This window comes from Streptomyces sp. CoH27 (assembly GCF_020181035.1).
Lineage (GTDB): Bacteria > Actinomycetota > Actinomycetes > Streptomycetales > Streptomycetaceae > Streptomyces > Streptomyces camelliae.
Genome location: NZ_JAIQYY010000001.1, coordinates 95,823 through 150,689 on the forward strand (window position 1 = coordinate 95,823; position 54,867 = coordinate 150,689).

Consider the following 54,867-nt stretch of genomic DNA (forward strand, 5'->3'; position numbering starts at 1 on the left):
CACAGGCGACCTCCAGCCGCCCGCCGAGCTGGTCCGCCCGCTCGGCCATGTTGCGCAGCCCGCTGCGCCGGCCGTCGGCCGGGATGCCGACGCCGTTGTCCGAGACCTTCAGGCGGATCTCCCGGCCGTCGGTGGTGAGCGCCACGTCCGCCCGGTGGGCATGCGCGTGCCGGGCGATGTTGGTCAGGGCCTCCGAGAGCACGGCCACGACATGGTCGGCGATCTCACGCGGCACATCGGTGTCGAGCAGGCCTTCCATGCGCACGCTGGGCGCGAAGCCCAGCACCCGCGCGGCCTCGCCGGCCACCTGCACGACCCTGGCCCGCAGCCCGCCGCCCGCGCCGCTCTCACGGGTCCGCAGGCCGAAGATCGCCGACCTGATGATCTTGATGGTCTCGTCCAGGTCGTCCACGGCCCGCAGCACCCGCTCGGACGCCTCCGGGTGGTCGATGAAGCGGCCCGCGCTCTGCAGCGTCATCCCGGTGGCGAACAGCCGCTGGATGGCCAGGTCGTGCAGATCGCGGGCGATCCGGTCACGGTCCTGCAGCACGGCGATCCGCTGGGCGTCATGCCGGCGCTCGGCCAGCTCCATCGCGATCGCGGCCTGCGCGGCGAATCCCCGCAGCGTCTCCGTCTCCTTGGCGGAGTAGACCGGCCCGCCGGTCTCGCGGGCCAGCAGCACCACTCCGCGCACGTCGCGCTCGCCGGTTCCGATGGGGATGGCCACGGCGGGACCGAGCCCCGCGAAGCGCGGGGGTTCCGCGGAGATCCGCTCGTCGTGGAAGACGTCGTCACTGATGACCGGGGCGGCGGTGGAGAACGCCAGCCCCATCAGCGTCCGGTCCAGGGGCAGTACGAGACCCCGGTGGGCCTCCCCGTCCATACCGACCGCAATCTCCACGCCGAGCGCCTCGCTGCCCTCCACGGGCATCGCGACCGCGGCGAGGGCGGAGCCGGAGATCTCCCTCGCGCGTTCCGCGATGAGGTCCAGCGCCTCGGCGCGATCGCTGCCGGACATCAGGCTGTGCGTGATCTCGGCGTTCGCCCTCAGCCAGCGCTCGCGCAGCCGGGAGTCCTCGTACAGCCGGGCGTTGTCGATGGCGACGCCGGCGGCGACGGCCAGCGTGGACAGGACCGCCTCGTCCTCCTCGTCGAAGGCGAGTCCGCCGCGCTTCTCGGTCAGGTACAGATTGCCGAAGACCTGGTCGCGGACCCGGATCGGGACGCCCAGGAAACTGTTCATCGGCGGGTGATGGGCCGGGAAGCCGTACGAGGCGGAGTGCTGGGAGAGCTTTTCCAGGCGCAGGGGCTCGGGGTGGCGGATCAGCTCGCCGAGGATGCCGTGGCCCTCGGGCAGCGCGCCGATCTCGGCGATCTGCCCCTCGGTGACGCCGACAGTGTGGAAGCCCGACAGCGTCGTGCCGTCGGGGCCGATGACACCGAGGGCCGCGTACTCGGCGTCCACCAGGGTCGCGGCGGCTTCGACGATGGAGCGCAGGGCGTGTTCCAGGTCCAGTTCCCGGCCGACGGCGAGGACCGCGCCGAGCAGGCTGTGCACGCGGTCCCGGGTGCCGCGCACGGCGTCGATCCGCGCCTGCAGCTCCCCCAGCAGCTCGTCGAGCTTCAGCTGGGGCAGCAGTTCGCGGAGCTCGTCGGGAGTTCCCACCGTGTGCCTCCCGGTCCCTCGGCTCGCGGACCCGGCATCCGGGGTCGGCTCCACCGTAGCCCGCCCGGGCGGGCAACGGTATTCGGACCGGTGCAACCGGCCGCTCTGCCGGGTCCGCCCGGCACGGTCCGCTCCGGCCGGGGCCGATCGGCCCGGTCAGGGGGACCGTGGGCACCTCCCCGGCCGTACGGTCCCGGCCGACGCTGGAGTCGTACGCGAGACCGCGCTGCCGAGGAGTGCCCGCCATGGTCCGTTATGTGTACGACTTCCGGGACGGGGGCCGTGACCTGGCCGGTCTGCTCGGCGGCAAGGGCGCCAATCTGGCCGAGATGACCCGGCTTGGTCTGCCGGTGCCGCCGGGGTTCATCGTCACCACCGAGGCCTGCCGCGCCTTCCTGGCCACCGGTGCGGAGCCGGACGGCATGGCGGCGGAGGTGTCCCGGCATCTGTCGGCGCTGGAGGAGACGACCGGGCGGCTGCTGGGGCAGCCCGACGATCCGCTGCTGGTCTCCGTACGCTCCGGCGCTCGCTACTCCATGCCCGGCATGATGGAGACGGTCCTCGACATCGGCCTGAACGACGACTCCGTGCTCGGCCTCGCGAAGGTGTCCGGAAGCGAGCGTTTCGCCTGGGACTCCTACCGCCGGCTGGTGCAGATGTTCGGCAGCACCGTGATGGGCGTCGACCCTGCTCTGTTCGGCGAGGCCATGGTTCTGCTGAAGGGGGCCCGGGAGGCGCCCGACGACGTCCATCTGGACGCGTCCGACCTCGCCTGGCTGGTGGAGACGTACAAGAGGCTGATCCGCGACGAGACCGGCCAGGACTTCCCGCAGGACCCCGCCGGGCAGTTGCGGCAGGCGGTCCTCGCCGTGTTCCGGTCCTGGAACGCCGGGCGGGCCCGCGTGTACCGGCGGCGCGAGCACATCCCGGACGACCTGGGCACCGCGGTCACCGTGCAGCGCATGGTGTTCGGCAACCTCGGCCCCGACTCCGGCAGCGGCGTCGCCTTCACCCGCGACCCGGCCACCGGACAGCCCGGCCTGTACGGCGACTACCTGCCGAACGCCCAGGGCGAGGACGTCGTCGCCGGCATCCGTGACACCGTGCCCCTCTCCGCGCTGGAGCGGCTGGACCCGCGCTCCTACCGGCAGCTGCGGGACCACGCGCAGACGCTGGAGCGGCACTACCGCGACCTGTGCGACATCGAGTTCACCATCGAGCGCGGCACGCTGTGGATGCTGCAGACCCGGATCGGCAAACGCACCGCCGAAGCCGCCTTCGCCATCGCCGCGGAACTGGCCGGCGAGGGGCTCATCACCCCCGACGAGGCGCTGGGCCGGGTGCACGGGGAACAGCTCGGCCGGCTGATGTTCCCCCGCTTCGACACCGGCCGGGCCGGCCCGGCGCTCGCCCACGGCGTGCCCGCCTCGCCCGGCGCGGCGTCCGGTGCGGCCGTCTTCGACTCCGCCGAGGCGGTACGGCGGGCCGCCGCCGGCGAGCGGGTCGTGCTCGTACGCGAGGAGACGACCCCCGACGACCTGCCCGGCATGGTCGCGGCCCGGGCGGTGCTGACCAGCAGGGGCGGCAAGACCAGCCACGCGGCCGTCGTCGCCCGGGGCATGGGCCGGGTCTGTGTGTGCGGTGCGCAGGACATCGCCGTCGACACGGGCGCGCGGCGGTTCACCGCCCGCGACGGCACGGTCGTCGAGGAGGGCACCTTCATCTCGGTGGACGGCTCCACGGGTGCCGTGTACGCGGGAGCGGTGCCGCTCGTCGCCTCCGCCACGATGCGGTATCTGGAGTCCGGCGAACAGACCGGCAGCGTGGTCGCGGCGGTCGCCCGCGCCCTGGAACACGCCGACGTGGTACGCCGTCTGGAGGTCCGGGCCAACGCCGACACGCCCGAGGACGCCGCGCGGGCCCGGCGGTTCGGGGCTCAGGGCATCGGGCTGTGCCGCACCGAGCACATGTTCCTCGGCGAGCGGCGCAAGCTGGTCGAGGAGATGATCCTCGCCCGTGGCGACGCGGGCCGTGCCAAGGCGCTGGCGGCTCTTCTCCCGCTCCAGCGACAGGACTTCGCGGGCATCCTGCGGGCGATGGACGGGCTGCCCGTCACCATCCGCCTGCTCGATCCGCCGTTGCACGAGTTCCTGCCCGACCGCACCGAACTCGCCGTCCGTGTCGCCGTCGCGGAGGCCGCGGGTGGACAACCCGAGCCGCACGACGTGGAGTTGCTCGACGCCGTGAACCGCATGCACGAGCAGAACCCGATGCTCGGCCTGCGCGGCGTCCGGCTCGGGCTCGTGGTGCCGGGGCTCGTGGCGATGCAGGTGCGGGCGGTGGCCGAGGCGGTGGCCGAGCGGGTGCGGGCCGGCGGCTCGCCCCGGGCGGAGATCATGGTCCCGCTGGTCGGTTCGGTCGAGGAACTGCGGCTCGCCCGCGAGGAGGTGGCGCGGGTGCTGGCCGAGGTCGGCGAGGAGACCGGCGTGGCGGTGCACTGCCCCGTCGGCACGATGATCGAACTGCCCCGGGCCGCGCTCACGGCGGGCCGGATCGCCCAGGAGGCGGAGTTCTTCTCCTTCGGCACCAACGACCTGACCCAGACCACCTGGGGTTTCTCCCGCGACGACGTCGAGGCCGCGTTCTTCTCCGCCTACCTGGACAAGGGCGTGTTCGCCTCCTCGCCGTTCGAGACGCTCGACCGCGAGGGTGTGGGCCGACTGGTCCGGATCGCCGTCGAGGAGGGACGTGCGGCCCGGCCCGGTCTGCAGACCGGCGTCTGCGGCGAGCACGGCGGCGACCCGGAGTCGATCCGCTTCTTCCACACCGCCGGACTGGACTACGTCTCCTGCTCTCCGTTCCGGGTCCCGGTGGCCCGTCTGGAGGCCGGACGGGCCGCTCTCGGCGGGACCGACACGGGTGACAGCAGGTGAGCGGAGCCAGCCATGATCCAGGACCACGAGCCGATCCGCCGCCGTGTGGAGCTCGACCGGGCCGAGGCGCTGCGACTGCTCGCCAGCGTGCCCCTGGGCCGGATCGTCTTCACCCGGCAGGCCCTGCCCACCGTCCGCCCGGTCAACCACATCCTGGACGACGGCGACATCGTCATCCGCATCCACGAGGGGGCGGCGCTCACCTCGCACGCCTGGCAGGACCCCGGCACCGGCGTGGTGGTCGCCTACGAGGCCGACGCCATCGACCCCGTCACGCACCTCGGCTGGAGCGTGGTGGTCACGGGGTACGCCAGCCTCGTCACCGACCCGCGCGAACTGGCCCGTATCCGCTCCCTGTTGCCCCCGTGGGCGCCGCAGCAGGGCATGGACCAGGCGGTACGCATCCATCCCGAACTGGTCGCGGGTGTGCTGCTCACCAGCCCGGTCGAAGAACACCGCTGAGGCGGTGCGCGTACCGGGCTGCGCACCGCCTCGGCGACTCCGGCTCGCTGTCCTGTCCGGGGACCCCGCTTGCCTTCCCGTTCAGGCCGTGGGAACGGCCACGTCGTGCCGCTCGCCGCCGAGCGCCACCTTGAGCGCGCCGGTCTCGGCGGCCTTGGCGAAGACGTCGTAGGCCTCCTCCATCTGCTCCACCGGGAAGGTGTGGGTGACCAGGTGCCCGGTGGGCAGCCGGCCGGCGGCGGCCAGCCGCAGCAGGGTCGGGGTGGAGTCGGTGTCCACCAGGCCCGTCGTGATGGTCACGTCCTTGCTCCACAGCTCTTCGAGGTGCAGCGTGGCCGGTCTGCCGTGCACGCCGATGTTGGCCACGTGCCCGCCCGGGCGGACCATGCGGGTGCACAGCTCGAAGCTCTCCGGGACACCGACCGCCTCCATGACCACGTCCGCGCCGAGTCCGTCGGTCAGGTCGGCGACCAGCTGGCCGGGGGCCTCCCGGGCGTCCGCGACCGCGTCGGCGCCGAGCCGGTGGGCCGCCTCCAGCCGGGCCGGGGCCAGGTCCACGGCGATGATCCGCTCGGGGGACAACAGCCGGGCCGTGGCGATCGCGGCGAGTCCGATCGGCCCGGCGCCGACCACGGCCACGGTGTCTCCGGGCCGCACTTGCCCGTTGCGGACACCCACCTCGTAGGAGGTCGGGAAGATGTCCGCGAACAGGACGGCGTCCTCACTGCGGACGGTGGCGGGCAGCGGATGGACGGACAGGTCGGCGTGCGGGACGCGCACGTACTCGGCCTGGGTGCCGTCGATCAGACGGCCGAGGATCCAGCCCCCGCCGCCCCGGCACTGGCCGTAGCGCCGCTCCCGGCAGAAGCGGCACCGGCCGCAGGAGGTGATGCAGGACATCAGCACCCGGTCCCCGGGCCGCACGCCGCGTACGTCGCTGCCGACCTCGACGATCTCTCCGACCGCCTCGTGGCCGAGGACCGTACCGGCGCTCACCTCGGGCACGTCGCCCTTGAGGATGTGCAGATCCGTCCCGCAGATCGTCACGACGCCGACCTGCACGATCGCGTCGGTCGGCTCCTTGATGCCGGGGTCCGGGACGTCCTGCCAGGACGCCTGTCCGGCACCTTGGAAGACGAAGCCCTTCATGGCGTTCCTCACCCTCTTCGGCCGGTCGTCGCGGGATCGGCGTGTCCGGCGCGGGGCCGGACACCACCCCGCACGCTCAGCTTCGCCAGCGCGCGAACCGTTCCGCTTGGGCCGTACGGCCCTCACCTCGGACCGGGCAGTGCCGCAGGAGCCCCACCCCCGGCCCTCACCGGCGGCGCGGGTACCCCCGGACGGACCGACGACCAGGGCCGGACGGCCCTGTCGTCCGCCCCTGCCTGCCCGGTTCGATCTCCCCATGGTCTTGAACCACCCGCCGGTCGTGACCGACGAGCACCGCATTCCTCGGTCGGCCGGATCCCGCCCCGCTCCCGGCGGAGCGACAGTCGTACCCCTGCTCGGCGCGATCGACGTGCTCACGGCGGTGTCGACGGCGGCGCCACCCGACGAGGAGGTGTTCCGATGAACGCCAGGAATCCGCTGGGGCGTTGGCGCGACAATCCGCTGCGCCGGCGCGAGGACGTGGCCGAGGCGTGGATCGTCGTGGCCCTCTGGGTGGTCGTGCTGGTCGGCGGCGGGTCGGCGGGCTGACGGCGGCCCGTGCCGCCGAGTACGTGTTCGCGCAGCAGCGCGCGCTCCGGCACGCCGTCCGTGCCGTACTCCTGGCCGACGCGGCGGCGCCGTGTCCGCTCCGTCGGCGGACGGCCAGGTCCGGGCGGTGGTGCGCTGGGCGGCACCGGACGGCACCTGGCACACCGGACAGACACTGGTCTTCGCGCGGGCGCGGCTCGACCGGCGGCGCATGGCCCGCCGGGACCGCATGTGGGATGTGGCGGAGCCCCGCTGGGGCCACCGGCGCGGCTGGCCCGGTCGAGCGCCCGCCCAGTACGCCCCGCCCCGCCCCGCCCCGCCGGCCGCGCCGGCCGCGCCGGGACCGACCGTCCCCGACGAGAGCCGACCGGCCCCTGCGGCGGGGACGCCGGGCGCCGCACGCTGAAGGTACCCCGGACGTGCTGCGCGGCAGGAGCGCGGAAGCGGTGGCCCATGCGGTGCGCGGCGGAAGGCGAGGCGAGGTTCATGGACGAGACACTGCCCCTCGGCCGGATCGCCGGGGTCCGCATCGGCCTCCACTGGAGCGTCCTGGTCATCTTCGCCCTCATCACCGTCGCGCTGGCACGCGGGCGTCTCCCCGCCGCCCACCCCGGTCACTCCCCCGTGGCGTACTGGGCGCTCGCCGTCCTGACCGCAGTCGTCTTCCTCGCCTCCCTGCTCGCGCACGAACTGGCGCACGCCGTGGTCGCCCGGCGCAACGGCGTGCAGGTGGAAGGCATCACGCTGTGGATGCTGGGCGGCGCCGCCCGGCTGCGCGGCGAGGCACCGTCTCCGGCCGCCGAGCTGCGGATCGCTGCGGTGGGTCCCCTGACGAGCCTGCTGGCCGGTGCCGTACTCGCGGGCGCCGCGGTGGGGCTGCGCGCGGTGCACGCGTCGGGGCTGGTGGTCGAGGCGGCCGTCTGGCTGGCCGCGATCAATGTGCTGCTGGCCGTCTTCAACGCGCTGCCCGCCGCTCCGCTGGACGGCGGGCGGCTGCTGCGGGCCTATCTGTGGCACCGCACCGGCGACCGGCTGCGGGCCACCCGGGGCGCCACGGCGGCGGGCCGGTTGCTCGGCTGGTTCATGGTGCTGACCGGGTTCGCGGACGTCCTGTTCGCGGGAGACATCACCGGTCTGTGGCCGGCGCTGATCGGCTGGTTCCTCATCGCCGCGGCCACCGCCGAGGCCCGTCAGGCACAGCTGCGGGGCGTCCTGGACGGTGTTCCGGTCAGCCGGGTCATGACTCCGGATCCGGTCACCGTCCCCGCGACGGCGGCTCTCTCCGACTTCCTGGCCGAGGGTCCCTTCGGTCCCTACCGGCACTCGGCGTTCCCGGTCCTGGCGGCGGACGGGTCGGTCGCCGGCCTGGTCACGGTGCGGCGCGTGGACCGGACCCCACCGCAGGAGCGTGCGCACACGACCGTCGGCGACGTGATGCGCCCGCTCACCGAGGTCCTGACAGCGGCTCCGGACGAGCCCGTGCTCGACCTGCTTCCCCGTCTCCAGGAGAGCCCGGTCCGGCGTGCCCTGGTCGTGGACGGCGGCAGGCTCGTGGGCATCCTCACCGTCGCCGACGTCACCCGCGCCCTGGCCTGGCCGGCCGGTACGGCGCACCCCGGCCCCGAAGGACCGCACCGGCCCCTTCCGTAGCCCTCCGCGCAGCAGCGACTCGGCCGTGCGGGCCCGGCGCGTGCCGGTGCCGGCTCAGGGGTGCCCGCCGGGGTGCCCGCCGGACTCGGTTCGCCGGTCCGTCAGGAAGGCTCGGGTACGACGGCCACGGGGCACGCCGCGTGGTGCAGTACGCCGTGGGCGACGCGGCCGAGCTGGAGTCCGTAGTGACCGTGCCGGCGCCGGGATCCGACGACGAGCAGGTCGGCCTCGTGGGACGCGGCAAGCAGCGCGTCGCGGGCGTGGCCCTCGACGGTGCGGCGGTGCACTTCGAGGTCGGCCGGTGCGTCCCGCAGAGCATCCTCCACCGCCTCGGCGGCCTGCAGCTCGTGGAGGTGCGCCGGCGTGCCGACGAGCCGGGGGTGCCCCTGGACGAAGTCCGTGGGCGGATGGCCCGTGGTCGCGTGCCCGGGGCGGCGCCAGGCCCGTACGGCTTCCAGCGGCACTCCGCGCAGCAGTGCCTCCTCGGCCGCGAACCGTACGGCGGCCGCGCCCTCGGGTTTCCCGGCGACGCCGAGGACGACACGGCCCCGGGTTCCGGACCGGGCCTGGTTGTCATGGCTGCCGCGCAGCACCACGACCGGGCAGTGCGCGTGCCCGGCGACCGTGACACCGACGGAGCCGAGGAGGGCCTCGGCGATCCCGCTGCGGCCCCGGCAGCCCAGCACGACGGCGCGGGCGGTGCGGCTCTCCCGCACGAGCCCGTACTCCGGCTCGTCGGGCAGTACGTCCGTGCTGACCTGGACCTCGGGCCGGCGGCGCGCGGCCCGTTGCCGGGCGGTGCCGACGACGTCCGGTGCCGTCACCTCCTCCGCCGGTCTGCCGAGTTCCTGCGCGATCAGGGCGCCTTCGTAGCGGTCCCAGAGCGAGGCGTACACCAGCCGCAGCGGTGCCCCGCGCAGGGCGGCCTCGTCCGCCGCCCAGTCCACGGCACGCAGGCTCGGTTCCGAGCCGTCCACGCCCACGACGATCGGAAGATCCGCCATGCTTCTCTCTCCTCGGTTGCTCTCCTCGTCCTCGCCGCATCTCAGCTGTGGGCGACGACCGCGACGGGCGCGACGACGTGGTGCAGTACGGCGTGGGTGACGTGACCGATGTGGGCGCCGAACGGGTTGGTCCGGATGCGCCGGCCGACCACGGTCAGGGAGGCGTCGCGCGAGGCGGTGACGAGGACCTGCGCGGCGCTTCCGCAGCGGCTCGCCTCGATCACGTCGACGCCGGGGAACTTCTGCCGCCATGGGCGCACCGCCTCGCTCAGGGCGGCCGCCTGCTCACGCGCGAGGGTGCCGTAGAGTTCCGCGTCGCCGTAGAAGCGGTAGAAGGCGGTGGGCGGCTCCGGCCAGCCGTGCGCGATCCTCAGGGATGCCCCACGGCGTGCGGCGGCGTCGAAGGCGAACTCCATCAGCGTCTCGTCCACGTCGTCGGTGTCGAGGCCGACGACGACGGGCCGGAAGGGGGTCGCGGCCGACGGGATGCCCGCGGGGTCCGTCCGGTGTTCGTCGGCGGCCTGCTCCCCTGCGCGCACCAGTACCACCGGACGGGCGGCGTGGGCGATGACGGACAGGCTGACCGAGCCGACCATGAACCCGCCGATCCCGCCGAAGCCGCGCGAGCCCAGCACCAGCATCTCCGCCGCGTCCGCCGCCTCGGCCAGGGCCTGGGAGGGTTCGCCGGTGACGCGGTCGACGATCACCTCGACACCCGGGTGGCGCAGCCGAAGCCCTTCCGCGGCCTCGGCCGGAATGCTTGCCGCCCAGTCCTGACCGGTCTCGGTGCCGAGCAGCGGTGCCTGGGCCACGGGCACGGGCGCGGGCTCGAAGGCGTGCAGGAGCTTCACCGGCAGTCCGCGCAGACGGGCTTCCCGGGCCGCCCATGCGGCGGCTGCCCGGCTCTCGGCCGAGTCGTCGAGGCCCACGGTGATGGGTCGGGTCATGGCCGGCACCTCCCGGGACGAGCAATCCGATACCAGCGTGGTGACGCCGGGGCCGCACGGTCAGGGGCCGCAGGTCCCTGCGCGGGGCCGAACGGCCCCGGTGTCCGGGTTCCCCCGACGGCGCCCGGCACGAGGCGGAACGGCCCTGTCGGCGGAGCCGACGGAGCGTGCAGTGTGGACGTGACGGGTGAGACGTCCTCAGGCCGCTACTGCCCCGCACGCCCGCCGCGGTGCTCGGCGCGCTCGTCGTGTGCGCCGCGGCCCGCATGCCGGCCGAGCCGGTGCGAGGGGCCAGGTGGCCCTGGCCAGGCGTCCCGCACCGGCACAGGCTGGTAGGGGCAGGACCCACGCAGACCCGATGGAGCTCACCATGCACGGCACCTCGCACATCGTCAGCGATGTCATGACCCAGACGGTCGCCGCCATCGGCCGGCGGGCGCCGTTCAAGGAGATCGTGCAGCTGATGCAGGACTGGCAGGTCAGCGCCCTCCCGGTGATCGAGGGCGAGGGCCGGGTGGTCGGTGTCGTCTCCGAGGCCGACCTGCTGCCCAAGGAGGAGCTGCGGGACGCCCCGGACGCGGCCTACCTCCAGCTGCGTCAGCCGGTCGACGTGGCGAAGGCCGAGGGGATGACCGCGGGCGACCTGATGTCCTCCCCCGCCCTCACCGTCCGGGCGAGCGCCACCGTCGCCGAGGCCGCACGGCTCATGGCGCGGGGCGGCGTCAAACGGCTGCCCGTCGTCGACGAGACCGGGCTGCTCCAGGGCATCGTCAGCCGCGCCGACCTGCTCAAGGTCTTCCTGCGCGACGACGAGGACATCGCCGGGGAGGTCCGGCGCGAGATCGTGTCGTACCTCTTCCCGCTGTCCGCCTCAACCGTCCAGGTGGAGGTGGCGGACGGCATCGTCACTCTGACGGGCCACATCCGCGACAGCGCGCTGATCCCGGTGGCCGCACGCCTGGTACGGGCCGTCGAAGGGGTGGTGGACGTGCGGTTCGACCTCGCGCACGGCGCCGGGCAGGCGAGTGGGGCCGGACGGCCCTAGTGCGTACGGCCGCGAAAGGTCATGATCGGCCTCACGAACGGCCCGTAGTCTGTCCGTCACCGGGGAACGAGAGGTCGTCATGACCGAGCCACGCACCTTCACCGAGCGGGACCCGATCCGGGTGTTCCTGCTGGACGACCACGAAGTCGTCCGGCGCGGACTGGCCGATCTCCTCGACGCCGAACCGGACATCCAGGTGGTCGGCGACGCGGACACCGCCGAGCACGCGCTCACCCGTGGCCCCGCGCTGCGCCCGCACGTCGCCGTACTGGACGTCCGGCTCCCCGACGGCGACGGCATCACGGTTTGCCGGGAACTGCGCGACCGGATGCCGGAGCTCGCGTGTCTGATGCTGACGTCCTTCGACGACGAGGAGGCGCTGCTGGACGCGATCATGGCCGGAGCGTCCGGCTATGTGCTGAAGCAGATCAAGGGCTCCGACCTCGTCTCGGCGGTCCGCACCGTGGCCTCGGGACAGTCGATGCTGGACCCCGCGACCACGGCGCGCCTCATGCACTCTCTGCGCGATCCGGCCGTGGCTCCCGCGCTGCCGCCGGAGCTGGCCGGCCTGTCGCCCCGGGAGCGGGACATCCTGACCCTTATCGGCGACGGTCTGACCAACCGGGAGATCGGCAAGAAGCTGTACCTGTCGGAGAAGACCGTCAAGAACCACATCTCGCGGATGCTGTCCAAGCTCGGTGTCCAGCGCCGGGTCCAGGCGGCGGTCCTCGCGTCCCACCTGGAGCCACGGGACTAGGGCGTTCTCGGGGGAGCGGCTTCTACAGGGCGCGCAAGAAGTCCAGCAGCGCGTACGTGACGGCCTCGGGCCGGTCCTGCCGGGTCCAGTGGCCGCAGCCCGGCACGTCGACGACTTCGCGTCGCTGCGCCGGCGCTGGGCTCCCCGGTTTGAGGGGGACCTCGCGGCCGTGGAACCGGCCCTGGGAGGCGAGCACGAGGAGGCGGTACGGCGTCGCTGGGGCCGCTTCGCGCGGCGTGACCGCGGCGCGAAGCGCGCAGACGTCGGCGGGCCCGCTCGGGCCCGCCGCGGACGCAAGGCGTCCTCGTCAGCTGCCGTGCTGGATCTCGACGTGCCGGGCCTCCGCCTTCTCGACGCCCAGCCCCACGCTGACGGTCAGCATGCCGTTGGTGTAGTCGGCCTTGACGTCGTCCTCGTCGGCGCCGGGCGGCAGCGTCACGCTGCGGCTCATCTCGCCGTACCGGATCTCGCTGTGGCTCTTGTCCACCTCCCGCTCGGTGCGCTCGGCCTGGACCGTCAGCACCCCGTCGCCGATCACGACGTCGATGTCCTCGGGGGCCATGCCGGGAAGCTCGGCGCGCAGCACGTAGCGCCCCTCCTCCAGGTAGTCCTCGATACGGACCGCGGGCATCGTGAGCCTGCTGGGAATCGTCTCGAACCAGTCCGGGATCTCCGGGAACGGGAACCTCTGCCTGCGTGTCAGTGTGGCCATCGCCGTACCTCCTCGGTTGTCGTCGTCCGCCGGCGCCTCCAGTGCAGCGCGCCCCGGCGCTGTCGCACTGAGGCCGAACAGCCCCTGCCGGGGTCCCCTATGTCCTTTTTACCCATACCTGGCACGATCAGACTGGTGCCGGGAGAAGCGACCACATGCGGCGGCGATCACCATGTCCGACGTCACCACCACCGATCTCTACGAAGTGACCATGGCCCTGTCCTACCTGCGCGAGGACATGCACGCACCGGCCACCTTCAGTCTCTTCGTCCGCGACCTCCCGCCCGGCCGCGGCTTCCTGGTCGCCGCCGGTCTGGAATCCGCCCTGGACTTCCTGGCCGGCTACCGCGTCGAGCGCGAGGACGTCGAGGAGTTCGCGGCCGCCCTGCGTCGCCCGGTGCACGACCTGCTGCCGCTTCGCGGCCTCTGTTTCGAGGGCGAGGTCCGGGCCGTACCGGAAGGCCGTGTGGTGTGCGCCGGAGAGCCGCTGCTGGAGCTGACCGCGCCGCTGCCCCAGGCCCAGCTCGTCGAGACGTACCTGCTGAACCAGCTCTGCCACCAGACGTCGGTGGCGACCAAGGCGGCACGCTGCGTGCTGGCCGCGGCCGGACGGCAGGTCGTGGACTTCTCGCTGCGCCGCACCCACGGTCCGTGGGCGGGGTTCCAGGCCGCCCGGCTGGGTGCCCTGGTGGGGTTCGCCGGCACGAGCAATGTCGTCGCGGCCACCGCCCTCGGCATCCCGGCCTCGGGCACCATGGCGCACTCCTACATCGAGGCCTTCCCGAACGAGGAGGCCGCCTTCCGTGCCTTCGCGCTGAGCCACCCCGGCCCGGTCACCTTCCTCGTCGACACCTACGACACCGAGGAGGGGGTGCGCACCGCTGCCCGGGTGCTGACCGGCCTGCGGCGCGGTCCCGGCTGTGCCATCCGTCTGGACAGCGGTGATCTCGAAGCGCTGGCACGCCGGGCCCGCGCGCTGCTGGACACCGCCGGCCTGGACGACGTACGGATCGTGGCCAGCGGCGGACTCGACGAGTACGCCGTGGACCGGCTGGTGCGCGCCGGCGCGCCGATCGACGTGTACGCGGTGGGCACACGGGTGGGCGTGGCCGCGGACGCCCCGTACCTGGACGCCGCGTACAAGCTGGTCGAGTACGCCGGCCGTCCCGTCATGAAGCTGTCCTCGGCGAAGGTCACGGCCCCGGGCCGCAAACAGGTCTTCCGCCGGCCCGGACGACCCGACGTCATCGCCCTGGCGGACGAGGAACCGCCGGACGCGGCACGGCCCCTGCTGCGCACGGTGATGCGCGGCGGGCGCCGGACGGGCCCGCCCGACCGGCTGCGGGACGCCCGAGAGCGATTCCGCGAGGACGTCGCCGCGCTGCCCGAGACAGCTCGCCGGATCGAGAGTCCGGAGCCGGTCGCGCCGGTCCGGTCCCGGGCCCTTGAGCACCTGACGGCCATGGTGCGCTCCGGCATCGACGCCCGGCCGCGCCGGCCCGCGGCCGCGCCACCCTCCTCCACGCTCTCGGCTCGTACACCGTGACCCGTCCCGGTGCGCCGCCAGGGCCTACGGGGCCGCCCTGGGGACCAATGGCCCCTGGCAGGCCGGCCCCGGCAGAACCTTCGATGGAACCGGCGGCGGTGCTCGTCCGCGCCACCGCAGGGAGGAGGCGAGGGCGATGGCCGCTCCCGCACCACTGAATGACACGGACCGGGCCGCCGGACCCGCGGTGACCGGCGAGGTGATGTCCGGAGGCGGCCATGTCCCGGCCCGGTGACCGCCGGCCGGTCGTGGTGGGCGTCGATCCGGATCCGGCCCGGCACACGGCGCTGGCCTGGGCTGCCGACGAGGCCGCCCGCCGCCGGCTCCCGTTGCGTCCATGTCGAGGGCGTGCCGACCAGGGGGTACCGGGGGCGGGAGGTCCCGCCGTCCTGGGAGGAGTGGAACGAGGCGCTGCACAAAGCGGGCCGACGCGTGCTGGAGGCGGCGGCGGACTTCGTCGCCGCCAGGCACCCGCAGCCGGAGGTCGATGCCCTGCTCGCGGAGGGCGACCCGGTGTGGGTGCTGCGTGAGCAGAGCCGCGACGCCACCGCCGTCGTGCTGGGATCGCGGCATCTGGACCGGACGCAGGAACTGTTCGGCTCCGTGTCCGTCGCCCTGCCGCTCATGGCCCACACGCACTGCCCCCTGGTGGTCGTGCCCGAGCCGGAACACATCGTCCAGGATCCCGCGTACTTCGTGGTCGGCGTCGACGGCAGCCCGCACTCGGCCGCCGCGGTCGACGTGGCGTTCGAGGAGGCGGCCTTGCACGGCGCCGAGCTGCGGGCTCTGCTCGTCCGGGAGTCCGGGCCGCTGAGGATCTTCGACGAGCACGGGCCGCAGCAGGAGGCCCGGGGGCTGCTGTCCGAGATCGTGGCGGGCCGCCGCGACCGCTTCCCCGAAGTGGACCTGCGTCACGAACTGGTCGTCGGACATCCCGTGCAGGTGCTCACCGACGCCTCGGCCCACGCGCTCGGCCTGGTCGTGGGGACCCGGGGGCGCGGAGGCTTCACCGGCATGCTGCTGGGGTCGGTCAGCCGGGGTGTGCTGCACCACGCCCGCTGCCCGGTCATCGCCGTCCCGTCCTCCGGGTGAGCCGCCGGACCGTCACGAAGGCGGTCACCATGACCACACAACCGCTGGACGTGAACACCGTCACGGCGCTCGTGGCGGACGCCGGCGCCGCACCCTCGCTGCACGACGCACAGCCCTGGGCGTTCCGTCACCTACGGGATCTCGGTGTGCTGCGCCTGTACGCCGACCCGGAGCGCACCCTGCCGCGGGCTCGCGGCCCGGACAACCGGGGTCTGCACCGCACCTGGGCTGCGGGGCCGCGCTGTTCGACCTGCGCGTGGCCGCCGCCGCGGCGGGGCCGGCGCCGGTCGTCCGGCTGCTGCCCGACGCGGCCTGTCCGGAGTTCCTCGCCGAGCTGCATCTGTGCGGCGCCGGAGCGCCCGACGCGGCGTCGGCCCCGCTGCGGCCCGCGGTCCGCCGCCGGCACTCCAGCCGCCGGCCCCACCGCGACGAGGCGGTCCCCGCCCTCGTGCGCGAGGGGCGGTGCGAGGCGGCCCGCGCCGAGGGCGCGCAGCTGCTGTTCCCCGGTGCCTGGCATGTGCGGTCGGTCCTGGAACTGGTGCGGGACGCCGAGGGCAGGGAAGGGGCCGACCCGGGCCTGCGCGAGGAGACGGCGCGGTGGACGCGTACGGAACCGTCCGGCGCCGCCGCAGCGTCCGACGGCATCCCCGCCGAGGCGTTCGGACCGCGCCGGCGCGGCACCTCGGTCCCCGTGCGTGACTTCGCCGTCGGCCGCAAGGTCCCCGGGCGCGGCTGGGCGCCCTTCGAGAAGAACCCCGACATCGCTCTGCTGGGTACGACCCGCGACGGACCGGCGGACTGGCTGCGGGCGGGTCAGGCAGTGGAGCGTGTCTGGCTGCGGGCCTCGATGGACGGACTGGTCGTCTCGGTCACCTCCCAGCCTTTGGAGTGGCCGGAGATCCGGTGGGCCGTCCCCGACCCCGTCTCCGCAATGGCGCACGTCCAGATGGTGATCCGGCTCGGCTACGGCCCCGAAGGGCCCGCGAGCCCGCGACGGCCGGTGGCCGATCTGCTCGATGTCCTCTGACGCGGGCTCGCGGCCCGGACCCACAGGCGCCGGCCGACCTCACAGGTAGGAGGAGCCGTATGAACGTCTCCGAGTTGATGACCGCTCCGCCGGTGTGCGTGACACCGGACGTCTCCCTGGCCGAGGCGACCCGGTGCATGACCGAGTACGCCGTCGGCTCCGTCCTCGTGACCGAGGACGGAGTACTGCGCGGCATCGTCACCGACCGCGACCTCGCCCTGCGCGGCCTCGGCGGCGGCCTGCAGCCGACGGCACGGGTGGACACGGTGATGTCGGCGAAGGCGGTCACGGTCGAGGCCGACGACGACCTCCAGGCGGCCTACCGGGCGTTCCGCCGCTCGGGCGTCCGCCGGCTGCCGGTCCTCGACGCGGGCCGGGTGGTGGGCGTGCTGACCATCGACGACCTGCTCCTCGACGTCTTCCGACGGCTGGCCGACCTGCTGGGCCCGGTCTCCTGGAGCGTCCTGCAGGAGCCGCCGGGGCCGCCCGCGCAGCCCCGGTCCCGGTACGGGCCCTGAAACGTCACGCCGGCGCGGGGCGCACGATCACGACCGGGCAGCTCGCGTGCTGCGACACGTTCTGGCTGACCGAGCCGAGCAGGGCCCGGGCGAATCCGCCCCTCCCCCGGCTGCCGACGACGATCACCTCGGCTCCCTCGGCGGCCCGCAGCAGGACATCGGTGGGGTTGCCGTGCACCACATGGGTGCGGACCGAGCCGGCCACGTCCGTGCCGAGCACGTCGGTCAGTTCCTTCCGCATCGCCTGCCGGGCCTCGTTCTCGTCGACGTCCATGTCCACGGCGGGCGCCGACCAGCCGTACAGGCCCGGCAGCTCCCACACCGCGACGGCGTCCACGGTGCCGTCGACGAGGGCGGCGTAGCGCACGGCCCAGCGCAGGGCCTCGTACGAGGACGGCGACCCGTCGACGCCGACCACCACCCGGCGCTCGGAGACATCCCTGTCCATGCGTGCCACCTCTCGTTCCGTCTGCGCGCACCCGGCCGGTCCGCTCCCCTTCTCCACGCTGCGGGACGCACCACCCCACCGCCAGAGATGAGCATCCGGCGGCATGACGACGCCGGCCGCTCATCGACAGCCGTACCGCGCCACCCAGCCGGGCTCCACGCGTTCCCCCTCGCGGGTCCAGGGCGGCATGGCGACGGCACCGCGGGCCTCCTGCCATATGGTCGCCGTGGTCCCTCGGCCGTCAGGACGACGTGCGTCGGCGCTCCGGTCCACCGGCCGTTCCAGGGGGCGTTGGACCTCTCCGCCCCTGCAGCCGTCGGTTCCGCGCGCCCTCGCACCATGCCGTGCCGGGGAGCGATGCTGGGGTGTGTCGTCGGCCTGCCCGACCACGGCCGTCGGGCAGCGACCGTCGGATGTCCGGACGTACGGAGGGAGGGACGATGAACGAACGCGTGCAGGCCGGGCCTGGAGCCGAGAGCGCCGGCTGCGGTGCCCTGTTGCCGTCGACGGGGCGGGCACGGCGACGGACCGCGTCGGTGGCCGGCTCGGTCCGCTCACGCGCCGTCGGCGCCGGCGGCGATCGCATGCTGCTGCCCGACGGCCGATGGCGGCGCGTCGAGACCATCCGCGTGCCCCGTCTGTTCGGCTGAGAAGCTGAGAACGGGGAGAGCCGGCGGTCGGCCTCGAAGCGGTCAGTGCCGCTGCGGCACGACGGCGACCGGGCACAGGGCGTGGTGCAGCAGCATGTGACTCACCCGGCCGAGCTGAAGCCCGAGGAGCCCCGTCCTGCGCCGGACCCCGATGATCACGAGATCCGCGGCCGCCGACCCGTCGACGAGCACCTTTCCGGCCGGTCCCTCAAGGGTCGTCCGGCGCGTCCGGACGTGGGGATGCTCGGCGGTCGCGTCTTCGAGCAGGGTGTCGAGCAGTTCGGCGGCACGCTCCTCGTGGGCGTCGCCGGCCGCGGTCCGGGCGCCGCCGTCGTAGGCGGGCCGGCGCCAGGCACGCACCACGTCCAGGACGCAGCCGCGCGCCTCGGCCTCCCGGAAGGCGAACCGCACCGCCTCCACGCCGGTGTCGGCCTCGCCCAGACCAAGCAGGATCCGCTCGTGCGTCCCTGCCAGGCCCGCCCGGTCGCCCCGCACCACGACCACCGGGCAGGGTGCGCGGGCCGCGACGGCCAGACCGACCGATCCGAGCAGCAGCCCCTTGAGCCGGCCGCGGCCCCGGGATCCCGTGACCACGGCGAAGGCATGGTCTCCTTCGCGTACGAGGGCGTCCGCCGCGTCCTGCGGGAGGATGCCGGTGGTGACCTTCACGTCGGCGTTGCGCCGCGCGGCGCGGTCGGCGGCGGTGGCGACGATGTGCTCCGCGATCATCTGCTCGGAGGGGCGCTCGTGGCCCGCGGAGGGCAGGCCGCCCTCGTAACGCTCCCAGAGGGAGCCGTACACCAGCCGGAGCGGAAGACCGTGGCGGACGGCCTCGTCCACGGCCCAGTCGATCGCCTCCAGACAGGAGTCCGAGCCGTCGACGCCCACCACCAGAGGGAGAGTCATGTGGTGCACCGCCTTTCATGGGCCGCCACACGGGGTGACCTTCACCGTCGCACCCCGGGGCGGGAGCCGCGAGGGCGTTTCGGCCCGCGTCGCAGGTCCTTCGGCCCCGTGCGGGCACGACGGGGCGGGAGGATGGTCGTAGCAGGCCCGCGGGAAGGAGAGGCCGGCATGCGGTGGGACACCATCCGGAAGGACGCCCCGCTTCGGGTCGCCCCGAATCTGCGTGACTACGACGAGGCGTGCGCGGACTTCTCGTGGTCGCGGGCGCGGGCCGGGCTGGACGGGCTGCCCGGCGGGCGGGGGCTGAACATCGCGCACGAGGCCGTGGACCGGCACGCGGCAACGGACCGCGCGACGGCGGTCGCGCTGCGCTGCGTCGGCCGGGACGGCTCCGTCACCCGGGTGACCTACGGGGAACTGGCCCGTTCGACGGCGCGGTTCGCGCATGTGCTCCGTGGCCTCGGGATCGGTCATGGCGACCGGGTGGCGACGCTCCTGGGGCGGTGCCCCGAGCTGTACACCGTGGTCCTCGGCACCCTGAAGAACACCAGCGTGCTGTGCCCGCTGTCCTCCGCCTTCGGCCCGGATCCGGTCTTCCAGCGGATCACGCTGAGCGACGCGCAGGTGCTGGTCACCACGGCGGACCTGTACCGCGCCAAGGTCGCCGGGCTGCGCGGCAGACTCGCCGGGCTGCGCCATGTGCTGATCGTCGGTGAGGGCGCGGGGCGGCTGCCCGGCACCGTGTCCTTCTCCGCGCTGATGGCCGACGCGCCCGACACCTGCACCATCGCGCCGACCTCGCCGCACGACATGGCCCTGCTGCACTTCACGAGTGGGACGACGGGCATCCCCAAAGGCGCGGTGCATGTGCACGAGGCGGCCGTGGCCCACTACACGACCGCGCTCTACGCGCTCGACCTCCACCAGGACGACGTGTTCTGGTGCACCGCGGACCCGGGCTGGGACACGGGCATGTCGTACGGGATCATCGCTCCGCTCCTGCACGGCGTGACGGTCGTGGTGGACGAGGGCGACTACGACGCCCGCCGCTGGTACCGGATCCTCGCCGAGCAGCGGGTGAGTGTCTGGTACACGGCGCCGACGGCCCTGCGCATGCTCATGCGGACGACGCCGCGGAGCGGGCCGTACGGCCTTCCCCGCTCGTTCGACCTGAGCGCCCTGCGGTTCATCGCGACGGTCGGCGAGCCGCTCGGCCCCGAGGCCGTGGTGTGGGGACGGGACGTGCTCGGGCTGCCGGTGCACGACAACTGGTGGCAGACCGAGACCGGCGCCATCATGATCGCCAACTTCGCCGCCTGCGAGATCCGTCCCGGCTCGATGGGACGTCCGGTGCCCGGTGTGCGGGCGGCGGTGCTGCGGCGCGGCGACGACGGCCGGGCCGGGGTGACCGACGGACACGTCACCGTACTGGAGGAGCCCGGCGTGGAGGGTGAGCTGGCGCTGCGCACCGTCTGGCCGTCCATGTTCCGCGGCTATCTGCACGACGAGCCACGCACCGCGGCGGCCTTCGCGGACGGCTGGTACCTCACCGGTGACCTGGTGCGGCGCGACGCGGACGGCTGGTACTGGTTCGTCGGACGTGCCGACGACGTGTTCAAGTCGGCGGGGCACCTCGTCGGGCCGTTCGAGGTCGAGAGCGCGCTGACGGAGCATCCGGCGGTGGCCGAGGCAGCGGTCATCGGCCGGCCCGATCCCGTGGCCGGGAACATCGTCAAGGCGTTCGTCACGCTGCGGCCGGGCTTCGACGCGGACGGCACCACCCGGCGGGACCTGCTGGTCTTCGCCCGGCGCCGGCTGGGCCCGGCCGTCGCGCCCCGCGAGATCGCCTTCGACCAGCATCTGCCGCACACCCGCAGCGGCAAGGTCATGCGCCGTCTGCTGCGGGCACGTGAACTCGGCCTGCCCGAGGGCGACACCTCCACCCTGGAGGACTCCACCCCGGCACCCGCCGCCACGAAGCGGACGGAGCAGCCCGCATGAGCCCCGCCCACGCCCCGCCGGCCGGCCGAACCGCCGGGCCTCGCTGTGCACCTGCGCGACGCCGCCCGCCGCTGCTACGACGGCAACGCGCTCGTCGCCGGCGGGCTCCCGCTCGTGACCACGCCACGGGCCGTACCGGGGGAGCGCGCTGCCTCACCGCCGTCGGCCGACTGCCGCGGAAGCCGGAGGAGCTCTGAGCCGCATGACGTACTTGGACGACGCACAGGCCCTGTCCGTGGTCAAGGAGTCGATCACGCGGATCGCCCCCGACGCCGACTTCGCCTCGGTGGGACCGGACGACCGGCTCCGTGACGTGTTCGACCTGGATTCCCTCGACTTTCTCAGCCTGGTGGAGGTGCTGTCCGAGCGCACCGGAATCCGTATCGACGAGGCGGACTTTCCGGACCTGGCCACGCTGGCCGGTGCCACGCGCTTCCTGGTCGACAGGTCGAGGACCGGGGCCGGCCGCAGGCCGTGAGCACCCTCGGTCAGGCCCGCCCCGTCCCCCGGACGACGGCGACGGGACAGTCCGCGTGGTGCAGCAAGGCCTGGCTGACCGAGCCGAGCAGCAGCCCGGTGAAGCCGCCCCGGCCGCGGGCACCGGTCACCACCAGCTGGGCCTCGCCACCGGCCGCGATCAGGGCCGGGCGGACCCGGGCGCGCACCAGACGCCGCTCCACCCGGACCCCGGGCCGGCGCAGTTGCCACGAGGCCAGGGTCGCGTCGAGCAACCGCTGGCCCTCCGCGCGGATCCGGTCGATGTCAACCACCAGGTCCAGCGGATTGTCCGGGCCGGCAGCGGCCGGCTCGCTCCAGGTGTTCCACACGTGCAGCGCCACCAGGTCCGCGCCGCGCAGCGACGCCTCGGTGAAGGCGAACTCGACGGCCGCCGCGTCGGCCGGTGAACCGTCGACCGCGAGCAGCACGGGCCCGCTGGGATCCGCCCGGCCGCGTACCACCAGCACCGGGCAGCGGCCGTAGGCGGCCAGGTGTACGGCGGTCGATCCCAGCAGCAGCCCGCCGAACCCGCCGAGGCCGCGCTGCCGACCACGAGGAGCGAGGCGGTGCGCGACTCGATCTCCAGCACCGTGAGCGGCTCGCCGAGGGCGACCTCCCGGGTGATCTCCACGTACGGTCCGGCTTCGCGTGCCCGCCGCTCGGCCGTGGCCAGCGTGCCGTCCACGAGCTCGCGTACTCCCGCCATGGCCGGATTCCACGGCACTCCCCCGGACGGCAACGGCAGGGAGGGCCGCCCGAAGGCGTGCACCAGCCGCAGCCCCACGCCCCGCAGCACGGCCTCGTGCGCGGCGACGGCCACCGCGGCCAGGCTGGACGGGGAGCCGTCCACGCCCACGACGACCGGGGTGCCCATGGCACACCTCGCGCTTCCGGCGGGTTCACTCGCGGTGCAGCACGATCTTGAGGGAACCGGTGGCGGTGCCGTGCGCGAAGACCTCGTAGGCGTCCTCCATGCGCTCCAGCCCGAAGGTGTGGGTGACCAGCCCGCAGACGGGCAGGCGGCCGGACCTCATCAGCTCCAGCAGCCGCGGTGTGGAGGATGTGTCCACCTGGCCCATGCTGATCGTCACGTTCTTGCGCCACAGGGACTCAAGGTGCAGCGTCGCCGGTCTGCCGTGCGTGCCGATGTTGGCGATGTGTCCCCCCGTGCGGACGGCGCGCGTGCACAGCACGAAGCCGTCCGGATCGCCCGACGTCTCGACGACCACGTCGGCGCCCGGTCCCTCGGCCAGGTCGGCGATCATCCGGCCCGGTGACTCGGCGGCGTCGGCACCGATCCGCAGGGCGGTCTCCAGCCGGGCGTCGGCCAGGTCCACGACGATGACGCGGCGGGGCGAGTAAAGTCGCGCGACGACCGCGGTGGCGAGGCCGACGGGACCCGCGCCCACCACGACGACGGTGTCTCCCGGGCACACATGCCCGTTGCGGACCCCGACCTCGTAGGCGGTCGGGAGGAGTTCGGCAAGCAGGACCGCGTCGTCGAGCGGAAGGCAGCACGGGCGCCGGGTGGTGGAGTGATCGGCGAACGGGACCCGCACCAGCTCGGCGTGGGTCCCGTTGATGAGATTCCCCAGGATCCATCCGCCGCCCCCGCGGCACTGCCCGTACCGGGCGTCCCGGCACTCGCCGCAGTCGCCGCAGGACGAGACGGCGGAGACGATCACCTGGTCGCCGGGGCGCAGGTGATGGACTTCGCCGCCGACCTCCACGACCTCGCCGACGGCCTCGTGGCCAAGGACCGTCCCCGGCTTCACCTCGGGGAGGTCGCCCCGCCGGATGTGCAGGTCGGTGCCGCAGACGGTGGTGGCGTCGATGCGTACGATCGCGTCGCCGGGCTCCTCGATCACAGGGTCCGGGGCGGTGTCCCAGGAGGCCTGTGACGGGCCGTGATAGACGAGCGCTCGCACGGTACTCACTCCCTCGCTCCCCCACACCTCCACGGTCACCCCCGCCGTACGTCCGGGCAACACGGCCGCCCGTCCGCTGCCGCCCCGCTGTCCGGCGGTTGCGTGGCGGCGGCCCCCGTCCCGTACCAAGCTGGACATGCCGGCGAACAGTCCGGCCGAGTGGCCGGGCCGCACGTCTCCCGCGGACGGGGGGTGCCGTGCGTGTCCTCCTGCGCGGGGAAGCCGGCACGAGAGGAGACAGGGGCGGTGGCGATTCCCCTGGTGGTGGGCGTCGACGGGTCCGAGGGAAGCCTTGAGGCGGTCGACTGGGCCGCCGCCGAGGCGGCCCGGCACGGCGTCCCGCTCCGGCTGCTGCACGCGGCGGCCGGTGAGCGTGCGGCGTCCGCGGTGCTCAGCGACGCCTCGGCACGCGCCAGGAAAGCGGCTCCCTCGGTCCCCTTGTCCGGCGAGGTCGCGCACGCGGACGCGGCTTCCGCCCTGGTCGGCATCGGACGCAACGCCTTCGCGCTGGTCCTGGGGTCCAGGGGGTTCGGCGGCCTCGACGGCATGCTCCTGGGCTCGGTGAGCCTCGCCGTGGCGGCACGCGCGGACTGCCCGGTCGTCGTGGTGCGGGGCACCGAGGAGCACCGGGAGGCCCGGTTCGGGAGCGTCGTCGTGGGCGTCAAGGACGGGGAGGGCAGCGGCACGGCCGTGGAGTTCGCGTTCCGCGAGGCCCGGGTGCGGCGCTGCGGGCTCGTGGCGGTGCACGCCTGGAGCGCGCCATCCGGTGCGTGTACGACACCGCGGGCACCGTCGTGGTTCCTGGACGCCCACCGCCGACCGCCGGCCCAGGTGCTCGACGACGCTTTGTGCGACCCCGTGACTCGGTACGACGACGCCGCGGTGAGCCGCCGCCTGATCGAGGAACCGGCGCGTCCCGCGCTGCTGGAAGCCGCCGCCATGGCGGATCTGCTGGTCGTGGGCGCCCGGCGGCGACTCGGGCATCCGGGTCTGCAGCTGGGTCTCGTCAACCACGCGCTGCTTCATCACGCGCCGTGTCCAGTCGCGGTCGTGCCCCAGAGGTGACGCCCGCCGGTGTGGGGCCGGACGTCGCTCCCGCCGGGCCCTTCGGCCCTGTGGCGGAGAACCGCTGCCGGTTGATGGTGAGAGGACCAGGACAGGACACCGGCCCGGAGGCAGGGCAAGGGCGATGTGCCGGAGACCGTCTGCGAACGGGTGGCGGATCGTGCCGTGCGGGACCTCGCCCGTCAGCTGCTGCACACGGCCGAACGCGACCTCGACGGCATGACGGCATGACGGCTCACGGGCAGGGCGCCCGCAGGGCACCGGACGGCCCGTCCGAACCCGGAGAAGCGCCGTGCGGCGGCGGGTTCCGCGTGGCAGGTTGGATACAGCATCACTCTGAGGAGAGGGCGGCGATCATGCGAGCTCACCTCGGCGACCAGCTCGTCATCGAAGGTCCGACGACCGGCGCGGCCCGGCGCGACGGCGAGATCGTCGGACTCCACCACGAGGACGGAACGCCTCCCTACGACGTGCGCTGGTCGGACACGGACGAAGTCACGCTCGTGTTCCCCGGACCCGATGCCCACGTCCGCCACCTTGAACACCTTGAACCGCTGGAACAGGGGCAGCCGGTGTCCCGGCCTGAGGCACGGCCGGCGGGCGCGGGCCGGGCGGAGAGGGCACCCACGGCGGCCCGGGCGGCCGACCCGGGCGACATCGGCCGACGCGTGGGCGTGGAACGCCGTAGAAGGGGGCTCAGCCGGGAGGAGGCGGCCGCTCGCGCCCGGATGTCGCCCGACTACCTGGCATATCTGGAGGAACGGCCCGCCGACCCGACCCTGGGAACCCTCATCAGGCTGGCCGACGCCCTGGGCACCACGGTCGCCGCGCTGCGTGGCGGAGGCCTGGATCTCCCGCCGGGGCGGGGCCACGCGCTGCTGCACCCCCGATTGCGGGATCTCAGCGTGGAGGAGTGCCGCACTCTGCTGTCCACGCACGGCGTGGGGCGCGTCGCGGTGACGGACTCCGCCGGCCGTCCGGCCGTCGTGCCGGTCAACTACGAGGTCGTCGACGACACCATCGCCTTCCGGACCACGCCCGATTCGGTGACGGCCGCGGCCGCGGAACGGGAGGTCGCTTTCGAGGTCGACCACGTGGACGAGGCGCTGAGCCAGGGCTGGAGCGTGCTCGCCGTGGGCCCCGCGAGCGTGGTGACGGACCCCGAGGCCGTGCGCAGGCTCACCCGGCAGGCCCACACCACGCCGTGGGCGGGCGGCCGGCGCGAGATGTGGGTGTCGATCCGGCCCACGAGCCTCACGGGCCGCCGGATCACTCCGGCCGACCAGTAGCCCGGCCTCCTGCTCGACGTCCTCGTCCGGCCGCAGGCGCGCGGACCGTGACAGCGGGCGTGCTCATCAGCTCCCCGGCCCGGCCGTCGTCTCCGGCATCATCGCAATCCGGCCGGCCGCGCACCGGCGCGGCCCCGCCCTCCGGGGCCGGGCGTGTCGCGGCGCCGCGCGGCCAGTGCGACGGTATTCAGAGGGGCTCCGGGCAGCCTGGCGGAGAGGACGGTGACGGCGATGGAACTCCCCCTGGTCGTGGGCGTCGACGGCTCGGACTCCAGTCTGACGGCGGTCGACTGGGCGGTGGACGAGGCGGCACGGCACGGACTCCCCCTGCACCTGGTCCATGCGTCCCTGTGGGAGGCCTACGAGGGAGCACAGCCCTCCTTCGGCACCGGCCGGCCCGGCGCGGAGGTCATGGCGGAGCACATCGTCGCGTCCGGCGTGGAGCGGGCCCGGTCGCGCAATCCGGAGGTGAAGGTGTCCGGCAGGGTCATGGCCGAGGACGCCGTGTCCGTGCTGCTGCGTACGGCACCCGATGCGTTCGCACTGGTCACGGGCTCACGCGGGCGCGGCGAGATCGCCGGGATGCTGCTCGGGTCGGTCAGCCTCGCGGTGGCCGCTCGCGCCGTCTGTCCGGTCGTCGTGGTCCGGGGCACGGAACCCGGCATCGCGGGGGCCCGGCACCGGGTCGTGGTAGGGGTCGGGGACCCGACGGGGGCCGAGGGCGCCGTCCGGTTCGCCGTCCGCGAGGCCGAGGTACGCGGCTGTGCCCTGACGGCCGTACGGGCCTGGCGCAACCCCGCACAGGAGCCCGTGGACCACATGCTCATCGCGGACGACGCCGCACGGCTGCGCGAGGAGCGTGCCGCGACCGCCCTCGCGGACGCCCTGCGCGCTTCCGTACGGGCGCATCCCGGGGTGGATGTCCGCAGCCTGGCCGTCGAAGGGCCGGCGCATCGCGTCCTGCTGGAGGCATCGGCCGAGGCCGACCTGATCGTCGTCGGCGCGAAGCGCCGGCACGGTCGCTTCGGGCTGCAGCTCGGCAGGGTCGCCCACGCCCTGCTGCACCACTCCGCATGCCCGGTCGTCGTGGTTCCGCAGCCGGTCTGAGGCCCGCCGGATCCATCCGGGCCATGCACGGTCCTGTGTGAGCGAGAGGGGCGGGCGGATGCCGGAGTGGACATGGGAATGGACGGGCTGCGACCCCGGCACGGAGCGTCTGCGGGAATCGCTCTGCACGCTCGGCAACGGCTCCTTCGCCACGCGGGGCGCGCTGCCCGAACACCGGGCCGGTCCGGTGCACTGCCCCGGCACCTACGCGGCCGGGTGCTACAAGCGTCTGGGGTCGACCGTGGCGGGGCGGCAGGTGGTGAACGAGGACCTGGTCAACCTCCCGAACCGGCTGCCTCTCCGGTTCCGTCTGCGCCGCGCCGAGGCGGCGTGGGGTCCGCGGTTCTCCTCCGGCACGCACACGCTCTCCTACCTGCGGCGCACCAGCCACGGCTCCACCCTCAGCGGGCTCGTCCACGGCCTGGTCCTCGCCCGCGCCGGACGGGCCGAGGCATGGAGCTACGTCCGTGAGGTCCTGGAGGCCGACATCGCCGACATCCAGGGCGGCACGACCGGCGAGGACATCCATCTCGGGGCCATGGCCGGGGCTCTCAGCCTGGTCCAGCGCGGCCTGACGGGGCTGGAGACCCGCGAGGACGCCCTGTGGCTGGACCCGGTGCCGCTGCCGGCGCTCTCCGAGTACGGGTTCACCATGCGCTGTCGCGGTCACCGGGGCGTCGGCGTACGGCGGCGCAGCGGGCTGCTGGAGATCATCGTGCCCGACTCGGAGGAGTCCCCGGTCCGCGTGATGCCGGCCGACCGCGCGGTGACGATCGCGCCCGGAGAGACCTGCTCGCCCGTGCTGCCGAGCGCCTCGTCCGGGTGAAGGGTGATGACAGACAGGAGGCGGAGGCGATGCGCGCTTGGGTGGTGGCTCGGCCGGGGCCGGTGGAGAACGAGCCGCTGCGGCTCGTGGAACGGCCCGTCCCGGTGCCGGAGTCCGGCGAGCTGCTGGTGCGGGTGCGGGCGTGCGGGGTGTGCCGTACCGATCTGCATGTCACCGAGGGCGACCTGCCGGTGCGCCGGGCGGGAGTGACGCCCGGGCACGAGGTGGCCGGCACGGTCGCGGCCCTCGGCCCGGGCGTGAGCGGGTGGGCGGTCGGCGACCGGGTGGGGGTGGCGTGGCTGCGCCGCACGGACGGCACGTGCCGGTACTGCCTGCGCGGGGACGAGAACCTGTGCCCCGGGTCCGAGTACACCGGCTGGGACGCCGACGGAGGTTACGCCGAGTACACGACCGTTCCGGCCGCTTTCGCCTACCGGCTGCCGGCGGACGTGGACGACGTCGCGCTGGCGCCGTTGCTGTGCGCGGGCATCATCGGCTACCGGGCGCTGCTGCGGACGTCACTGCCGCCGGGCGGGCGCCTCGGGCTGTACGGCTTCGGCGGCAGCGCACACCTGTGCGCTCAGGTCGCCCTGGCGCAGGGGGCCACCGTGCACGTCCTGACCCGCGACGAGCCGTCGAGACGGCTCGCGCTCGGCCTCGGCTGTGCCTCGGCCCGCGGCGCGTACGACCAGCCGCCTGAGCCGCTGGACGGGGCGATCCTGTTCGCACCGGCCGGTGAGCTCGTACCGGTGGCCCTGCGGGCGCTGGACCGGGGCGGGGTGCTGGCGGTCGCGGGCATCCATCTCAGCGACGTCCCCGTCCTGCACTACGACAGCGAGCTGTTCTACGAGAAGGAGCTGCGCAGCGTCACCTCCAACACCCGGGACAACGGCCGGGACTTCCTGGCCCTCGCGGCCCGGTACGGCGTCCGGGCCACCACCCATCCCTACCCGCTGTCCGAGGCCCCGCGGGCGCTGACCGATCTGAAAGCGGGGCGCTTCGACGGGGCGGCCGTACTGCTGAACGACCTGTGATCGCCGCGCACCACGGCACGGCCGTGACCGCACCGTGGGACTTTGCCAGGGGCCGGTTGTCGGCGCCCGCCGGGCACCGCCTACTCTGACAACTTGTAGGAGTTGCCGGGAGTGATCGTTCCGCCCCAGGTCAGGTCCCCACGACGCACCGCGGGGGTCGGGCCGGATGCACCGCGGCGGACAGGCCCGTGCCTGGCTGAGGAGTGGCGAGTATGAGTGAACACCGGCGCCGATCGTCGGGGAGGACCGGGCCGGCCGGCTCGGACGGCATGCCGCAGGGCGGCCGGGCAGCGGCGCGCAGGGCCGCCAAGGCCGGCGCCGGACGGGGCCGCCGCGCGGCGGACACGCGAGGCGCGGAGGCCAGGCGCACCGGCCGACGCCGCCTCATCGACTACCCGCGGGCGGACAAGCGGGGCCTTCGGCGGTGGCTGCCCTCGTGGAAGCTGGTGTCCGGCACGTTCCTGCTGTTCCTCGGCGGCCTGGTGGGCCTGTTCGGGTACGCCTACGCCACCACGACCATCCCGAGCGCGAACCCCAGCACCCAGCTGCAGAGCAACACCTACTACTGGTCCGACGGCTCGGTGATGGCCACGCAGGGATCGACCAACCGGCAGAACGTCGACCTCGCCGAGGTCCCGAAGCTGGTGCAGTGGGACTTCCTCGCCGCGGAGAACGCCACCTTCTACTCCGACCCCGGCGTCGACACGCAGGGCATGCTCCGCGCCGTGTACCACATGGCCACGGGCGGTGAGGTGCAGTCCGGATCCACCATCACCCAGCAGTTCGTGAAGAACACCTACCTCACCCAGAGCCAGTCGGTCACCCGCAAGCTCAGGGAGATCATGATCTCCCTGAAGATCGGCGACCAGATGTCCAAGCAGCAGATCCTGCAGGGCTATCTCAACAGCTGCTACTACGGCCGGGACGCCTACGGCATCGAGGCCGCGGCCCGCACCTACTACCACGAGCACGCCTCCCAGCTGACCGTCAGCCAGGGCGCGTTCATCGCCGCCACGGTCAACGAGCCGAGCCTGCTGATGCACGCCGACACCGACCCGCAGGCCAAGGCCCAGGCCGAGGCGCGCTGGAAGTACGTGCTGGACCGCATGGCCAAGATCAACAAGATCACCGGCGCCCAGGAACAGCAGTACCTGGCCGCCGGGTTCCCCACGCCCAAGCCGTACGCGCCGTCGGCCGGGATGTCCGGGCAGACCGGCTATCTGGTGCAGACCGCGGAGAAGTACGTCGAGGCCCACTCGTCCCTCACCGACCAGCAGCTCGGCCACGGCGGCTACCAGATCTACACCACCTTCGACAAGAAGAAGGTGAACGCGCTGTCGGCGTCCGTCGCGCAGATGGAGAAGAAGCACCTCGACGCGGGGCACCGCTCGGCCGACAAGGACGTCCAGGTCGGCGCGGCCTCGATCGATCCGTCGACCGGAGCGGTCGTGGCGCTGTACGGCGGGGCGGGCTGGGACAAGGGCCACTGGACCGACAACGCCGACGCCACGGGTGTGCCGGTCGGCTCCACCTTCAAGCCCATCGACCTGGCCGCCGCCCTGGACCACGGCGCAGTCCTCTCCCCCGGCCGGCCGGCCTCACCGGTGACCCCGGACTCCAAGTTCAACGGCGACGACGGCATCACCATCAAGAACCAGCAGGGCCAGGAAATGCCCGACTCGAACGACCCCACGGGCCTTCTCCACCAGCGCAACGACGTGCCCACGAAGTGGGGTTACATCACCCTGCGCAAGGCCATGGAGCAGTCCGTCAACACCCCCTACGTCCAGCTCGGCGAGTACGTCGGCTACAACAACGTGGAGGGCGAAGCCCTCAAGGCGGGCCTGCTGCGCAAGAGCCTGCAGTACGACACCCCCGGCTTCTACATCGGCACCTCCACCCCGTCGGCGATCCGCATGGCCGACGTGTACGCCACCTTCGACGACGGCGGCGTCCAGCACGAGCCGTACTCGGTGACCAAGGTCGTCTCCGGCGGCCAGCAGCTGTCCGGCTTCGAGGCGCCCAAGGGCACCACGGCCATGCCCTCCTCGACCGCCGACACCGTCACCGACGTCCTGCAGGGTGTCGTGAAGAGCGGTACGGGCACCAACGCCCAGGCCCTGGGCCGCCCGGTGGCCGGCAAGACCGGCACGACCGACGACTACAAGTCGGCCTGGTTCATCGGCTACACCCCGCAACTGGTCACGTCCGTGAGCATGTTCAAGGAGGACCCGAAGAACTCCGGCCTGCAGTCGATGAAGGGCGTCGGCGGCTTCTCCAAGGTCTTCGGCGCCGACATGCCCACCGAGGTGTGGACCGGCTACATGACCGCCGCTCTCCAGGGGCAGCCGGTCCAGCAGTTCCCGCCGGCACCGCAGCTGGGCCAGGGCACCGACGAGTTCGGTGCCCCGTCGCCCACCCCCTCCGCGCCCCCGAGCACGGCCCCGGCGAGCCCGACCACCTCGCCGAGCCCGAGCCCCTCCGCCGGAGCGTGCCACCAGAAGCGTCACTGTCCTTCCCCGACCCCGACCGACACCTCAGGCACCACGACCGGTGGCACCACCACCGGGACCACCACCGGCGGTGCGACCGACGGCGGCTTGATCGGCGGAGGCACCGGAGGTACCGGAGGCACCACCGGCACCACCACCGGCGGGACCTCGCCCACCCCCACCTTCTCCCGCCCGGGCCGGCACGGGTGACGGGGTGGGGGGCTCGCCCCGTGCCCACGGTCCCTCGGGGTCGCCCGCGACGTGGAGGCAGGTGAGGACGGCCTCGACAAGGAAGTCTTCGTCGAGTGTCAGACTCAGGGGGCGGCACTCAGGGGTGTGCCGTCCCCGGTCGTGCCCTGCCGTGTCCTTCGTCGCGTACGGCCCCGGTCCGGGTGGACCAGCGCCCCAGACAGTCCCGCACCTCCTCAGGGCCACGGGCCCGCAGGGCGATGTGCAGGTCGGGACGGACCAGTACCAGGGCGCCTGCCGGCAAGTGGGGTGAGACGCCGTGCGAAGGATCCAGGACGCGGACGGTGACCGGCGCGGCATGTGCGGCCGCCACCGCCTCCGGCGCGGGGTCCGGTTCGGGGCATGGGCTGACCGAGAGCAGGGTCCAGTGCTGGTAGGAGAGGAGGTCGTGCAGGCGGTGCCGGCGGCCCTGCGACCAGACCTCCTGGTCCGGCATCCGCTCTCCGCCGCCGTGCGCCGAGAGCGGACTCTCCCGGTGGCCGAGGTCCAGGTCGCCGAGCCGGTCGCGGATGCGGTCGGTCGCCCAGCGGCTGCGCATCACCCGGCGGCCGAACAGTCGCATCATCAGCAAGGTCCGCCAGGTGCCGGGCGATTCCAGCACGTCGCGTCTGGTCCGGCGCATCACCTGCAACGCGGTGCGCCGCTGCTCGGTTGAGTAGGTGTCCAGCAGCGCGGGCGAAGCCCAGCCGTGCACCACGCCGGCCAGTTTCCAGGCCAGGTTGTGCGCGCCGCGCAGCCCGGTGTTCAGTCCGCGTCCGCCGATCGGCGCCCACAGGTGCGCGCTGTCCCCGGCCAGCAGGGCCCGTCCGGAGCGCAGCGAGGGGGCGAACCGGTCCTGGAAACGGGCCCGGTTGGTCCACAGCGGCAGCGTCGGTGTGAGCCACACATCAGGCTCGTGTGCGGCGCGCAGCAGCAGCTGCCGCATCTCCTCCGCGGTCACCGGGGTGAGCGGTGTCGTGTCCGGCTCCCGGGTGAAGGCGAAGCAGCGGTAACCCCCGCCGGGGCGGGGCGCGCAGCCGATCGACAGGTCCTTGTCCAGCAGGAGGTAGGTGCGGTCGCCGTGGTAGGGCAGGCTCCAGTCCACCTTGGCGTTGATCTGCGCGACCTGCAGACGGCGGCGCGGGCCGCCGTCGAACGGCAGGCCGGCGGCCTTGCGCACCAGGCTGCGCGAGCCCTCGCAGCCGACCACCCAGGCGCAGTGCAGGATCTGCGGCCGGCCGTCCGCGCCGCGGGCGTCGACCTCGGCTCCGTCCTCGGCCACGCGGACCGCCGTGGCCTCGGTCGACCACTCGATCGCTCCGCCCACCTCGGTCAGCCGCTCTCCCAGCAGCCGCTCCACTGTGTCCTGCTCGATCGAGAGCGGGTTGGGGTAGCGGGTGCCGGTCGCGGTCAGGTCGAGCACTCCGACCGGCCGCCCCTGGGCGATCAGCTCGGTCGAGTTGAGCGCCACTCCCGCGGCGAGGAACCGCTCGGCGCAGCCGAGGTCGGCCAGCACTTCCAGGGCCCGGTGCCAGACGATGCCGGCGCGAGCCTCGCGTTTGCCGCTGTCCTCCTTCTCCAGGACGCGCACGTTCAGCCCGTACTGGCGCAGGCCGATCGCGAGGGCCAGGCCGGTCGGTCCGGCTCCGACGATGACGACGTCGCAGTCGTACGTCTCCATGTCACGCTCCCCCATTCGCCACCTTCTCCAGGTCGTCCACCGCCGCCTGGACCGGCGGCAGGCAGAGCATTCGCCGCTGGGCGTGACGGGTCCGTGCGGTCACCTCGGGGTCGTTGAGTACGTGGTGGCACACGGCTGCGACCTGATCCGGGGACGGGATGCGCCGGCCCAGGCCGAGCTGCTGTACGCGGTCGGCGTTGGCCGGCTGGTCTCCGAAGGCGGGCAGCACGGCCATCGGCACCCCGGCCCCGACGGCTTCCCTGATGCTGTTGTATACGCCGTGGGTGACCAGGAGTTGGGCGCAGCGCAGGACCATCGGCTGGGGTACGGAGTCCGCCAGGTGCACCCGTCCCGGTGGCAGCGGGCGCTCCACCGGGACGCCGCCGGTCGCCACGACGGCCTGGCAGTCGAGTTCGGCCAGGCCGGCGACGAGCGCGTCGAGGAGGCCCGGCACGTTCGTCACCCCGGGTGGGACGGTGGGGAGCACGGTCCCGATCGAGGCGAGCACCAGCGGCTGGTCTGCGGGAAGTTCGGCCATCCAGTCCGGCAGCACTGCGCCGGGATCGATCTCGGAGGGCTGCCGGTAGCGATAGAACGTGCCGGCTTGCCGGCGGGCGAAGGAGAACTCCGCGGGCATGCAGTCCAGCCGGCCGTGCCGGTGGATCGCGTCCGGGTCGTCCTCGGCGCGCAGTCCGAGCGTGGCGCGCAGCTGGTTGAGCCGCTGTTGCAGGACCGCCGGGTCCAGGTGGTTGGCCGCTCCCGACGGCGCGGCCAGGTGCGGCAGCCCGAGCGTCTCCGCCACCAGGTATCCGGTGAGCTCGCCGCCGTCGCGGATCACCAGGTCGGGGGCGAAGGCGCGGGCCGCGGGCAGCAGCGCGCGGTAGCTGTCGATGAGGTGGGGTCCGGCGAACAGGTCGAACGCGCGCTGTTCGGGCGGTCCTTCGGCCTGCGGCGCGAAGGTGGCGAGCGGGTCGGCCAGAAGTGGTTCCCGCCGCACCGGCAGGTCGTCGAAGACCCCGAGCAGTTTGGCCGGGGCCGTGACGAACACCTGGTGGCCCGCCGCCGCGAGCGCCGAGACCAGCGGCAGTACGGCGTTGACATGTGAGGAGGATCCGGTGACGGTGACAAGGACACGCACGGTGTGACGGCTCCTGACGGTTCATCAGTCGGTTCTGGTCGGTCGTGACGGAAGGCCGGAGCGTGGGCATGGCGGAAGGCCGGAGCGTGGGCATGGCGGACGGGTCCCGGTCGCGCTGGGACGGATCGGGCCGTGCGTCATCGGCGTCCCCCGCGCACGGTGTCCACCAGTCCACCGCTGTCGAGCGGCAGCTCGGGGCCGTGCCAGGCGACATGGCCGTCGGGGCGGACCAGGACATACGGGCTGCGGTAGGCCGGCGTTCGGGTCAGGGTGAACGGGATCCCGCGACTGCCGAAGGCTCGGGCCAGTGCGTCGAGTCCGGGCAGGTCGGGGTGGGGCTCGGAGGCGACCAGGTGGAAGCCGGGACCGAACAGGTCCAGGCTGGAGGTCTCGGGGCCCAGCCAGACATGCGGGGCCCGGCCGCCGGCCACGAGGTCGGCGCTCCAGTCGTAGGCGGTGACACCGTCGGGGACGATCACCGGGGAGGTGTGACGGTAGCCGAAGTGCATGTCCGGCGCCTCGAACTCCCGTCGTACACCGCTGCGTTGGATGCCGCGCGCGAGTTGTGTCCGCGCTCTGGCGCCCTGTTCGGTGTCGAGGAGGATCTCCGTGGGCAGCCGGCGGTCGAGGGTGCGGCGTAAGTTGCCGTCCGCCTCGACCAGACTGCGTTCGGCCACCGGACGGCGCTCCCGCTCGTAGGAATCGAGCAGTGCGGGACCCGCCCAGCCGGCGAGTTCGGCGGCCAGTTTCCAGCCCAGGTCGGCCGCGTCCGCGATGCCGGTGTTCATCCCGAAGCCGCCGGAGGGCGACAGCGTGTGGGCGGCGTCTCCGGCGAGGAACACGCGGCCTCGGCGATAGCGTTCGGCGACGCGGTGGGTCAGGTGCCAGACATTGTCCGAGAGCACCTCGACGGGCGTGTCCAGGATGATCGCCGACCGGATGGCCGACATGGGCTCGGCTGAGGTGTGGTGTCCGACGGTCAGCCGGTACAGGTCCCGGCCGTCGATCGCCCGCAGCGGGTAGCGCAGGTCCGGGGGCTGCGTCAGGAAGTACACCAGGGCGCCGCCCGGCCCGAGTCGCTCGCGGAGCCGGGGAGCGCGGAAGAGTATGTTGCGGAAGACCCGAGTCCGGCGCCGTGGCGGCGCCGCGATCCGCAGGGCGGTGCGGACGGTGGACGCGGCACCGTCACATCCGACCAGGTACCGGGCTCTGATATCGAGACGGCTGCCGTCCGACAGGTCGGTGGCAGTGGCCAGGACCTGGTCGTCGTCCTGGAGGAAGGACTCCAGACGGCACTCGCGCCGCAGTACGTCGGGCCCCACGGCCTCGGCGAGGAGCGGGAGCAGCCAGTGCTGGGGGCAGACCTGCTCGGGTTCGGGTGTGTAGGGGAGGGCCGTACGAGTGTCGGTGGTGCCGAAGTGCAGACGATGGATCTCGTGCCCGCCGACCGCTGTCACCCAGGCGACGTCGAGCGGATGGTCGCCGGGCCAGCCTGCCTTGCGGATCCGCTCGGCCAGGCCCCACCGGCGCATCAGCTCCATGGACCGGGGCCCGACCGTGCCGACTCTGGGATGGCGGATCCGGCCGTCCGTGGCCTCAAGGACCATGCCGGCCACGCCCCGAGAGCGCAGGTCGAGGGCGAGCGCCAGCCCGACCGGCCCGCCACCGATGATCAGTACGTCGGTCTCGTTCACAGTGTCTCCGCGTCCCCGGGGAACCATTCGGCGTACAAGGCCGTCAGCTCCGGCGCATGTCGTGGCGGCTGCTCGCATCTCTGGGCCGCTGCCCGGCGGTGCGACGCGGGGGCAGTGGGGGCTTATGTCCGGACTCTCGCAAAAGTACTGCACGATCAGCCGGCCATGAGGGGACGGGACCGGCAGAACAGTTGCGGGATGATGCGCGACCGGCGCAGTCGCCCCTCGTTCGCGCCGTCTCCGACGGACCCGGGCGGGCCCGGGACCAAGGGTACGGAAGGCGGGAATTCGGAAGAATCCGTCTCGGGGCATGCCGTGATCGACAGGAAGGGTGAATGGGCCTGGGTGATGTGCGGCCGGGCGGGGCGCAGCCAGTGGTGGTGCGGGTTCCGGTGGCACCGGTCGAGGCCGCGGTGGGGCCGACGCGGTCGACCCCGCGCTGCCGGCGGTGACGTGGCGATCCGCGGCCCGCTGTTCGGTGTCGTCGCACAGGACGCGGACGACGGGCAGCGGTGGCGAGTGGTGGTCTCGGTCTCGTCGGGCTTCCCGCAGATGGCCCGCGACAGCCTCATTTCGCGGCTGTGGTTCCGCGCCCGGGACGAGGCAGACCATGCCCAGCACGCGCAGCCGGCGCCGGCACATCAGCGCGTGCGCCGCATGTGCCGGTCCGGACGGGGTCCGTCACATTGGCCGGCGGAGCACATCACCCAGCATGTGCGGACCATCATGTCGGGCAGCATCGCCGAATTGGAGGCCGCGGCCCCGGACGGCCACTCCCGCACCGGTCGGTGATCCCACCGGGCCGAGTACCAGCCGTGCGAGCGATCTACTCTAGGCCGAATGCTGCTGCTACGGCTCGACCTGGACGACCTCGCCTCCGTCAGGTTCGCCTGTTCACCCTTGCAGGAGACCGTGCTGAGCCTGTGGGCGTGGCAGAACCCGGTCCGGCACGCCGAACATCAGCCCTTTCTGCGCCACTGCGCCCCACTGCTGCGGCAACTCGACTGGCCCCTGCTGCAATCGCTGGTCGGCCCGCGCCGGCGCATCCCCGACTTCCTGACCCCGCACCCGACCGGCCCGTCCCCCGACATCGACGACGAGTTCAGCGCGCTGCGGGCGACCCCGCCCGAGCGTGTGCGAAGCGAGCTGATCCAGGCCGCCAGCGGTTCGGCACTGCACCCCGGCCTCCAGCAGGCGCACGAAGACCCGGCGGGCCTGCTCGACCGCATCGTCGACGCCGTGCACGCCTACTGGGCCCTCGTGATCGCACCGCACTGGCCGCGCATGCAGGCCGTGCTGCGTGCCGACGTCCTGCACCGGGCCCAGCGGCTGACGGACGGCGGGGCCGCGGCACTGTTCGCCGACATCGACCCGGGCCTGCGCTGGCAGGCCGGCACCCTCACCGTGGACGCCCTCCGTCACGAACACCGCGACCTCGCGGTGGACGGCCGCGGAGTGGCGTTCACCCCGTCCCTGTTCTGCGATCATGCCAACACACTGGTCAACCCGGCGCTGCCACCCAGGATCGGCTACCCCGCGCGAGGCCGTGCGACGGTCTGGCACCCGGGCACGGCCGCCCCACCGAAGGCTCTGGCCGCCCTCCTCGGCAGCACCCGGGCCCGTCTCCTGGCCCTTCTGGCGGAGCCCGCCAGCACCACCGACCTGGCCCGCAGACTGGGCCTCAGCCCCGGCACGGTGAGTCAGCACCTCGGCGTCCTGCATCGTGCGCGGCTGGTGACGCGGGCCCGGCACGGACACGTCGTCCTGTACCAGCGCAGTCCCCTCGGCGATCAACTGGCGGTTCCGCTCAAGTAACCCCGCGTCAGTTCGCGGAGCCGCTGGGGGCCGAAGCTGCGGCCGTGGCCGGGGTGGACGACGGACACGTCAAGGCCGGCGAGGCGTCGCAAGCTGCGCCGGTAGGTGGGCGGGTCCGATTCGGGGAGGTCGTCGATGAGGTCGCCGTTGTAGATCACATCGCCGGAGTACAGCGCGCCGGTGCGTTCCTCAAGAAGGGCGATGCATCCGGGTGTGTGGCCGGGCAGGTGGAGAACGGTCAGCGTCCGGCCCCCCGCATCGACGGTGTCTCCTTCCCGCAGCGGGTGGGTGACCGTGATCGGGCCCGGGTGGTAGGTCCTCGGGTCGTATGCGGGGTGCGGCAGGGCGTTGATCAAGAGGTGCGGTACGGGTTCTCCTGCGGCGTCGATGCCGAGTTTCGCGTAGAGCTCGGCTCCGTACAGGCTCGCCGGGACACCTGCCGCCAGGACCTCGACGGCAGCCGAGTGCGCGGCCCGTTCCCGGAATTCGTGGGCTCCGCCGACGTGGTCCAGGTGGGAGTGGGTGAGGATCACCAGCGGATCCCGTTCGAACAGGCGCGGAATCTCCCGGCGCAGTGAGGCCACTCCGAGACCGGCGTCCACAACGATGTCACGGTCGGTTCCGCGCAGCCACCACAGGTTGGCCCGCAGCAGCTTGTCGACCTGCGGCTCGGTGATCCGTACGACGCCGTCGTCCACCTCGTGCAGCTCGTACCAGTGTTCCGACTCCGGCAGGTCCGCGCCCGCCGCGTGTTCACGGGCTGTGCCCCTCGCAGGTGTCATGCCGCACCGGACCCCGCGCCTGCCACCACCGAGCGCACCCCTCCCAGGACCCGGTGGATCAACTCCGCCGGCCGGGGGTCGGGGCGGCGGACGCGCTGGTAGCCCACGCCGATACGGTCATACATGGCCGGCATACCGCCGGCAGCGGAGAACCTCATGCCGGGCATCCCAGCAGAAGCCCTGTCGGGCTGACCAGAGATTCGGCGTGGGCCGAATACCACACGCCGCGAGGGGCCCTCCGGCCACTCACCCGTCCGCGGGCACGAGCATCCCCGACGGACCGGCCGGCGCACAGCCCACGCCGGTCAGAGCGAGCACCCTCGGTGCTCAAGCCGCCCGGTCCGGGCGCTACTCCGGCACCTCCGGGCCGCCCGCGAGCTCCCGGTCCTGAACCTCGGGCAGTCCCCCTCGGGCGCCTGGAGCAAGGACATCAGCCACGGCGAGATGATCCGGCCCGGGTACGACCAGACCCTGACCATCCCGGCCTGCCACCTGCAGTACCTGTACCAGGGCATGGATCCGAGTGCGACCGGTGACCACAACAACCTGCCCTGGCGGCTCGGTCTGCTCACCCAGACCGACTCCCCCTGCTGACCCGACCCCCACCGAGGACGGCTACTTTCCGCCCGGGACCCCGTCGTACCAGCGGTCATCACCGGTCTCCAGCTCCGGCTGCCGCGGCAGTGGGCCGGTGCGGCGGGCCTCGGCGGCGAGAAGGAGGAACCATACGGCGACGCTGACGAGATGAATGCGCTGCGCGATGCCCTGACCGCCGGGGTGGCCCAGATAGGGGCCGACGGTGGCGATCGCCGATGCCATCGACACCGGCATCAGATACGGTGCCCAGCGGCCGGCGACCGACCCCGAGCGATCGTGGCCAGGGCGGCGCGCCGCAAGGCCGAACAGGGCCATGGACGCGAACAGCGTGAACTCCACCAGGCCACTGGTGGCGGTGTGCTGGATGTTGTCGGGCGGGCAGCCACGCTCCACCGATGGCGCGCATCCCATCGGCAGCAGCACGTCCAGGACGGAGCATGCGCCGAATGCCGCCACGGCGCCCCAGCCTGCCAGGGCCAGGCCCCACGGTGCGGAGCTCGCGGCCAGCGCCGCACCGACGATCAGCAGCGCGGCACAGGCCAGCTCGACGGTGCCGAACAGCAGCCGGTGCGGCTGATCGACGGCGAAGGTCTCGCTGACGTAGGAGCTGGCCTGCGGCAGGCCGGTGGTCACGACGAACTGCAGCAGCCAGTCGTTGTAGAGGACGGCCGCGACGCAGAACATCACCGACGCGGCCGTCGAAGCCGCGCCCCGCGCCAGAGATCTTCTCAGCAGAGTCAATTCCGTCGAGCTCGCACCGGTGCCGTCGCTGTCCAATCGTGCCGTCTTCACCGTACGCGACGGCACGGCGTGGACCAGGCACCACGCGCGCCGTACCCCCATGCGGCAGGGGGTGTACCGGGGGCTTCTGCCCCCGGCGCACTGGTGCCGTCCCCAGCATCGAGTCGCCTGCCGGCCGGAGTGATCGGGGCCCGGACGGTGCCTGGCGTGCTGTTCCATGGCCATCCCCTTTCTGAACTCCGTGTTCCGCGGACGTACCGCCCTCGCGGCCGTGGCGACGGCCGTCGTGCTGGTCGCCGCGCCCGTGTCCGCCGCGCGGGCATCGCCCCATATGCCCCGCCCGTGCGGCACACACGACGCGTTACGCCGCTCCGCCTCACCCACGCGCGACACTCCGCGCACCGGCCGCTCGCGCCGGCCGGCGGCTCGGATCGGAGCGGCGGCCGCCCTGTGTCTCGCGGGCACACGCACCCCGGCCACCGCCGCCACCGCGGCCCCGACGGCCACCGTCCCCCTCGCCCGCTACCACCAGCCCTCACCTGGAAGAGCTGCCGGCTCGGCCCCGACGACACCACCGGCAAGGAACTGGAGCGGGCCGCGCTCGATGTGCCGGCCTCACCGTGCCGTTGGACCACGCACACCCCGACGGCCGTACGATCACCGTCGCGTTCTCCCGGATCCGGGCCACCGACACCGCCCACCGGGTCGGCGCACTGCTGAACAACGGCGGGCCCGGCGGGCAGACCATCGGTGATCCACCGTGGGTGCGCGCGGCGATGAAGAGGGCAGGCGCACGCTACGACGTGGTCGGCGTGGATCCGTGCTTAGTCGGCCGGAGCACCACGGGTCCCCCGGCCGAAGGCTGGGGGCGGCTCCGGCCGCCCGGCTGGACCGAGATCAGCGCTGTCCGCACCGCGCGCGAGGCACGCGGCCAGGGCCACGCCGCCCGGCTCGCGCGCGCTGATCGCGCGCATCGAGTCCCGGGGCGAGCATGCCTTCCTGCACGTGGCCGAGGCCAACACGACCGCCGTCGCCCGCTACGAACGGCTCGGCTTCACCGTGCGCAAGCCGGTGACCTTCCGCGGCTCCCGGATCCCGTGACGGCCCTGTGTCCCTGAGACCTTCCCGCCGCGGGTCGTCAGTCGCCGATCGTCCGGCGGATACGGCGGGACGGGGTGAAGGTGTACAGGTCGAGGATGTCGGGCGGATCGGCGAGGCCAGGGCCGCCGGACCGGACCCAGGCGGTGATGTCACGTGTGGCGTCGGGGTCGTTGACCAGGCCGAGCCAGACCGGGCGCCCGCCTGCCCTGCGGCCCTCGGCGGACGGCTGGACGACGATGACGTTGGCGTGCTCGCAGGTGTCCAGGCAGGTGACGGGCCGCACGGTGGCCACCTGCGCCAGCGAGGCCCGCAGATCGGTGAGTTGCCCGGCATGGTCCACACCGGGCACCTTCGGAGTGCCGCAGCAGCAGCCACGGCAGACGGTGACCGTGCAGCGGGCCGCCTCCGCGCCCGCGGCGGAAGCGGTCCCGCGGGTACGGCGGCTCACCGGCCGTACCCCGAGCGAGCACGGCGCCAGGCGCCGTCCGCCAGCAGGCGCAGGCCGTTGAGGCCGACGATGACGGTGGACCCCTCGTGGCCGGCGACGCCGAGCGGCAGCGGCAGCGTGCCGGCCAGGTCCCAGACGACCAGGCCGGTGATGAACACCGCCGCGATGACGAGGTTCTGCACCACCAGGTGCCGGGCGCGGCGGGACAGCGCGACGACGGCGGGGACGGTGGCGAGTTCGTCGCGGACGATGATGGCGTCGGCGGTCTCCAGGGCGAGATCGGAGCCCGCCCGGCCCATGGCGATGCCAGTGTGCGCGGCGGCGAGTGCGGGGGCATCGTTGACGCCGTCGCCGACCACGAGGACCCGCCGCCCGGCCTGCTCCAGCTCCCGTACGGCGGTGACCTTGTCCTGGGGCAGAAGACCGGCACGGACCTCGGTGATGCCGACCTCTTCCGCCAGGCGGGCCGCGGCGCGCGGGTTGTCCCCGGTGACCAGCACCGGCGCGGTGCCGGTGAGAGCGGTCAGCGCGGTGACGGTGCCGGCGGCGTCCTCGCGCAGCCGGTCGGCGATGCCGAGCACGCCGACCGGGGTGCCGTCGAGGGTGACCAGGACGGCCGTACGGCCCTCGGTCTCCAGGTGTGCGGCCTCCTCGGCGGCCGGGTGGGCCCGGCCACCGAGGAGCCGGGCGGGGCTGCCGACCGCGACCGTCCTGCCGCGGACCGTGGCGCGCACGCCCGTACCGGGGGCGGAGTCGAAGTCCTCGGCCGAGGGGATGGTGAGGCCGCGGGCACGGGCAGCGTCCACGACGGCGCGGGCCAGCGGGTGCTCGCTGGGGTGCTCGGCCGCCGCCGCGAGCCCCAGCAGTTCCTCCTCGCCCAGGCCGGAGCCGGCCGACGGGCTGATGTCCGTCACCCGCGGGGTGCCCTCGGTGAGTGTGCCGGTCTTGTCCAGCGCCACCGCGTCGACCTGTCCCAGGCGTTCCATCACCACGGCCGACTTCACGAGCACGCCGTGCCGGCCCGCGTTGGCGATCGCGGACAGCAGCGGCGGCATGGTGGCGAGCACCACCGCGCACGGCGAGGCCACGATCATGAAGGTCATGGCCCGCAGCAGCGTCGGCTGCAACGCCGCGCCGAAGAGCAGGGGAAGCGTGAACAGCGCGACGGTGGCGGCCACCATCCCGATCGAGTACCGCTGCTCGACCTTCTCGATGAACAGCTGGATCGGCGCCTTGGTCTCGGAGGCCTCCTCGACCATGGCCACGATCCGGGCGATCACCGAGTCCGACGGGTCGCGCTCGACCTTCACCCGCAGCGCGCCGGTGCCGTTCAGGGTGCCGGCGAACACCTCGTCCCCGGCCTCCTTCGGCACCGGCAGCGGCTCGCCGGTGATAGTGGCCTGGTCGACCTCGCTCCAGCCGTCCAGCACCTGGCCGTCGGCGCCGACCCGCTCCCCGGGCCGTACGAGAATCACGTCGCCCACGCTCAGGTGCCCGGTGGGGACGGTCTGCTCGGTGCCGTCGTCGGCCAGCCGGGTGGCGGTGGCCGGGGCCAGGTCGAGCAGGCCGCGCACGGAGTCGGCGGTGCGGGCCGTGGCGATGGCCTCCAGGGCGCCGGAGGTGGCGAAGATGACGATCAGCAGCGCGCCGTCCAGCACCTGCCCGATCGCGGCCGCACCGAGGGCGGCGACGACCATGAGCAGGTCCACGTCCAGGGTCTTCTCCCGCAGCGCCTGCAGTCCGGCCCAGCCGGGCTCCCAGCCGCCGGTGACGTAGGTGAGCGCGTACAGGGGGCCCCACGTCCAGGCCGGCGCCCCTGTCAGCTGGAGCGGCAGTGCGAGCAGGAACAGCGCCAGGGCTGTGGCGGCCCACCGGGCCTCCGGCAGGGCGAAGATCCGCGTGCGGCGCTTGGGCGCCACCGCGTCTCGGACAGCACCGGCGGGGACCGGCCGGGCGAGGGTGGATGACATACGGCGGATTCCTCAGGCACGCGGGATTCGATTCGGTCCGACGCTCCCACCATACAGGAACACATGAAGAAGCCTTCATGTGTTCCTGTCGGTAGCATGACCGGCATGGGTCATGGAGCAGCCACCCCCGCCAGTACCGTCCCGCGCACTCGCCTGGACGCCGACAGCGCCGCGAAGGTGGCCACCACGCTCCAGGCGCTGGCCACCCCCTCACGGCTGCTGATCCTCGCCCGGCTGCGCGAAGGGCCGCTGCCCGCCACCGAGCTCGCCGCCGAGGTCGGCATGGAGCAGTCCGCCTGTTCCCACCAGCTCCGCCTGCTGCGCAACCTCGGCCTGGTCACCGGCACCCGCAAGGGCCGGTCCGTCGTCTACGCCCTCTACGACCACCACGTCGCCGAACTGCTCGACCAGGCGCTGTACCACGTCGAGCATCTGCGCCTCGGTATCCCCGACGCCCCCGCCAAGGCTCTTGAGGATGCGCCGGAGGCGCCCGGGGTCAGCCCCTGAGCAGACGGCCGAAGCCGCCGGCTTCAGTGTTCGTGCGGGCCCGGCCGGTGGACGGGGCCGTGGGCGTCGTCGCAGTGCTCCGGCGGCTCGGCCGACGGTGTGGTGATCTGCAGGAGGTCCGCCGCGTCCACGTCCTCTCCGAGATGGTCGACCTGGAGAGTGGCGTGGCCGATGCCGTGCCGGGCGCGCAGCAGGTGCTGGAGGTGGCGCCGTACGGCGTGGCAGTCCCCGCCGGGTTCGACCAGGACGTGGGCGGACAGGGCGGGTTCGCCGGAGGTGATGGTCCACACATGCAGGTCGTGGATCTCCACGACGGAGGGCTGCCCGGCGAGTTCGTCACCGATCGCGTCCGGGTCGAAGCCTGCCGGGGCGGCTTCCAGGAAGATCCGCCCGGAATCGCGCACCAGACCGTAACCGGCCTTGACCATCAGGGCGACCACGACGAGCGTGGCGATGGCGTCGGCCCGGGCGAAACCCGTCAGCACGACGATCAGTGCGGCGACGGCGGTGCCGATGAACGCGAACAGGTCGTTGAGGATGTGCTGGTAGGCGCCCTCGACGTTCAGGGAACTGCGGTTGGCCTTGGAGAGGCACCAGGCGGCGGCCAGGTTCACGGCGATGCCGACGAGCGCCGTCGCCAGCATCAGACCGCCCTCGACCTCGGGCGGGCTGATGAGCCGGCGCACCGCCTCGTACGCCAGCCAGGCCCCGAGCAGCAGCAGGGTCAGGCCGTTGGCCTGGGCCGAGAGGATCTCCGCTCGCTTGAGTCCGTAGGTGAAGCCGCCCCGGGCAGGGCGCGCGGACAGCCGCATGGCGACGAGGGCGAGCACGATCGAGGCCGCGTCGGTGAGCATGTGCGCCGCGTCGGAGATCAGGGCGAGGGAGCTCGCGATGATGCCGACGGCGACCTCGGCCGCCATGAACACCGTGATCAGGGTGAGCGCGATGGCCAGCCAGCGGCGGTCGGCGTCCGCCGACACGCCGTGCGCGTGGCCGGCGTGACCGCCGGCGCCGTGTGCGTGCCCGTGGCCGTGGTCGTGGCCGTGATCGCCCATGTCTTACGTCTCCCCCATCGCGTCGGGTCTCTGGGGGCAGTGAAACGCACGGTCGGCACAATCGCCAAAGGCTGCACCGGTGACCGTTGTCATCTCCTTTAAGAACAGTGTGACCTGCGCAAACCACCGTAGCGTTCGTGGTGCCTCCGATCCCCTCCCCGTCGGCGGCGTCCGCCGCCTGACGCCGCCGCGGAGGGGGCGGCAGTCAGCGGCCGCGGCTCACCGGACGATCCGGTGCGGGTGGACCGCCTGGACGATCGCCGCGCGCGGTGTGGCGGTGGCCGCCGCGAAGGGGCCGCAGTGCGTGTCGGTGGGGATCAGCCCGCTGTAGGCGTCCGTGGCGTCCTGCGGCGCGTCGGCGTTGGTCTCGACGAACAACGGCCGTACGGCGAAGGGGCCGTCGGCGGCGAGCCCCTCGTAGTCGCCGAGGAAGTGGCCGCCGGCGTACGGGGCCTGGAGCCAGTCGAAGACGCGGGAGATGCGGCGCTCGGCGGCCTGGTTCCCGGTGCCGTGCGGGAGGGTGAGCAGCCAGGCGGCCGTCGGCAGGGTGGTGGTGTTCCCAGCGGTGAGGTAGCGCAGGTCGTAGTAGGTGATCGCGACCGTGCCGCGGTCGTCCACGCTGATGGAGGGCGTGAAGGCGGGCGCGGAGGCGACCGGGTTGACCCGCTCCGGGGCGGACCAGGTCCGGCCGCCGTCCGTGGAGTGCGTCAACTCTATGGAGTTGTAGGCTCCGCCGCTGAAGTCCGAGCCCTCGTAGGCGACATACAGCTCACCGGTGTGCGGATCGATGGCGACGCTCGGCAGGTCGCCGCCCGCCCGCAGGGACTTCGTCGCGTCGGCGGGGGCGTTGGGATCGACCTCGGCGGCGGCGGTGTCCTTGGCGATGGTGACCGGCTTGCTCCAGGTGCGGCCCTGGTCGGTCGACGTGACGACGGCGAAATGCAGATCGGTGGGCGTGAAGGTGCTGGTCGTGTAGTCGATGTCGTACGTCTGCCAGTCGAAGACGTCGTAGAGGGTGTCGGTGCGCGGGTCGGCGACGATGACGTTGCCGATGGTCTGCGAGTGCGGGACGACGGAGGTGTCCACGAACGGGCGGGCCGTGGACCAGTGCCGCCCGCCGTCGCGCGTGACGGAGATATAGGCGGGTCCGTCGTAGACCTTGGCGGAGTCGTCCTCGTCGATGCGGTCCCAGACCTGGTAGGCGACGCCGGGGTGGACGGGGTCGGCGGTGACGGAGTTCTTGTCGTCGGTGAACTCGGCCTGTGTGTCGTCGATCAGGGGGGTCGTGTGCGTCCAGGTCCGTCCGCCGTTGTACGACGTCGAGGCGGCCACGCCGTTGCGTGCGTCGGTGGCGTCGAACACAAGGCCGCTGGCGTAGACGGTGCCGTCGGGTCCGGTGCTCACCCAGCCGTCGGACGCACGCTGGTAGTCGAGCCCGCCCGGCGCGCAGTGCGAGAACGGCAGCGGAGTCTCGGTGAAGTGGCGCCCGTCCTGGGTGTACGTGGCGGTCAGGCCCCGGGCACCGCCGTTGGACCAGCGGTCCTGCTGGAAGATACCGACCGCGTCGCGCGGATCGCGGGGGCTTGTGGTGACGTACGGCTCGTCCTCCGCCGAGAGGTGGTTGGTGCCGGTTCCGTCGCCGCTGATGTCGCAGGCCGCGTAGGGGTCTTGGGGCGAGACCAGCTGGACCGGCTGGTCGCCGCCCGCCGCGGAGGAGCTGTCCACGGCGGCGACGAGCAACAACGCGGCCGCGGCCGCGACGACGGACGCTCTTGTGCGTGTACGCATGGCGAATCCCCCAACTCCCCGGACATCGGTGCGTCTTGGGTGGTGCTGGCACAGGTGCGGTCCCGCGATCACCGGGACACGCGTCGCCGGGCGAGCCTAACCCGGCACCATGCGAGGCGAGTTGGAGGAAGCGGTCAAGGACACGTCAATTAATCATGAGCGCACCCGCGCGCCCCCTCCCGTCTCCAGGGCCGCCCGGAGGGACCGTCGGGCCCCAGGGCGATGCCGTGCGATTCGGAGGAGGGTGACGGCAGGTCGTACTCGGTGAACCAGCAGTCCCCGGTGCCGGCCGCGACGACGGCATGGGGCCTGGCCGTGGGGTCGGGAAGCGGCAACCCGGTGATCCCGCCGTCCGTCGCGATCCTGCCGATCCGGCCTGCCCTGGTCGCGACGCACCACGACGCCTCGCCGTCGGTGGTGATGCGGCCGGTCGCGTTCGCCTGGTTGAGGGCGAACCACAGGGCTTCGTCGGGGCCGGCCGTGATGCCGTAGCGCCCCGCCTCCTTTCCCGCCACGGAGATCTCCTGGATGCGCCCACCAGCCGTCATCCGGTGAACGTACGATCGCGGACCCGCGGCCCGCTGATCATTTCCCGGCCGCCGCGGACCGCTGTCCGGCGCGTCAGGCTTCGGCGCGCGGCGGGGCGGTCGTGCCGCGCACGTCCAGGCGGGGAGTGGCGAGGTCGACCTCGGCCGGACGGTCCGGTTCGTCGATCCGGTCGAGCAGCCGCTGCGCGGCGCGCCGGCCCACGTCATGGCTGGCGTTGTCCACGGTGGTCAGCCACAGATGGCGCAGGCGCGAGAGGTAGGTGTTGTCGTAGCCGACCAGGGAGAGGTCCAGCGGGACCCGCAGGCCGCTCTCCTCGGCGGCGGAGAGCGCGCCGACGCAGGTCATGTCGTTCACCGCGAAGACGGCGGTCGGGCGTCGCGGGCGGTTCAGGAGCCGGACGGCGGCCCGGTATCCGCCCTCCTCGGTGAGGTCGCCCTGCTCCACCACCGTCGTGTCCGCCAGGCCGTGCGCGCGCATGGTGGCCTCGAAGCTGCGTCGGCGCAGCTCGCCGACCGCGCCCTGGCCTGCGATGTGGGCGATGTGCCGGTGACCGAGGCCGATGAGGTGCTCGGTCGCCAGGCGGGCGCCGTGCTCGTCGTCGTTGGCGACGATGTCCACGCCGGGCAGCACCGGTTCGCGGGTGCCCGCGACGACCGTGGGGACATGACCGGCCGCGGTGCGCAACGCCTGGGGGTCCTGCAGCGTGCCGACGGCGATCAGGCCGTCGACGCGCAGCTCGGTGAAGGTGCGGGTGAGGTCCTCGCCGAGGCGCCGGTTGAGGTGGCCGTCGGCCAGCAGTACGTGCAGGCCGCTGTCGTACAGCCGGGCGTTCAGGCCGTCGAGCAGTTCCACGAACCAGGGATTGCGCAGGTCGTTGAGCAGCACCCCCACCGTGCGGGTGCGCCGCTCGCTCAGGCTGCGCGCGGCCGCGTTGGGCCGGTAGCCGAGCTCTTCGACCGCCGCCAGGACGGCCTCGCGCTTCTCGGGCCGTACGCCCTCCGAGCCGCGCAGCACTAGCGAGACCAGGGACTTGGACACGCCGGCCCGTTCGGCCACGTCACGGATGGTGGGAGAGCTCACTACTGGACCGTTCCACAACGCGCCTCCCCCTGTAAAGACCCTTGACTTCCCGGTGAACCGAGGCCCATCGTGGGCGGGCCAGCTCTGGAACGGTCCAAAGAAGGGCTCTCATGGTGAACACTCTCGGCGTCGCCGTCGTGGGATTCGGCTGGATGGGGCGGGTGCACACCCAGGCGTACGCCCGCCTGCCCCACCACTTCCCCCAGCTGTCCCTGCGGCCGGACCTGGTCGCCGTCGCCGACGAGGTACCCGGCCGGGCGGAGGAGGCGGCCGGGCTCTACGGCTTCGCCACCGCGACCCGGGACTGGCGCGAGGTGGCCGCCGATCCCCGGGTCCAGGCGGTCAGCATCACCGCTCCCAACTTCCTGCACCGCGAGATCGGCGTCGCGATGGCCGAGGCGGGCAAGCACATCTGGATCGAGAAGCCGGTCGGCCTCACGGCCGAGGATGCCCGGGCGGTGGCCGACGCGGTGGCAAAGGCCGGCGTCCAGGGCACGGTCGGCTTCAACTACCGCAACGCACCCGCCGTCGAGCTGGCCCGCGACCTGATCGCCGCCGGGGAGATCGGCACGGTCACCCACGTCCGCATCCGCCTCTTCAGCGACTACGCCGCCCACCCCCAGGGCGCTCTGACCTGGCGCTACGAGCGCGAGCGCGGCGGCAGCGGCGTACTGGGCGACCTCGCCTCGCACGGCGTCGACCTCGCCCGCCATCTGCTCGGCGAGATCACCTCGCTCACTGCCGACACCGCCGTCTTCGTCCCCGAGCGCGCCCGACCGACCGGCGCCACCGCCGGGCACAGCCTGGCCACCGGCGGCGAGCTCGGCCCCGTGGAGAACGAGGACTACGTCAACTGTCTGCTGCGCTTCGCCTCCGGCGCCCGGGGCGTCCTGGAGGCGTGCCGGGTCTCGGTCGGCGAGCAGAACAACTACGGCTTCGAGGTGCACGGCACCAAGGGCGCCGTCTTCTGGGACTTCCGGCGGATGAACGAGCTGGCGGTCAGCCGGGGCACGACGTACCAGGACCAGCCGGTGAGCACGGTGTACGTCGGCCCGGGCGCGGGCGAATACGCCGCGTTCCAGCCGGGGGCGGCCACCAGCATGGGCTACGACGATCTGAAGGTGATCGAGGCGTACCGCTTCCTGCGCTCCATCACGGAGGGCACCCCGGTGGGCGCCACCCTGAGCGACGCCGTGGCCAGTGCGACGGCGCTGGACGCGATGGGGCGCTCGGCCGAGCAGGGGACTTGGGTGAGTCTGGCGTGAGCACCGTACGCATCGGGGTCGTCGGCGCGGGCGTCATGGGCGCCGACCATGTGAACACACTGCACCGCTGTGTGTCCGGCGCCGAGGTCGTGAGTGTCGCCGACGTGGACGAGGAGCGAGCCGCCGCCGTCGGCACGGTCGGCGCCCGTCCGACCGGCGACGCCGATTCGACCCCGCCTACAGGGACCTGAAGGCGGCCATCGCCTCGGGAACGTACGGTGCGCCGCTGCTGCTGCACTGTGTCAGCCGGGGCGTCACCTCCGCGCCCGGCTGCACCGACGAGTTCAGCGTCACCGGATCGGCCATCCACGAGTTCGACACCGTGCCCTGGCTGCTGGACTCCCCCGTCACCGAGGTCAGCTGGCACGCACCCCGCGCCACCTCGGCCGTGACCGGTCTGCGTGATCCGCAGGTGATGCTGCTGCGCACCGCCGACGGCGCCCTGACGACCGTCGAGACGTTCCTCAACGCCGGTTACGCCTACGACGTCCGCTGCGAGATCGTCGCCGAGCACGGCGCCGTGGCCCTGGCCCACCCGGCACGCCTGGTACGCGACGCGGACCGTACCCGTGCCACGGCCCACCCCGCCGACTGGCGGCCGCGTTTCGCCGACGCCTACCGTCTGGAGCTCCAGGCCTGGACGGACGCCGTCGCACAGGGCGGCCCCTCCCCGCTGGCCACCGCGCACGACGGTCTGGTCGCCACCGCGGTGGCCGAGGCCGTCATCCGGTCCATGAAGGACGGCGGCAGAACCGTCCCCGTCGCGGTCCCGGAGGTCTGAACGCCGATGCCCGTCTTCCCCGACGACCCGACGCCCGCCTTCCCCGGCTCCCTCCCCACCCCTCGCACCCCCGACCCGCGGGCGATGGACGACATTCGCGCCTTGTGCGGCCTCACCTACCCTGTGCAGTGACCCCGAGGCACCCCCGCTCAGAGATCCCGTGTCCGCCGGGCAGCCGTCATTCCGTCGTGGTCCGGGTACGGCGGGCATAGGCGCGGGCGGCGCGGGCGCGGTCGCCGCAGCGGGTGGAGCACCAGTGGCGGCGGCCGTGGCGGAGTAGATAGCGGTTGCAGGGGGCGGAACCACAGGCGGTGAGGCGGTCGGCGTCGGGTCCGGTGAGCAGGTCGGCGGCGTCGGCGGCGAGGGTCGCGAGGGCGTGGTCGACGATCTCGGTGGTGGGGTGGGGGGTGGCGCGGTAGGGGCCGGTCTTGTCGTCCCACCGCAGCAGCGGGGCCGTGGGGACGCGGGTCATCGCGTCGTTGACGGCCGTGACGGCGGCGGGGAGTGCGGGGAGCCCCGCGTCATGAGCCGCGAACAGCGACCTGATCTGTTCGCGCAGCGCACGCAGCTGTGTCGCGCACATGTCCCGCATGCCCGCGTCGACCGGGGCGAGCCCGCGTTCGGTCAGCCAGTGGTTCGCCAGTGCAGGAGTCCTGAGAAGATCGACCATGTGCCCACCGGGCAGCGCGATGGCGCTGTTGGCGAGGGCGAGGGAGAGGTGCTCCCCCTCGCCCTGTGCGGGCGGCAGGCCGGCTTCTTCCGTCACGGATTCCTTCATGCCGTTCATGGTACGGCGCCTACCTCACGGTATGGAGAGCGCTATCCGTGAGGCACCTGACGCGGTCACTCCCCCGCGGCGCGCCGGCCGGCAGGCTCCGCAATGCAGTCCCCGAGACGTTCCGCTGGAGGCGCCCGGTCCACGGGCGCCGACGCGCTTCTGCTCGGAGTTGCTGGGCTGCTGGGCTGGGAGATCGCCAACGACTCGACCACGGCGCGGAATTCGTCGGGCCGTGTGGCATGCACCAGGTGTCCGGCACCGACGGCGACCCGTCGCATCAGCTCAACGCAATGGGCACCGGGCCGGCTGCTGCCGCCTTGGCCACGAAGGCCGGGCACGATCGCGTGCCGGCTGCGCCGGAACCATGCTGCCCCTCGGCTGACGGACGTCGTGGAGGGCATTCGTTCGGCAAAGCCCCCTCCCCTGCCTGACCAGCTCCCGTAACCCGCGCGATCAATGTCCGTTACGCCCGGTATGGAAGAAATCCTCGATCCCGCATTCAGTCTGCACGAACCACGCGAGCCGCGCCTTCCCCTGCTCACTCTCTCGGAGGCACACGAGCTGCTCGACGTCCTCCAGCACTTCGGTGCGATCGACCACGACTGGGGAGCACAGGCCCGGCACTTCGCCGCGGAACTCGCCGCCCGCGTCCCCTCCTTCGAGGCGTAGGCCGATCCGGCTGCCGGGTGGCGGATTCCAGCCCGTGGCACGAGGGTGTCTGATGGGGGACCTGACCAGGAAGAGCGAGAGATGCCCGAAGTCACCACCACGTACGCGACCGGTACCCCGTGCTGGGTCGATCTGATGGCGAAGGACCAGCCCGCCGCGCTGGACTTCTACCGCGATCTGCTGGGCTGGCAGGGCCGGCCGGGCCCGCCCGAGTTCGGCGGGTACGCGGTCTGTGAGCTCCGCGGCAAGTCCGTGGCCGGCATCGGCCCGACGATGGCACCCGAGGGAGCGCCGGAGCCGCCGACCGTCTGGACCAGCTACCTGTCCACCACCGACGCCCAGGCCACCCAGGACGCGATCACCGCCGCGGGCGGCACCCTGCTCGCTCCGGTGATGGACGTCGGCACGCTCGGCCGGATGCTGATCGCCGCCGACCCGCAGGGCGCGGTGTTCGGTGTCTGGCAGCCCGGTGAGTTCTTCGGCGCACAGGTGGTCAACGAGCCTGGTGCGCTGACCTGGAACGAACTGCACACCAGCGACGTGTCCGCCGCCACCGCCTTCTACGGTCAGGTGTTCGGCGTGGAGATCGAGCCGATGGAGGGTGCGGACTCGTACTGGGTGCTGCGTGTCGCCGGCCGGTCGGTCGGCGGCGTCACGCTGCTCGCCAACGACCCGGCGGGCACCCCGGCGCACTGGCTGACCTACTTCGCGGTCGACGACGTGGACTCCACCACGGACGCCCTGGTCAAGCGCAACGGCACGGTCCTCGTCCCGCCGTTCGACATGCCGGCCGGCCGGATGACGGTGGTCAGCGACCCGCAGGGCGCCCCGTTCGCGATGATCCAGCCTGCGTCGCAGTGAGCCGTAAGGCGCAAGGCGTAAGGCGTAAGGCGTGGGTGACGCCCCGCGCTCGTGGTTGTGGGTGGCGCACGAATGACGTGTGTCCGCAGAGGCCGTGTGCGCTTGACTTCGTGTGGCCATGGAGCAGGCCCGCTGTCGGAACCACGTCCGCGACGGTGACAACGGCGCGTGTCGTAGTCCAATCCCGCCAGCGTGACGCAGTTCAGTGCCTGGGTCTTGGTGGTGGAACCGCCGGGTTGTGCGCGTCCGCTGTGGCAGGGTCAGAGCATGTCCCTTGATCACAACGACCACTATCACCGTCTGCTGTTGCGCCACATGCCGCAGAATTGCGGTGCGGCCCTGGACGTCGGCTGTGGGACCGGCCGGTTCGCTCGTCGGCTCGCTCACCTGGGCATAGAGGTCGATGCGATCGACCCGTCGGAGGAGGCCATCACGGAGGCCCGCGCGCTGTCGGGGCGGATAGCGGGTGACCGGAGCCCACGCTTCGAGCACGCGAACGTCACCGAAGTCGAACTGCCCAAGGATCACTACGACTTCATCTCGTGCCTCGCCAGCATCCATCACATGCCGTTCGACACCGTCGCCGCACTGCGTGACGCACTCGCGCCCGGCGGCGTCCTCGTGATCTTGGGCTGCTATCCGGAGAAGACCCTGCTCGACTGGGCTTGGAGCCTGGCGGCCGTGCCCGTCAACGCTGTCGCCAGGCTGACCGTCGCTTTGAAGGACAGGCTTCGCCCTGCCGCCGCTGCGACCGGTCGAGAGCAGGTGAAAGCGCCAGTGAGACAGTCGGCAATGCCCCTGATCCAGATCCGCCGGGAGGCCGCGGTCCTGCTGCCTGGATGCAGCATCCGCAGGCTCCTCTTCTGGCGCTATCTGCTCGTCTTCCGTAACAACGGCTGACGGGACCGGCGCCCGCGCCCGCCTCAACTGCAGGTCCCGATCACTGTGGTTCGCGGTGCTGGGAGGCGGCTGACTCGGCTTGTTCCGGCGGCGGCCTCGCGGAGCCGGACGGTCTCCTCGTGCTGTGCGGCGAGCCGGGCCAGGGCCGGGGCCTGGGCCTGGGTGCGGGAGTCCGTGAGCTCGATGATCGGGTCAGCCGTCCCCTGAGCTTGGTGTTCTTTGCCTTGAGTCAGGTGATCCGGGCCTCCCGAGGGTCGGGTCCCTCCGCAGGAACCGGTCCGGCGCAGGCACCAGCTACCTCGGCGGCGCGTCCTGCTCCAGCGGGTCCGAGGGCGCGAGCCTCAGTGGACGTTCAGCAGCCACCTTCTCTCTCCGTCGTGCCATTGACCAGTGGGGGCGAGGCCGACGGCGGTGGCGACAGCGGCGGATGCCTGGTGATCGGGGTGGATGTGGGCGACGACCGTTCGCACGCCTCGTTCTGTCAGCCATGTGACCAGGGCCCCGGCCGCTTCAGTGGCAAATCCCCGCCGCTGCCAGGGAGTTCCCACGACCCAGGCGATCTCCGCCACCTGTCCATGGGCACCCACGGTGACCGTCGCCTGGACCGTGCCGGTCAGGCACGCCGAGTCGCGGAGCCGGATCACCCAGTTGCACCAGGTGACGGCGGGATCGGGTGAGCCCGCGACCAGGCGTTCGTAGCGGGTGCGGAGCGATTGCGCGGTGTCCGGGGCCCCTCCGATGAATGTATGCAGGTCGGGGTCGGACAGTGCCGCGGCCATCTCTTCGGCGTGTCCGACGGACAAGGGCAGCAGCTCCAGCCGTCCCGTGCGGATGGGCTCGGGAACGATACCGGTCAACGCTGCCTCCCGCGCTGGGCGTTCGATGGGTAGGGGCGAACTCGGCCCGTCGGCACACCGTAGCCGCACCGGCCGCGCATCGTGACGCCGCGGGGCCATTACCTCGGAGGGAATGGCCGTGTATGGACGTCCATGGCTACGTTCGGATCGGCCTCCCCACCGGGAAGGCGGACGATTCAGTGAAGGAAGTCACCGTGCCTGCTTATGGTTTCGCGCATCTGCGCAGCCGTCGTCAGCACCCCGAGATTCTGGAGTACCTGGAGCGGATCCAGGCCACCCTC

51 protein-coding genes and 10 pseudogenes (1 of these 61 cut by a window edge) are annotated in these 54,867 nt (G+C 73.0%); 37 read left to right on the plus strand and 24 right to left on the minus strand.

All coding sequences use genetic code 11. From position 1 onward, the window contains the following. The coding region (locus tag LE548_RS00420) for a GAF domain-containing protein (protein WP_225094550.1) at positions 1 to 1,666 on the minus strand (1,666 nt) is incomplete at its 3' end. 245 nt (positions 1,667 to 1,911) lie between these two features. Between LE548_RS00420 and ppdK the strand changes: the two genes are divergently transcribed. Together ppdK and LE548_RS00430 are read left to right on the plus strand one after the other, a co-directional pair. Then, positions 1,912 to 4,599: a pyruvate, phosphate dikinase gene (ppdK, locus tag LE548_RS00425; RefSeq protein ID WP_225094551.1), complete on the plus strand. Its 2,688-nt coding sequence runs from the start codon at positions 1,912 to 1,914 to the stop codon at positions 4,597 to 4,599. A gap of 12 nt (positions 4,600 to 4,611) precedes the next feature. Further along, positions 4,612 to 5,061: a pyridoxamine 5'-phosphate oxidase family protein gene (locus LE548_RS00430; protein WP_225094552.1), complete on the plus strand. Its 450-nt coding sequence runs from the start codon at positions 4,612 to 4,614 to the stop codon at positions 5,059 to 5,061. Between the two features lie 81 nt (positions 5,062 to 5,142). Here LE548_RS00430 and LE548_RS00435 read toward each other — a convergent pair whose 3' ends face one another. Then, positions 5,143 to 6,210 (minus strand): zinc-dependent alcohol dehydrogenase family protein, encoded by a 1,068-nt coding sequence (locus LE548_RS00435; protein WP_225094553.1) that lies wholly within the window; start codon positions 6,208 to 6,210, stop codon positions 5,143 to 5,145. A gap of 256 nt (positions 6,211 to 6,466) precedes the next feature. Here LE548_RS00435 and LE548_RS00440 point away from each other — a divergent pair, with 256 nt between their 5' ends. From LE548_RS00440 to LE548_RS00450, 4 genes are all read left to right on the plus strand, one after another. Continuing rightward, a complete protein-coding gene (locus LE548_RS00440) occupies positions 6,467 to 6,634 on the plus strand; it encodes a hypothetical protein (protein ID WP_225094554.1) in 168 nt (55 codons plus the stop codon). Next, the gene (locus tag LE548_RS45285) at positions 6,631 to 6,759 is read left to right on the plus strand and encodes a hypothetical protein (RefSeq protein ID WP_263635550.1); all 129 of its coding nucleotides are present in this window, start codon (positions 6,631 to 6,633) and stop codon (positions 6,757 to 6,759) included. The genes LE548_RS00440 and LE548_RS45285 overlap by 4 nt, the downstream gene beginning before the upstream one ends. Before the next feature lie 91 nt (positions 6,760 to 6,850). Further along, a complete protein-coding gene (locus LE548_RS00445; protein ID WP_225094555.1) occupies positions 6,851 to 7,165 on the plus strand; it encodes a hypothetical protein in 315 nt (104 codons plus the stop codon). An 80-nt stretch (positions 7,166 to 7,245) separates the two neighbouring features. Then, the gene (locus tag LE548_RS00450) at positions 7,246 to 8,409 is read left to right on the plus strand and encodes a site-2 protease family protein (RefSeq protein ID WP_225094556.1); all 1,164 of its coding nucleotides are present in this window, start codon (positions 7,246 to 7,248) and stop codon (positions 8,407 to 8,409) included. A gap of 101 nt (positions 8,410 to 8,510) precedes the next feature. Here LE548_RS00450 and LE548_RS00455 read toward each other — a convergent pair whose 3' ends face one another. After that, a complete protein-coding gene (locus LE548_RS00455) occupies positions 8,511 to 9,413 on the minus strand; it encodes a universal stress protein (protein WP_225094557.1) in 903 nt (300 codons plus the stop codon). A gap of 41 nt (positions 9,414 to 9,454) precedes the next feature. Further along, positions 9,455 to 10,360 carry a universal stress protein gene (locus LE548_RS00460; protein WP_225094558.1) on the minus strand — a complete coding sequence of 302 codons (906 nt, stop codon included), beginning with the start codon at positions 10,358 to 10,360 and terminating at the stop codon, positions 9,455 to 9,457. A gap of 370 nt (positions 10,361 to 10,730) precedes the next feature. Here LE548_RS00460 and LE548_RS00465 point away from each other — a divergent pair, with 370 nt between their 5' ends. Both LE548_RS00465 and LE548_RS00470 read left to right on the plus strand, forming a co-directional pair. Continuing rightward, the gene (locus LE548_RS00465) at positions 10,731 to 11,405 is read left to right on the plus strand and encodes a CBS domain-containing protein (RefSeq protein WP_225094949.1); all 675 of its coding nucleotides are present in this window, start codon (positions 10,731 to 10,733) and stop codon (positions 11,403 to 11,405) included. 79 nt (positions 11,406 to 11,484) lie between these two features. Continuing rightward, the gene (locus LE548_RS00470; protein ID WP_225094559.1) at positions 11,485 to 12,162 is read left to right on the plus strand and encodes a response regulator transcription factor; all 678 of its coding nucleotides are present in this window, start codon (positions 11,485 to 11,487) and stop codon (positions 12,160 to 12,162) included. Between the two features lie 22 nt (positions 12,163 to 12,184). Here the strand turns inward: LE548_RS00470 and LE548_RS00475 are convergent, their stop codons facing one another. Next, entirely contained in the window at positions 12,185 to 12,358 is a 174-nt protein-coding gene (locus LE548_RS00475; protein ID WP_225094560.1) for a hypothetical protein, read from the minus strand. 111 nt (positions 12,359 to 12,469) lie between these two features. Continuing rightward, on the minus strand, positions 12,470 to 12,874 hold the full coding sequence (locus LE548_RS00480; RefSeq protein ID WP_225094561.1) for an Hsp20/alpha crystallin family protein: 405 nt from the start codon (positions 12,872 to 12,874) through the stop codon (positions 12,470 to 12,472). 172 nt (positions 12,875 to 13,046) lie between these two features. Between LE548_RS00480 and LE548_RS00485 the strand changes: the two genes are divergently transcribed. The 4 genes and pseudogenes from LE548_RS00485 to LE548_RS00500 all read left to right on the plus strand — a co-directional run bounded on the left by LE548_RS00485 (position 13,047) and on the right by LE548_RS00500 (position 17,057). Further along, positions 13,047 to 14,420, plus strand: a complete 1,374-nt coding sequence (locus LE548_RS00485) for a nicotinate phosphoribosyltransferase (RefSeq protein ID WP_225094562.1) — start codon at positions 13,047 to 13,049, stop codon at positions 14,418 to 14,420. Positions 14,421 to 14,768: 348 nt separating this feature from the next. Continuing rightward, a complete protein-coding gene (locus LE548_RS00490) occupies positions 14,769 to 15,512 on the plus strand; it encodes a universal stress protein (RefSeq protein WP_308029600.1) in 744 nt (247 codons plus the stop codon). A gap of 29 nt (positions 15,513 to 15,541) precedes the next feature. Beyond that, positions 15,542 to 16,539, plus strand: a pseudogene (locus LE548_RS00495) (nitroreductase). A 59-nt stretch (positions 16,540 to 16,598) separates the two neighbouring features. Next, entirely contained in the window at positions 16,599 to 17,057 is a 459-nt protein-coding gene (locus tag LE548_RS00500; protein WP_225094563.1) for a cyclic nucleotide-binding/CBS domain-containing protein, read from the plus strand. 4 nt (positions 17,058 to 17,061) lie between these two features. Here the strand turns inward: LE548_RS00500 and LE548_RS00505 are convergent, their stop codons facing one another. Next, the gene (locus LE548_RS00505; RefSeq protein ID WP_225094564.1) at positions 17,062 to 17,505 is read right to left on the minus strand and encodes a universal stress protein; all 444 of its coding nucleotides are present in this window, start codon (positions 17,503 to 17,505) and stop codon (positions 17,062 to 17,064) included. A 440-nt stretch (positions 17,506 to 17,945) separates the two neighbouring features. Here LE548_RS00505 and LE548_RS00510 point away from each other — a divergent pair, with 440 nt between their 5' ends. Further along, positions 17,946 to 18,155, plus strand: coding sequence for a hypothetical protein (locus tag LE548_RS00510; protein ID WP_225094565.1), 210 nt, complete (start codon positions 17,946 to 17,948; stop codon positions 18,153 to 18,155). 42 nt (positions 18,156 to 18,197) lie between these two features. On the opposite strand, the gene LE548_RS00515 is transcribed toward LE548_RS00510, so the two are convergent. Continuing rightward, a complete protein-coding gene (locus LE548_RS00515; RefSeq protein WP_225094566.1) occupies positions 18,198 to 19,061 on the minus strand; it encodes a universal stress protein in 864 nt (287 codons plus the stop codon). Between the two features lie 168 nt (positions 19,062 to 19,229). Here LE548_RS00515 and acsA point away from each other — a divergent pair, with 168 nt between their 5' ends. Both acsA and LE548_RS00525 read left to right on the plus strand, forming a co-directional pair. Continuing rightward, positions 19,230 to 21,062, plus strand: a complete 1,833-nt coding sequence (gene acsA, locus LE548_RS00520; RefSeq protein WP_225094567.1) for an acetate--CoA ligase — start codon at positions 19,230 to 19,232, stop codon at positions 21,060 to 21,062. Positions 21,063 to 21,264: 202 nt separating this feature from the next. Continuing rightward, positions 21,265 to 21,540: an acyl carrier protein gene (locus tag LE548_RS00525; RefSeq protein ID WP_225094568.1), complete on the plus strand. Its 276-nt coding sequence runs from the start codon at positions 21,265 to 21,267 to the stop codon at positions 21,538 to 21,540. A 10-nt stretch (positions 21,541 to 21,550) separates the two neighbouring features. Here LE548_RS00525 and LE548_RS00530 read toward each other — a convergent pair. Further along, positions 21,551 to 22,434 (minus strand): annotated as a pseudogene (locus LE548_RS00530) (universal stress protein). A 25-nt stretch (positions 22,435 to 22,459) separates the two neighbouring features. Then, positions 22,460 to 23,488: an alcohol dehydrogenase catalytic domain-containing protein gene (locus tag LE548_RS00535; protein ID WP_225094950.1), complete on the minus strand. Its 1,029-nt coding sequence runs from the start codon at positions 23,486 to 23,488 to the stop codon at positions 22,460 to 22,462. Positions 23,489 to 23,734: 246 nt separating this feature from the next. Between LE548_RS00535 and LE548_RS00540 the strand changes: the two genes are divergently transcribed. The 7 genes and pseudogenes from LE548_RS00540 to LE548_RS00570 all read left to right on the plus strand — a co-directional run bounded on the left by LE548_RS00540 (position 23,735) and on the right by LE548_RS00570 (position 31,511). Further along, complete coding sequence (locus LE548_RS00540) at positions 23,735 to 24,553, plus strand: universal stress protein (protein ID WP_225094569.1); 819 nt, start codon at positions 23,735 to 23,737, stop codon at positions 24,551 to 24,553. A gap of 356 nt (positions 24,554 to 24,909) precedes the next feature. Beyond that, a complete protein-coding gene (locus tag LE548_RS00545) occupies positions 24,910 to 25,842 on the plus strand; it encodes a pyridoxamine 5'-phosphate oxidase family protein (RefSeq protein ID WP_225094570.1) in 933 nt (310 codons plus the stop codon). A gap of 231 nt (positions 25,843 to 26,073) precedes the next feature. Next, on the plus strand, positions 26,074 to 26,949 hold the full coding sequence (locus LE548_RS00550) for a universal stress protein (protein ID WP_225094571.1): 876 nt from the start codon (positions 26,074 to 26,076) through the stop codon (positions 26,947 to 26,949). A gap of 58 nt (positions 26,950 to 27,007) precedes the next feature. After that, positions 27,008 to 27,253: pseudogene (locus LE548_RS00555) on the plus strand (glycoside hydrolase family 65 protein); the annotation flags it as partial. A gap of 66 nt (positions 27,254 to 27,319) precedes the next feature. Beyond that, positions 27,320 to 27,775 (plus strand): annotated as a pseudogene (locus tag LE548_RS00560) (glycosyl hydrolase family 65 protein); the annotation flags it as partial. A 29-nt stretch (positions 27,776 to 27,804) separates the two neighbouring features. Further along, positions 27,805 to 28,809 carry a zinc-binding alcohol dehydrogenase family protein gene (locus tag LE548_RS00565; protein WP_225094572.1) on the plus strand — a complete coding sequence of 335 codons (1,005 nt, stop codon included), beginning with the start codon at positions 27,805 to 27,807 and terminating at the stop codon, positions 28,807 to 28,809. Between the two features lie 212 nt (positions 28,810 to 29,021). Continuing rightward, on the plus strand, positions 29,022 to 31,511 hold the full coding sequence (locus LE548_RS00570) for a transglycosylase domain-containing protein (protein WP_225094573.1): 2,490 nt from the start codon (positions 29,022 to 29,024) through the stop codon (positions 31,509 to 31,511). A 118-nt stretch (positions 31,512 to 31,629) separates the two neighbouring features. Here LE548_RS00570 and LE548_RS00575 read toward each other — a convergent pair whose 3' ends face one another. The 3 genes from LE548_RS00575 to LE548_RS00585 form a co-directional block, all read right to left on the minus strand. Next, positions 31,630 to 33,225: an FAD-dependent monooxygenase gene (locus tag LE548_RS00575; RefSeq protein WP_225094574.1), complete on the minus strand. Its 1,596-nt coding sequence runs from the start codon at positions 33,223 to 33,225 to the stop codon at positions 31,630 to 31,632. Next, the gene (locus LE548_RS00580; RefSeq protein ID WP_225094575.1) at positions 33,212 to 34,348 is read right to left on the minus strand and encodes a glycosyltransferase; all 1,137 of its coding nucleotides are present in this window, start codon (positions 34,346 to 34,348) and stop codon (positions 33,212 to 33,214) included. The genes LE548_RS00575 and LE548_RS00580 overlap by 14 nt, the downstream gene beginning before the upstream one ends. Before the next feature lie 137 nt (positions 34,349 to 34,485). Then, positions 34,486 to 36,042: an FAD-dependent monooxygenase gene (locus LE548_RS00585; protein WP_308029608.1), complete on the minus strand. Its 1,557-nt coding sequence runs from the start codon at positions 36,040 to 36,042 to the stop codon at positions 34,486 to 34,488. A gap of 348 nt (positions 36,043 to 36,390) precedes the next feature. Between LE548_RS00585 and LE548_RS00590 the strand changes: the two are divergent. From LE548_RS00590 to LE548_RS00600, 3 genes and pseudogenes are all read left to right on the plus strand, one after another. Beyond that, positions 36,391 to 36,609 (plus strand): annotated as a pseudogene (locus LE548_RS00590) (DUF5954 family protein); the annotation flags it as partial. A gap of 120 nt (positions 36,610 to 36,729) precedes the next feature. After that, positions 36,730 to 36,834, plus strand: a pseudogene (locus tag LE548_RS00595) (antibiotic acetyltransferase); the annotation flags it as partial. A 48-nt stretch (positions 36,835 to 36,882) separates the two neighbouring features. Continuing rightward, positions 36,883 to 37,857 carry a winged helix-turn-helix domain-containing protein gene (locus tag LE548_RS00600; protein WP_225094577.1) on the plus strand — a complete coding sequence of 325 codons (975 nt, stop codon included), beginning with the start codon at positions 36,883 to 36,885 and terminating at the stop codon, positions 37,855 to 37,857. Here LE548_RS00600 and LE548_RS00605 read toward each other — a convergent pair. Both LE548_RS00605 and LE548_RS00610 read right to left on the minus strand, forming a co-directional pair. Continuing rightward, positions 37,833 to 38,639 (minus strand): MBL fold metallo-hydrolase, encoded by an 807-nt coding sequence (locus tag LE548_RS00605; protein ID WP_225094578.1) that lies wholly within the window; start codon positions 38,637 to 38,639, stop codon positions 37,833 to 37,835. The two genes, LE548_RS00600 and LE548_RS00605, sit on opposite strands and share 25 nt — an antisense overlap. Beyond that, the gene (locus LE548_RS00610; RefSeq protein ID WP_225094579.1) at positions 38,636 to 38,797 is read right to left on the minus strand and encodes a hypothetical protein; all 162 of its coding nucleotides are present in this window, start codon (positions 38,795 to 38,797) and stop codon (positions 38,636 to 38,638) included. The genes LE548_RS00605 and LE548_RS00610 overlap by 4 nt, the downstream gene beginning before the upstream one ends. Before the next feature lie 247 nt (positions 38,798 to 39,044). Between LE548_RS00610 and LE548_RS00615 the strand changes: the two are divergent. Continuing rightward, positions 39,045 to 39,233 (plus strand): annotated as a pseudogene (locus tag LE548_RS00615) (hypothetical protein); the annotation flags it as partial. 21 nt (positions 39,234 to 39,254) lie between these two features. Here the strand turns inward: LE548_RS00615 and LE548_RS00620 are convergent. Further along, positions 39,255 to 40,079: a DUF998 domain-containing protein gene (locus LE548_RS00620; protein WP_225094580.1), complete on the minus strand. Its 825-nt coding sequence runs from the start codon at positions 40,077 to 40,079 to the stop codon at positions 39,255 to 39,257. 229 nt (positions 40,080 to 40,308) lie between these two features. Here LE548_RS00620 and LE548_RS00625 point away from each other — a divergent pair. Together LE548_RS00625 and LE548_RS00630 are read left to right on the plus strand one after the other, a co-directional pair. Further along, a pseudogene (locus LE548_RS00625) lies at positions 40,309 to 40,819 on the plus strand (alpha/beta hydrolase); the annotation flags it as partial. Positions 40,820 to 40,846: 27 nt separating this feature from the next. After that, a pseudogene (locus LE548_RS00630) lies at positions 40,847 to 41,078 on the plus strand (GNAT family N-acetyltransferase); the annotation flags it as partial. Between the two features lie 37 nt (positions 41,079 to 41,115). On the opposite strand, the gene LE548_RS00635 reads toward LE548_RS00630, so the two are convergent. Together LE548_RS00635 and LE548_RS00640 are read right to left on the minus strand one after the other, a co-directional pair. Beyond that, positions 41,116 to 41,526 (minus strand): (2Fe-2S) ferredoxin domain-containing protein, encoded by a 411-nt coding sequence (locus tag LE548_RS00635; protein WP_225094581.1) that lies wholly within the window; start codon positions 41,524 to 41,526, stop codon positions 41,116 to 41,118. Then, positions 41,523 to 43,496 (minus strand): heavy metal translocating P-type ATPase, encoded by a 1,974-nt coding sequence (locus LE548_RS00640; protein ID WP_225094582.1) that lies wholly within the window; start codon positions 43,494 to 43,496, stop codon positions 41,523 to 41,525. The genes LE548_RS00635 and LE548_RS00640 overlap by 4 nt, the downstream gene beginning before the upstream one ends. Before the next feature lie 105 nt (positions 43,497 to 43,601). Between LE548_RS00640 and LE548_RS00645 the strand changes: the two genes are divergently transcribed. Continuing rightward, on the plus strand, positions 43,602 to 44,003 hold the full coding sequence (locus tag LE548_RS00645) for a metalloregulator ArsR/SmtB family transcription factor (protein ID WP_225094583.1): 402 nt from the start codon (positions 43,602 to 43,604) through the stop codon (positions 44,001 to 44,003). Between the two features lie 23 nt (positions 44,004 to 44,026). Here LE548_RS00645 and LE548_RS00650 read toward each other — a convergent pair whose 3' ends face one another. The 4 genes and pseudogenes from LE548_RS00650 to LE548_RS00665 form a co-directional block, all read right to left on the minus strand. Then, the gene (locus LE548_RS00650; RefSeq protein WP_225094584.1) at positions 44,027 to 45,058 is read right to left on the minus strand and encodes a cation diffusion facilitator family transporter; all 1,032 of its coding nucleotides are present in this window, start codon (positions 45,056 to 45,058) and stop codon (positions 44,027 to 44,029) included. A 219-nt stretch (positions 45,059 to 45,277) separates the two neighbouring features. Further along, complete coding sequence (locus LE548_RS00655; RefSeq protein ID WP_225094585.1) at positions 45,278 to 46,846, minus strand: sialidase family protein; 1,569 nt, start codon at positions 46,844 to 46,846, stop codon at positions 45,278 to 45,280. A gap of 153 nt (positions 46,847 to 46,999) precedes the next feature. After that, positions 47,000 to 47,403, minus strand: a pseudogene (locus LE548_RS00660) (virginiamycin B lyase); the annotation flags it as partial. 64 nt (positions 47,404 to 47,467) lie between these two features. Then, positions 47,468 to 48,475, minus strand: coding sequence for a LacI family DNA-binding transcriptional regulator (locus tag LE548_RS00665; protein WP_225094586.1), 1,008 nt, complete (start codon positions 48,473 to 48,475; stop codon positions 47,468 to 47,470). A gap of 110 nt (positions 48,476 to 48,585) precedes the next feature. On the opposite strand from LE548_RS00665, the gene LE548_RS00670 reads away from it, so the two are divergent. From LE548_RS00670 to LE548_RS45290, 4 genes are read left to right on the plus strand one after another with little or no spacing between them, the layout of a single operon-like run. Then, the gene (locus LE548_RS00670; protein ID WP_225094587.1) at positions 48,586 to 49,740 is read left to right on the plus strand and encodes a Gfo/Idh/MocA family protein; all 1,155 of its coding nucleotides are present in this window, start codon (positions 48,586 to 48,588) and stop codon (positions 49,738 to 49,740) included. Beyond that, entirely contained in the window at positions 49,737 to 49,931 is a 195-nt protein-coding gene (locus LE548_RS00675) for a Gfo/Idh/MocA family oxidoreductase (protein ID WP_225094588.1), read from the plus strand. Before LE548_RS00670 ends, LE548_RS00675 begins: the two co-directional genes overlap by 4 nt. Before the next feature lie 41 nt (positions 49,932 to 49,972). Further along, positions 49,973 to 50,521, plus strand: a complete 549-nt coding sequence (locus tag LE548_RS00680; protein WP_374116011.1) for a Gfo/Idh/MocA family oxidoreductase — start codon at positions 49,973 to 49,975, stop codon at positions 50,519 to 50,521. Between the two features lie 6 nt (positions 50,522 to 50,527). After that, positions 50,528 to 50,653 carry a hypothetical protein gene (locus tag LE548_RS45290; protein ID WP_263635551.1) on the plus strand — a complete coding sequence of 42 codons (126 nt, stop codon included), beginning with the start codon at positions 50,528 to 50,530 and terminating at the stop codon, positions 50,651 to 50,653. A 46-nt stretch (positions 50,654 to 50,699) separates the two neighbouring features. Here LE548_RS45290 and LE548_RS00685 read toward each other — a convergent pair whose 3' ends face one another. Continuing rightward, positions 50,700 to 51,299, minus strand: coding sequence for an ABATE domain-containing protein (locus LE548_RS00685; protein WP_225094589.1), 600 nt, complete (start codon positions 51,297 to 51,299; stop codon positions 50,700 to 50,702). Between the two features lie 474 nt (positions 51,300 to 51,773). Here LE548_RS00685 and LE548_RS00690 point away from each other — a divergent pair, with 474 nt between their 5' ends. The 3 genes from LE548_RS00690 (at position 51,774) to LE548_RS00700 (ending at position 53,729) form a co-directional block, all read left to right on the plus strand. Beyond that, positions 51,774 to 51,968, plus strand: a complete 195-nt coding sequence (locus LE548_RS00690) for a hypothetical protein (RefSeq protein WP_225094590.1) — start codon at positions 51,774 to 51,776, stop codon at positions 51,966 to 51,968. Positions 51,969 to 52,049: 81 nt separating this feature from the next. Then, a complete protein-coding gene (locus tag LE548_RS00695; RefSeq protein ID WP_225094591.1) occupies positions 52,050 to 52,829 on the plus strand; it encodes a VOC family protein in 780 nt (259 codons plus the stop codon). A gap of 267 nt (positions 52,830 to 53,096) precedes the next feature. Beyond that, on the plus strand, positions 53,097 to 53,729 hold the full coding sequence (locus LE548_RS00700) for a bifunctional 2-polyprenyl-6-hydroxyphenol methylase/3-demethylubiquinol 3-O-methyltransferase UbiG (RefSeq protein ID WP_225094592.1): 633 nt from the start codon (positions 53,097 to 53,099) through the stop codon (positions 53,727 to 53,729). A 341-nt stretch (positions 53,730 to 54,070) separates the two neighbouring features. Here LE548_RS00700 and LE548_RS00705 read toward each other — a convergent pair whose 3' ends face one another. After that, a complete protein-coding gene (locus LE548_RS00705) occupies positions 54,071 to 54,586 on the minus strand; it encodes a GNAT family N-acetyltransferase (protein WP_225094593.1) in 516 nt (171 codons plus the stop codon). A 194-nt stretch (positions 54,587 to 54,780) separates the two neighbouring features. Here LE548_RS00705 and LE548_RS00710 point away from each other — a divergent pair, with 194 nt between their 5' ends. Beyond that, positions 54,781 to 54,867, plus strand: the 5' end (the start) of a protein-coding gene (locus LE548_RS00710; protein ID WP_225094594.1) for a DUF1330 domain-containing protein. The gene runs 264 nt beyond the window's last position; only the first 87 of its 351 coding nucleotides appear in the window; its start codon is at positions 54,781 to 54,783; its stop codon lies off the right edge, out of view.

Coding starts and splice junctions, on each gene's coding strand:
- LE548_RS00515 (WP_225094566.1), bottom strand. CDS start 19,061: ATGACTCTCCCTCTGGTGGTGGGCGTCGACGGCTCGGACTCCTGTCTG.
- ppdK (WP_225094551.1), top strand. CDS start 1,912: ATGGTCCGTTATGTGTACGACTTCCGGGACGGGGGCCGTGACCTGGCC.
- LE548_RS00485 (WP_225094562.1), top strand. CDS start 13,047: ATGTCCGACGTCACCACCACCGATCTCTACGAAGTGACCATGGCCCTG.
- LE548_RS00505 (WP_225094564.1), bottom strand. CDS start 17,505: ATGGACAGGGATGTCTCCGAGCGCCGGGTGGTGGTCGGCGTCGACGGG.
- LE548_RS00600 (WP_225094577.1), top strand. CDS start 36,883: ATGCTGCTGCTACGGCTCGACCTGGACGACCTCGCCTCCGTCAGGTTC.
- LE548_RS00435 (WP_225094553.1), bottom strand. CDS start 6,210: ATGAAGGGCTTCGTCTTCCAAGGTGCCGGACAGGCGTCCTGGCAGGAC.
- LE548_RS00640 (WP_225094582.1), bottom strand. CDS start 43,496: ATGTCATCCACCCTCGCCCGGCCGGTCCCCGCCGGTGCTGTCCGAGAC.
- LE548_RS00700 (WP_225094592.1), top strand. CDS start 53,097: ATGTCCCTTGATCACAACGACCACTATCACCGTCTGCTGTTGCGCCAC.
- LE548_RS00565 (WP_225094572.1), top strand. CDS start 27,805: ATGCGCGCTTGGGTGGTGGCTCGGCCGGGGCCGGTGGAGAACGAGCCG.
- LE548_RS00465 (WP_225094949.1), top strand. CDS start 10,731: ATGCACGGCACCTCGCACATCGTCAGCGATGTCATGACCCAGACGGTC.
- LE548_RS00450 (WP_225094556.1), top strand. CDS start 7,246: ATGGACGAGACACTGCCCCTCGGCCGGATCGCCGGGGTCCGCATCGGC.
- LE548_RS45285 (WP_263635550.1), top strand. CDS start 6,631: ATGAACGCCAGGAATCCGCTGGGGCGTTGGCGCGACAATCCGCTGCGC.
- LE548_RS00510 (WP_225094565.1), top strand. CDS start 17,946: ATGAACGAACGCGTGCAGGCCGGGCCTGGAGCCGAGAGCGCCGGCTGC.
- LE548_RS00575 (WP_225094574.1), bottom strand. CDS start 33,225: ATGGGGGAGCGTGACATGGAGACGTACGACTGCGACGTCGTCATCGTC.
- LE548_RS45290 (WP_263635551.1), top strand. CDS start 50,528: ATGCCCGTCTTCCCCGACGACCCGACGCCCGCCTTCCCCGGCTCCCTC.
- LE548_RS00550 (WP_225094571.1), top strand. CDS start 26,074: ATGGAACTCCCCCTGGTCGTGGGCGTCGACGGCTCGGACTCCAGTCTG.
- LE548_RS00455 (WP_225094557.1), bottom strand. CDS start 9,413: ATGGCGGATCTTCCGATCGTCGTGGGCGTGGACGGCTCGGAACCGAGC.
- LE548_RS00470 (WP_225094559.1), top strand. CDS start 11,485: ATGACCGAGCCACGCACCTTCACCGAGCGGGACCCGATCCGGGTGTTC.
- LE548_RS00440 (WP_225094554.1), top strand. CDS start 6,467: ATGGTCTTGAACCACCCGCCGGTCGTGACCGACGAGCACCGCATTCCT.
- LE548_RS00570 (WP_225094573.1), top strand. CDS start 29,022: ATGAGTGAACACCGGCGCCGATCGTCGGGGAGGACCGGGCCGGCCGGC.
- LE548_RS00545 (WP_225094570.1), top strand. CDS start 24,910: ATGCGAGCTCACCTCGGCGACCAGCTCGTCATCGAAGGTCCGACGACC.
- LE548_RS00480 (WP_225094561.1), bottom strand. CDS start 12,874: ATGGCCACACTGACACGCAGGCAGAGGTTCCCGTTCCCGGAGATCCCG.
- LE548_RS00620 (WP_225094580.1), bottom strand. CDS start 40,079: ATGGGGGTACGGCGCGCGTGGTGCCTGGTCCACGCCGTGCCGTCGCGT.
- LE548_RS00685 (WP_225094589.1), bottom strand. CDS start 51,299: ATGAAGGAATCCGTGACGGAAGAAGCCGGCCTGCCGCCCGCACAGGGC.
- acsA (WP_225094567.1), top strand. CDS start 19,230: ATGCGGTGGGACACCATCCGGAAGGACGCCCCGCTTCGGGTCGCCCCG.
- LE548_RS00500 (WP_225094563.1), top strand. CDS start 16,599: ATGAACGTCTCCGAGTTGATGACCGCTCCGCCGGTGTGCGTGACACCG.
- LE548_RS00605 (WP_225094578.1), bottom strand. CDS start 38,639: ATGACACCTGCGAGGGGCACAGCCCGTGAACACGCGGCGGGCGCGGAC.
- LE548_RS00645 (WP_225094583.1), top strand. CDS start 43,602: ATGGGTCATGGAGCAGCCACCCCCGCCAGTACCGTCCCGCGCACTCGC.
- LE548_RS00695 (WP_225094591.1), top strand. CDS start 52,050: ATGCCCGAAGTCACCACCACGTACGCGACCGGTACCCCGTGCTGGGTC.
- LE548_RS00690 (WP_225094590.1), top strand. CDS start 51,774: ATGGAAGAAATCCTCGATCCCGCATTCAGTCTGCACGAACCACGCGAG.
- LE548_RS00610 (WP_225094579.1), bottom strand. CDS start 38,797: ATGAGGTTCTCCGCTGCCGGCGGTATGCCGGCCATGTATGACCGTATC.
- LE548_RS00430 (WP_225094552.1), top strand. CDS start 4,612: ATGATCCAGGACCACGAGCCGATCCGCCGCCGTGTGGAGCTCGACCGG.
- LE548_RS00670 (WP_225094587.1), top strand. CDS start 48,586: ATGGTGAACACTCTCGGCGTCGCCGTCGTGGGATTCGGCTGGATGGGG.
- LE548_RS00525 (WP_225094568.1), top strand. CDS start 21,265: ATGACGTACTTGGACGACGCACAGGCCCTGTCCGTGGTCAAGGAGTCG.
- LE548_RS00655 (WP_225094585.1), bottom strand. CDS start 46,846: ATGCGTACACGCACAAGAGCGTCCGTCGTCGCGGCCGCGGCCGCGTTG.
- LE548_RS00460 (WP_225094558.1), bottom strand. CDS start 10,360: ATGACCCGACCCATCACCGTGGGCCTCGACGACTCGGCCGAGAGCCGG.
- LE548_RS00650 (WP_225094584.1), bottom strand. CDS start 45,058: ATGGGCGATCACGGCCACGACCACGGCCACGGGCACGCACACGGCGCC.